Source organism: Streptococcus sp. 2021WUSS126, from assembly GCF_044427255.1.
Lineage (GTDB): Bacteria > Bacillota > Bacilli > Lactobacillales > Streptococcaceae > Streptococcus > Streptococcus hashimotonensis.
Genome location: NZ_JAOTGI010000002.1, coordinates 1 through 57,671, shown reverse-complemented (window position 1 = coordinate 57,671; position 57,671 = coordinate 1). Strand labels below are relative to the sequence as shown.

Sequence of the window (57,671 nt, the reverse complement as noted above, 5' to 3'; positions counted from 1 at the left end):
TTTGGCTAAAAGTTGCACTAATTCGATTTTTGAAAAATATCGTTTCAAAAATCTCACGTTAATACCAAAGACAATCAACATTTCTATTGATTTTACTCTAACTAATGTCTGCCGCAGAGGCTCTCGGGCTGATGTTTCAGTTTGGCACGTTACTAATTGTGCTACTGACATTTATTTTTAACAATCGTAAAAAATAAAAGACAGCCAACTGCTATGAAACTTTGACAGAGTGAACTAGCAGGTTGACTGTAATCTTCATTCGTCCAGTCTTTAAAATGCTCAAACAGTCTGGGAGACTGTTTGAGGTCGTTTCTCCAAAAAACAGAAGGAAACGAACACGGCGGATTGGGTTGGAGCTCAAGCCCTTTTTCACACTCACTATATCACAAACTAAAATCGTTTGACAATTTTTTATCTACATCATCAAAAACGGCTTGACAGCCTAAGAAAAGGAGAATACCATGAGCAGAGCAGAGCAGAGCAGAGCAGAAGCTTGGAGAATACACTCAAGTTGAAAAGCTAGACCTAACTTCAAAAGATGTTTTATCAGACAATATTACAAAAATTGGTCAGCTTTTTCCTGAGGTTCTGACAGAAAGTAGTGATGAAAATGGCAGGTTGCGTCCAGCTATTGACTTTGAAAAGCTACGACAATTCCTTTCAAGAGATATTGTAGAGGGGCGGGAGTCCTATGAGTTTACCTGGGTCGGCAAACGTGGAGCGATTGCCGAGGCTGGTAAACCGACCCACAAGACCCTCCGACCAGATCTTGAGGAAAGTGTTGATTTTGACAAGTCTGAAAATATCTTTATAACAGGGGATAACCTTGAAGTCCTCAAGGTCTTACAGGAGTCTTATCTGGGCAAGATTGACATGGTTTACATTGACCCACCTTACAATACAGGGAAGGACTTTGTCTACTCGGATAAATTCCAGATGAGTGAGGAAGAACTGGCAGATGAAATGGACCTGCGAGATGAGGATGGTTTGCAACGAGTGGGCTTGACCAAGAATGAAAAATCCTCCGCCCGCTATCACTCCGACTGGCTTAATATGATGTATCCCCGTCTAGTCCTTGCCCGAAACCTTCTCAAAGACAGTGGTGTTATCTTTATCTCCATTGACGACAACGAGCAAGCCAACCTCAAAGCTATCTGTGATGAGATATTTGGGGAGGAGAATTTTGTCGGCTCTCTTATTCATCAAAGAGCTAAGGGAGGAGGACAGGCAAAATTTGTAGTAAAAGGACATGACGTCATTCATGTTTATGCAAGAAGAATAGAATTTCTATCTCCGTTAGTCAAACCCAAAGTTATTCAGGGAAAAATCATTTCAAAGAATGGTATAGATTATCTAAAGAATGATGACATATATCGAAAACAATTTGGGAAGTATGAAAAAGGAACAGAAAGACGACTTTATTATGAAGATGCTTTAGAAGTAAAAGGGCAAAAAATAAAAGACGAAATTGATAATAGACTTTCAGCGGGGGAGATCTTTTTAGAAGAAAGAGAAAATGGGAAACATATTTTATATAGCTTGACCCCAGTTTCAGAAGCAACTTCTAAGCTATACTCAATAATAAAAGTATTATCAGAAGAGGGAAAGAATCGTTTGGAAGATTTAGGAATTGATGAGTTATTTTCCTATCCTAAACCGACAGATTTAATAAAGCAGATTGTACAGACTCATAATAGAAAACAGATGCTAATCCTCGACTTCTTCGCTGGTTCTGCAACTACTGCTGATGCCGTTATGCAGTTGAACGCTGAAGACGGTGGTAATCGTAAGTATATTCTCTGTACGCTGGACGAGCATGTAGCAGACAAGTCGGCTGCTAAAGAAGCGGGCTATGAAACCATTGACCAAATTTCTCGTGTGCGAATCCGTCGGGCTGCTAAAAAGATTCAGGAAGAACATCCAGAAACAGTTGGCAAGCAAGACTTTGGCTTTCGAGCTTACAAGCTGGACACTTCCAACTTCAAAGATGTCAGCCAAACACCAGATAGCTTTAGCCAAGAAAGCCTATTTGACAGTGTTTCCAACATCAAAGACGGTCGAACAGATCTTGACTTACTCTTCCAAATTATGCTGACTTGGGGTATGGAGTTGTCGCTTTCAATCACGAAAACTCAAATTGACGATACAGATGTTTACAATGTGGCAGACGGTGCCTTGATTGCTTGCTTTGCAGATGAGATTTCAGAAAGCGTCCTCCGTCAAATCGCCAAAGAAGAACCACTCCGTGCTGTCTTCAAGGACGAATCTTTTGCCAACTCCGCAGCAAAAATCAACCTAGGCCAAATCTTCAAAGAGGAAGCACCAAATACCAAAGTGAAGGTGGTGTAGGAGATGAAACTTCAATTTAAGCAGCAGCAATTTCAGTTAGATGCGGTGGCCTCTGTTGTGGATGTTTTTGCTGGTCAGGGCAAACATAGCGGTTTTGATTACCACATGGATAAAGGTCAGGGAATGGGTGCGGAACTGGACATGAATTTTATCGGTTTCCGCAATGCTCCCATTCAGCTTTCGCAGGACACTGTCAGCCAGCAGGTTCGAGCTAAGCAGCTCAGCTATGGCCTTAAACCATCTGAAAACTTGTCTATTCAAAAAGTGGATGGTCGTCCGTCTTACAATTTGACTATTGAGATGGAGACGGGGACAGGGAAGACCTACACCTATATCCGTACCCTGATGGAGCTCAATAAGCAGTATGGTTGGCTCAAGTTTATCATCGTGGTGCCGAGCATTGCTATTCGTGAGGGAGTGCTCAAGTCCTTTGAAATCATGGCGGACCATTTCCAGATGGAGTATGGCAAGAAGCCACGCTATTTTGTCTATGATTCTAGCCGTCTGGGCGAGCTGGACAAGTTTGCAAACTCCTCGGACATTCAGGTGATGATTATCAATTCGCAAGCCTTTAATGCCACTGGAGCAGATGCCCGTCGTATTCACACCGAGCAGGAAAGTTTCCGCTGGAGAAAGCCGATTGATGTCATTGCGGCGACCAATCCTATTTTGATTATCGATGAGCCTCAGTCGGTTGAGGGGAAAAAGACAAAAGAACGCTTGGAGGACTTCAAGCCCCTATTTACTCTCCGCTATTCAGCCACTCATAAGGACAAGCACGATATGATTTATCGTCTGGATGCCCTGGACGCCTACAATAAAAAGTTGGTCAAGAAGATTGCCGTTAAGACAGTGGAGCAGACAGCAACCACAGGAACACAAGGCTACCTTTATCTGCAAGAACTAGTTCCGCAAAAATCAGGGTCTCCTAAGGCTCGGATTGAGTTTGAAGTGCGGACCAAGTCAGGTAATGTCAAGCGTGTGACCAAATTGGTTGAGCAAAATTTTGCCCTCTTTGAAGAGTCAGGCAACCTACCAGCCTATCAAGACGGTTGGACTTTGAGCCATTTTGATGCGCGTGAAGGTGAAAATTCTATTCAAATCGGTGCCAATCGCAAACTCTATGTGGGTGAAGTGATTGGGGAAACCAATGAGGATGATATTCGTCGCATTCAGATAATAGAAACCATTGCCAGTCACTTGCAAAAAGAAGAACGCCTTTACAAACGAGGTATCAAGGTCTTGTCTCTTTTCTTCATCGATGAAGTTACCAAATATAAGTGCTATGATGAGCAAAATGAAGCCTACAATGGAACCTATGCCCAGATTTTTGAAGAAGAATACGAAGCACAGATCAAGGCTTTGTTGGCTGATCCAAATCTTCATGGTACAAATTATTGGCATTATCTCAACAAGCACCAAGAAGGCAATTCTGTTCACGCAGGTTATTTCTCCGTTGATAAGGTAAAAAAATCGGATAAGGCCAAGTTTGTGGACTATAAGTCTGCTACAGAGAAGAAAAATAACCAGTCCAACGATAAGGATGCCTATGATTTGATAATGAAAGACAAGGAGCGTCTGCTTTCTTTTGAGGAACCTGTTCGCTTTGTCTTCTCCCACTCAGCCCTCAAAGAAGGTTGGGACAATCCCAATGTTTTCCAAATTTGTACCTTGAAAAATACTGGTACAGAAACGGAAAAACGGCAAAAGATTGGTCGTGGGATGCGCCTTGCTGTTGACCAAAAAGGTGTTCGTCAGGATGAGGAGCTTTTAGGAGCTGATGTTCATAATATTAACAAGTTGACCGTCATCGCCAATGAAAGCTATGAAGATTTTGCCAAGAACTTGCAAAGGGAACTCAAGGAAATCTTGGCTGACCGACCAAGCAAAGTGGAAGTGGACCTTTTTGTCGATAAGATCTTGGAAAATGAAGCTGGTCAAAAACTAGCTGTCACTCAAGAAATTGCAAAAGAGATTGAATACCAGTTGATTAAGCAAGATTATATTGACAGCAAGGGGAATCTGACCGCTACCTATTTTGAACAAAAGGAAACAAGTCAGTTTACTCTATCTGAAAATCTGGCAGGTTATGAAGTGGCTGTAAAAGATATTCTAGAAACGATTTATGATGCCAATCGTTACAAGATTGAACGTGAAAATGATTCGGAAGTGGTTTTTGCCAGAGAAATCAACCCTGATAACTACAATCGCCAAGAGTTTAAGCGTTTGTGGGAAAGTATTCATCACAAGTCCACCTACTATGTGGAGTTTGATGATGAGGAGTTGATTGAAAAGTCCGTTAAGGCTCTAAATGAAGCCCTCTTTGTTAAAAAGCCAAGCTATATGATTACAGAGGCAGAAGCAAGAGAAATGAAGGCTGAACAAGGTTTGGATTTCAAGGTCAATAAGGACGGCAAGCGACAGGCTGAGTTAGACAAGTCATCTATTCAACTCCGCTATGATTTGCTAGGAGAAATCGCCAGTCGCACGGAGTTGAAGCGGAAAACAGTTGCCAATATCTTGAAACAGATCTCACCAAGCAAGTTTGACGTGTTTGCCTATAACCCTGAGGCATTTATTCAACAAGCTAGCAGACTCATCAATGAGCAAAAGGCGAGTCAGGTGATTGAGCATATCCGCTACAATATCCTAGAGGAAACTTTTGATAGTTCCATTTTTACGGACAATCCTTTGAGTGGTAAGGTGTCAGATGCCAATATGCTCAAGTCTGAGAAGGGCGTTTATAATTATGTGAAGGTTGATTCTGGAACGGAGAGGAAGTTCAAAGAGGACTTGGAGCGATTTGACGATGTCATGGTCTATGCCAAATTGCCTAGCAAGTTTAAGATTTCTACGCCGCTGGGTGATTACAATCCAGACTGGGCTATTGCCTTCCGAGATGGTTCGGTCAAGCATGTCTACTTCGTAGCTGAAACCAAGGGTTCTATGTCAACCTTGCAATTGAAGGGGGCAGAGTTGGCTAAGATTGAGTGTGCTAAGGCCCACTTTAAAGCCTTGAAGGAAAAAGGATTGATTGCAGATGATAGGATTTATGATGTGGTTGATTCCTATGAAAAATTATTAGAAATCGTGAGAGGATAGGTTGCTGAGTAATCCTTCTCGCCACTGAATGAGAATATTTATGGGTGCATTTCTGTTTTTTATATTTACGATTTGTTATCTGCTGGGCATTGTCGTCATAGTCAAGGCTTTGTTTGGATTTTCAACAAGTGATGATTGCTGATTTGGAGAGGAGTTTTGAGCAATTGTATATTGAGTATCTCAGAGTCCGTGTCAATATCTCAGCGCAGTAGATGATTGGGTTTAACAGTCCAGTGGAGTGAAACAGTTCGGAGAACTGTTTCAGCCCGAGCCTAGAAAGGGAAAAGCGAGGTTAAAGGTTGGAGATAGGATTTGCAAGGCAAATCTCAGCAATTCGTGTTTTACACTCCAAATCTAACCTCTACGACTGATGCGAACAGAGTTCGCTTCTGGTTTTTCTCGTAGAAAAAAACTGGCTTGAAGCCATGGCAAGATAAAAGCCCGTTGTTACGGGCTTTAGTCAAGTAATTATAGCACTAACTTGAACGAAGTTCAGCGAATGTCTTTAGACGTCGCTGGAGGAAACGGCTTGTACTTTCTAATTCTTAACCAACAAAATCGTTGATTTCTTTTTCGATATTAGCGATTTTTTCTTCCGCTTCGGCAAGTGTTTCACCAACTGTTGCGATGTAGAATTTGATTTTCGGTTCTGTTCCTGAAGGACGAACTGCGAACCAAGAATCATCTGCCAAGGTGTATTTCAAGACATCTGATGGAGGAGTAGTGAGTTTTTCAACGTTTCCATCTTTGTCTGTCTTAGTTTGAAGGGCAAAGTCTTCAAAGACTGCGATGTCCGTTGCGTTGAATTGAGCTGGTGAGTTATCGCGGAATTTAGCCATGATTGCCTTGATTTGCTCCGCACCGTCTTTACCAGAAAGGGTAACAGAGATTGTTTTCTCAGCAAAGTAGCCGTATTCTTTGAAGATTTCATCGATACCGTCAGCCAAGGTCATACCATGTGAACGGTAGTAGGCAGCAATCTCAGCAACGATTAAAACGGCTTGGATAGCGTCTTTATCACGTACAAATGGCTTGATAAGGTAACCAAAGCTTTCTTCAAAACCAAACATGTAAGTGTAGTTGTGTTTTTCTTCAAATTCTTGAATTTTTTCGGCAATGAATTTGAAACCTGTTAAGACGTTGAACATGGTAGCGCCGTAGCTTTCAGCAATCTTAGTTACCAACTCAGTGGATACGATTGACTTAGCAAGGGCAGCATTTGCTGGAAGTGTACCTGCTTGCTTGTGGGCTTCAAGGATGTACTTAGCAATGATAGCGCCGATTTGGTTACCAGAAAGGTTCCAGTATGAACCGTCAGCTTGACGAACTTCAACACCAACACGGTCAGCGTCTGGGTCAGTTGCAAGAAGGACATCTGCACCGACTTCACGGCCCAATTCTTCCGCAAGGGCAAAAGCAGCTTGGCTTTCTGGGTTTGGTGAAGCGACAGTAGAGAAGTCAGGGTCAGCAGTTGCTTGTGCTTCAACAACTTGGACAGACTCAAAACCAGCCTGTGCAAGGGCACGACGAGCCAACATTTCACCCGTACCATGAAGTGGTGTGTAGACAATCTTCATGTCTTTACCGTATTCAGCAATCAATTCAGGGTTGATGTTGAGGTCTTTGAGTTCTTCAAGATATTTAACGTCAGTTTCTTCGCCAAGAACTGTAATCAAGCCATTTTCCTTACTTGCTTCAAGGTCAGCCAATTCAACTGTAAATGGATTGTCGATGGCACGGATGAAGTTGGTCAATGCATCTGCATCAGCTGGTGGCATTTGTCCGCCGTCTTCACCGTAAACCTTGTAGCCGTTAAATTCTTTCGGGTTGTGGCTGGCAGTCACCATGATACCTGCGATGGCATTGTAATGGCGCACAGCGAATGACAACTCAGGAGTTGGACGAAGGCTTTCAAATACATAAGATTTGATGCCATGTGCAGCCAAAACTTGAGCCGATTCAAAGGCAAATTCTGGAGAGAAGTGACGTGAGTCGTAAGCGATGGCAACTCCACGTTTTTTAGCTTCTTCACCTTTTGATTCTACCAATTTTGCCAAACCTTCTGTAGCTTGACGGACTACGAATACGTTGATGCGGTTGGTACCAGCGCCAATATAGCCACGCATACCAGCTGTACCAAATTCAAGATTTGTATAGAAGGCATCTTCTTTTGTTTTTTCATCCATTGCGACTAATTCTTCACGTAAGTAATCTGGAAGGTCCGCAAAGTCGAGCCATGTTTGATAGGTTTCTTGATAAGTCATCGCATATCTCCTTAAAAATTTTTCTATTAAACGCTTTCATTATACCATGTTTGAAAAGAAAAATCACGCTTTCACATGATTTTCTGATATTTATTTTTGAACTTTCTGTAAAACTGGAACGATAGCTATGGTTAAGAGACCGGAGATGGTTAATTCTGCAATAGAATTGAATGAGACGATACTAGCTAGTAACAATTTTATATCCCCAGCATATACATTAGAAAATAGGAAGAAGATACCAGTCAAGACAAAAATTGTATTTGTCAAGGTACCAGTAAGACCTGCTAGTAGGAGCCCCTTTTTGTTTTTCATCAATTTATAAACAAAATATGGTGTAACTCCGATTAAAATACGTGGAACTAAGGCAATCAGGATAGAATTGAAGTTTCCATGTTCTACGAAAGGAGAGAAAACATAACTCATCGGTGAAATGATGATACTATTCCGAATGATACTCATTATTCCCATAAAACCACCCAGTTGTGCCCCTAAGCGTGGACCGTAAAGAATGGAAGCGATGATGATGGGAATATGGGTAATAGTCGGTTTTATTGGCAAGATAAAATTAGCAAAAATCATCTGACTGACCACTTCAATGACAATCATGATTGTTAGAAATATTGCAAGAGTCGCAATATCCCTGGATTTATTTGTTTTCATTTAGAACCTCCATTACTTTGTTAAGAATCACATCAACTTCAGCAAGGGCACCTGTTCCAAAATCGCCACAGGCAAGGAGGGCTTCACGTGGTTTGATTTCCTCAAAGCCGTATTCTGTCAGGGTTTGAAGGTTTTTCTGGGTAGCAGGATTGAGGTACATGTTAGTATTCATAGCAGGTGCCAGCAGTTTTTTAGTACCAATTGGCAGAGCCAGAGCTGTTGCAGTAATAATGTTGTCAGCCATACCATTAGCTAATTTAGCTATCGTATTGGCAGAAGCAGGGGCAAGTAAAAATAAGTCTGTTTCTTTGGCAATATCGATATGCTTGATAAGAGTAGGATTTTCTTCAATCATGACATCTGTGTGAACCAGATTTTTTGACAAGGATTGGAGAGTCAAAGGTGTGATGAAGTCCATAGCAGAGCGACTCATGAGGACTGTAACCTGATGACCGAGCTTGGTCAATTGACTGGTTAGGTCAGCTGCTTTATAGGCTGAAATAGAGCCAGTAACGGCAAGTGTGATATTAGCCATTTTGTTCTCCTTTTTCTAGGGTATTTAAAATGAGCTGAGCAATTTCATCTTTTGTCAGTGCTTGAATTTCCCTTGTTTTATCAACTAAATAGGCAATGTGTTGATTTTCTCCAATATCCTTCAAGTCATTAGCAAGTATATAATCAGCGCCATTTCGTTCAATGCTTTGGCGAGCTACGGCAAATAATTCCTCCTTTGGAACATTAACCAATAGTTTGAAGCCAAAGAGTGTGATAGCTGGATTCCATTTTTTTACATAGGAAATGACCTTGGGAGTTTTTTTCAAGAAAAGAACTTGGTAGTCATCCTTGGATGAAATCTTACTTTCTGTATTCTGTTTTTTTAGTAGATTAGAGATGTCTTCAGTTGCTCTTAGTTCATCTAAACCAGTCATATAAACAGGTGTATAATCGGATACAGCCATGCTATGAATCAGGGCCTGATGTGTTTTGACTAAAGGTTCTAATGTTTCTTTCAAACTATCAACATTTGTGATTTCGATAATGGTTAAATTCTTCTGAGAATTTGGTTTAACAGCCTGTCTTGTAGTCACAAGAGTAACTTCATGACCACGTTTCAAGGCTTGTTCGGCAATGATTTTTCCAAGATTTCCAGAAGCATGGTTTGTAATAGCGCGGACTTGATCGATAGCTTCGCTTGTTCCGCCTGATGTAATCAATAGTTTCATGTTCATATTTTACTAGAATTTCTATTTTTCGTAAAGTTTGCACTAACTCATTTGCTAATAAATCTGTGACACTGGAAAATGATAACACTAATAAAAAATATAAGGACCAGCCTTAGACGGAAGTGTAGAGCTATGATATGATGAGAATACAGTTTTTAAAAATTTGTATCTATTTAAGTAAGAGAACCTGTAGTTTTTCTGAAAATTCCGTACGTTGGTGAATAAATAATAAAAAATATGCGAAAATAAGTTGAAGTATGGTATAATATCCATAAAAAATAAGGAAATTAGGTAGTCTCATGAAAACAGATATTGACATTGCACAAAGTATAACCTTGAAGCCTATCACAGAGATCGTTGAAAAAGTTGGTATCAGTTTTGATGATATTGAGCTATACGGAAAATACAAGGCAAAATTGTCTTTTGATAAAATCAATGCGGTCAAGGGAAATCCACTTGGCAAGCTGATTTTGGTGACGGCTATCAATCCAACGCCTGCTGGTGAAGGCAAGTCAACGGTGACCATTGGTCTGGCGGATGCCCTGTCTAAAATTAGCAAGAAAACCATGATTGCCCTCCGTGAGCCTTCTTTGGGACCTGTCATGGGAATCAAAGGTGGAGCAGCAGGTGGTGGCTATGCTCAGGTTTTGCCAATGGAAGACATCAATTTGCATTTTACAGGCGACATGCATGCCATTACCACAGCAAACAACGCCCTTTCAGCCTTGATTGATAACCATATCCATCAGGGGAATGTGATTGGGATTGATCAACGTCGTATTATCTGGAAACGTGTTGTGGACCTCAACGATCGTGCCCTTCGTAAAGTAACAGTTGGCTTGGGTGGTCCGCTCAATGGTATTCCTCGTGAAGATGGATTCGATATTACCGTAGCTTCTGAAATCATGGCGATTTTGTGCTTGGCGACGGACATCGATGACTTGAAAGAACGTTTGGCAAATATTGTTATCGGTTATCGTTTCGATCGCAGTCCTGTCTACGTGCGTGATTTGGCGGTGGAGGGTGCTTTGACCCTTATTTTGAAGGACGCTATTAAACCAAACCTTGTCCAAACCATCTATGGCACGCCAGCCTTTGTCCATGGTGGTCCATTTGCTAACATTGCCCACGGCTGCAACTCAGTCCTGGCAACAACAACCGCTCTGCGATTGGCTGACTATACCGTCACAGAAGCAGGCTTCGGGGCTGACCTTGGAGCAGAGAAGTTCCTTGACATTAAGGTGCCGAACTTGCCTAAGGCTCCTGATGCTGTAGTGATTGTAGCGACTTTGCGTGCGCTAAAAATGCACGGTGGTGTAGCTAAGACAGAACTTTCTGTTGAAAATGTAGAGGCAGTCAAAGCTGGTTTTTCTAACTTGAAGCGTCACGTTGAAAATATCCAGAAGTACGGTATTCCAGCGGTGGTTGCTATCAACGAATTCGTCTCAGATACAGCTGATGAAATTGCAGCTTTGAAAGAACTTTGTGCTGAAATTGGCGTACCTGTCGAGTTGGCAAGTGTTTGGGCAAATGGCGCTGATGGTGGTGTTGAACTGGCTGAGACAGTTGTTGCTACTATTGATAACCAAGCTGCAAACTACCAACGTCTTTACAAGGCTGAGGATAGTTTGGAAGAGAAAGTGACCAAGATTGTTAAGCAAATCTACGGTGGTACAGGCGTTGTCTTTGAGAAGAAGGCTCGTAACCAGCTGGCTGAATTTGCTAAGAATGGCTGGGATAAGTTGCCAGTCTGCATGGCCAAGACCCAATACAGCTTCTCAGATGATCAGTTTGCCCTTGGTGCACCAACAGGATTTGACATTACAGTCCGTGAATTTGTGCCAAAATTAGGTGCAGGCTTTATCGTTGCCTTGACTGGAGATGTCATGACCATGCCCGGTTTGCCAAAAGCCCCCGCAGCTCTCAACATGGATGTGGCAGCAGACGGGACGGCTATCGGCTTGTTCTAACAAGAATGAATATAAAAAATCCGCTCAAAGGCGGATTTTTTGTCTATTCAGATAGTTTCTCAACCGTTTGATAGGCAAGTAAGCCAAGGAAAATACTCAACATAGGAAATACCGTCTGGAAGATACCAGTGTTGAATGGTGAATTAAAGAGGAAATGGATTCCAAAGCTTGCACCAATCCAAAATACTCCCTGTGCTTTTGATATGCCTGTATTTTTCGTGAGAAGGGCTACTAAACCAATAGCAAAGAGAAGCGTGAAAACCCAATGGGCCCAACCAGCTTGACCAACGCGTTCAAGAATGGTTTCAAAGCCGTCTAACTTATTCATGAACATGTCTCTAAAAACAAAGGTGATGTCTTCCACGATTTGGAAACCTAATCCAACAATCACTCCGCTTACCAATGCATTTTTTAGTGTCATTTTTCTACAAATAAGCAGTACAAGTAGAACAGTTAGCCCTTTACCGATTTCTTCTGCCAATGGACCTGAAATAGCTGCGCCCCAGTCATTTAGGAAATTATTACTAGCTTTAACAATTTCGAGCAGGAAATATCCGATAGCTGTATGCCCCTGTTCAGAAAAAGAGATGCTACTTGTTAAGCCTAAAAGCCAGCTAAGACCTATAACTTGTTTTGAGATGTTATAGCGTTTAGCTAAGTAATATGTCAGTACTAGTAGGGGAATGAGGTAGATAGCGACCAAGGAAATGGTTAGGAAAAAGAGAGGATATTTAGCTTCCATGCCATTTGGCTTACCGAATTCTCCGAAGATAATTTTGCAACCGTTGACAAATCCAATCGTTGCTAAGATGATTGGAATATAGGTTCTACACGTTTGAAATTTTTCTTTCATAGTTTTACCTTTCTGTATTAATAAACTAGTGTATAGATACATTGTATCAAATGTGGGTGCATTTTGTCTATAATTCATCTATTTTTTATCTAAACCTTATCAGTTATTGTAATGTTTTTCCTGCAACTTGGACTCCATAATAGAGTCGTAGCGGAATTGTGTCTCAAATTTTCTTTTTTGCTAGACTAAGGTTTAAAAAATAAAAGGAGTATGTTATGGAACAATATGATTTATTGGTCATTGGTTTTGGATGGAAAGACCTTAGCAGGTAAGCTGCCAGCAGCTGGAAAAAGGTTGCCTTGGTGGAGGGAAATCCTGCTATGTTTAGCGGGACTTGTATCAATATCGGCTGTATTCCAACCAAGACTCTCTTTGGTCGCAATTCAGAGGAGCTGATTAACTTGATTGCTATGGCGATTGACAATAAGAGTCCTTATACCTACTTCAAAACACAGATTTTCACCCATCCGACTATGGCTGAGAATTTGAATGATGTCTTTTCACTCATCGAAAATTAACACTAATCGGCGTCAACTTGCCTTGATATACTCAAGTATAATCTGCGGCTTCGTTTCCTAGACTAGTGTCAAGATTATCGAGTGACTATTTTTCATCAAGAGACAATTTTTCATTGATGAACCGTGGGGAGTGGGAAAGAACTCGAGTGGTCTAAAAAGAGTTCGTCTTCCCACCCCCGCACAGTTGATTAGGTTGGATTTGGAGTGTAAAACACGAATAAATCCGCCAATCAACCACTGCGCTGAGATGTTGACACGAACTCTAAGAAGTGGCGCTAGCCTCTTTTTATAATTATCTGCGATTTCTTGGACAGATTGGAATGGGATAAAGATTGATAATAGATATTGATGAATCAACAACCATTTCGAATACTTGGTTTGTAACATAATAAAAGCCTGTCAATGCAGGCTTGTTTTAGTATGTGTTACTGGTGGTGCTGAGTCGTTTCAATTTGGTCTACTTTGAAAAATGCAGCAAGTGCCACGCAGAAACTAAAGCAGAGCATGAGAACGGTTATTTCACCAGAGTCAGATATTAGTCCTTCATTGAATGGAGTATTCAAGAAAAAGTGTGCTAAGACAGCCATCAGCATCCAGAAAAGTCCTTGTTTTTTAGACATGCCACTATTTTTTGAGACGAGAGCGACCAAACCGACTGCGAATGCAAGGGAGAAGGCCCAGTGAGTTCCACCAGCGTGAAGCATACGTTCGATAAGAGTGGCAAAGCCATCTGCTTTAGATTTAAAGATTTGTTGGAAGACATAGAGACCGTCTTCAATAATTTGGAAACTTAAACCTACAATCATACCGCTGACTACGGCATTTTTTAGAGTAAGTTTTTTGAGCAATAGGAGTACGAGTAGTACAACTAGACCCTTCCCAAATTCTTCGTGGAAGGGGGCGGTGACAGCTGCTCCCCAGTTTTGGATAAATGTTTGAGGTGGTTTGACGATGAATAACCAAAAAGCTCCTAAAAGTGTTTGACCAATACCAGAGAAGTAAAAACTAGCTGTTATACCCAAAATCCAACTGAGATGGATAACTTTTTTAGAAATATCAAAACGTTTCGCTACATAACGAATGATAAGAATCATAGGGAGGACATAAAGTGCAACTAAGGAAATAGTTAGAAAGAAGAGAGGATATTTTCCGTCCATTCCATCCGGTTTCCCAAAAAAGGTAAGAAGAACTTTACAGCCAGAGAAAAAACTCCAAACGGCTAAAAAAATAAGTAGCTTCATTTTGTGTTTAGCACAGAATTGTTTCATAAAAATGACTTCCTTTATATTAATTTAGTAGATGTCACCTATACCTACCGTGCTATAGTTTATCATAGCCATCTTTTTATTATCTCAGGTCTATCTATTTTTTCTCGGTTTTTGTATTCCATGATATAATAAGTAAAATATGTTGGAGGACTATTATATGAAATTGCAAAAGAAAATCATGTTATCTGTTGTTCTTGGTTTGAGCCTTGTTAGTTTGTCTGCCTGTCAGTCAATTTCTAACTGGTGGAAAAATACCAAAGAAGAATGGATTGGTTTGGAGATGACGGTACGGACATACGATGAAAATTCTCAATTGATAGATGAAATGTTTGGTAAGTCCCTATCGATTTCGCGGAATCAGGAATTTGACTCGGTGGATGCCGAAGGCTATTCCAATGTGGATTCGTCGGTCTTAAAGGTGACACTTGGCAATTACGAAATTGACCACGTAGGCTCATCTTTGATTGCAGCAGAAGAAGGTTTGGAAGACTTGTATGCGAAGTATCAGACTACAGTAGATATTGCAAATTACGATCGTGCAATTCCGCTTGTTAACCGTATGGTATCTAGTCTCAAAAATGATTTTACAGGTAAGGCAAAGGTGGTTTTGATTCGTTCGCAAAACGGAACACCGCTTGCTACTTATGTAGGTGATAAAGTATCTCTTTATGCATCTGATGCACCTAAGACTTCTGAACTCTTGATTGACGGTAAACGGTTGATTATCTATCGTTGTGACTATACCATTTATGATAGAGAATTATTGGAGAACTAGATGATAGAAATTCGTTCCGCAAGGATAGAGGATGCTGCAGACCTTGTGGCAATTTATGCTCCTTATGTAGAAAAGACCGCTATTACCTTTGAAACAGAAGTGCCGACTGTCGAAGCCTTTGCAAGTCGAATTGAAAAGACCTTGGAGAAGTTTCCCTATCTGGTCGCAGTTGAAGAGGGAGCTCTTGTTGGTTATGCCTACGCTTCAACCTACTATGCCCGTGCGGCTTACGATTGGACGGTGGAATTATCTGTCTATATCAATCAAGAAGCACGTGGAAAAGGAATTGGAACTCTTCTCTACAATGCTTTGGAAAGGGAACTGACCGCGCGTGGTTTTAAAAATTTCTTAGCCTGCATTGCCCTACCAAACCCAGCCTCTATAGCACTCCATGAGAAGAGGGGCTATGAACAGGTAGCTCATTTCAAAAAAGTTGGTTATAAATTTGATACATGGCATGATATTGTTTGGCTTCAAAAATCTCTTGTAGGTAAGCAAAATGAAGATTGAAGAATTAGAAAAACGCTTGTTGGCTGTGGCGGATGCCAGTCAAGCTCAACCCATGAAAGCCTATATGAAGAATCACTTTGACTTTCTAGGTGTTCGGACACCTGATCGCCGAAAAGTTGCTAGGCAATTTTTCAAAGAATCTAAGGCTCATGGAATTGACTGGGAATTTGTTGAGGCTTGCTGGTCTAAGCCCTACCGTGAGTATCAGTATATCGCCATTGATTACCTGGTCACCAAGAAAAAAGACTTGGTTTTAGCTGATTTACCTCGTTTGAAAGAGCTAGCTCAGACCAAGTCTTGGTGGGATAGTATTGATGGCTTGGATAAGTTAGTCGGTAAGATTGTGTTGGACAATCCAGAGGCCAAGCAGACAATCTTGGAATGGAGTCTGGATGATGATTTCTGGTTGAGACGGATTGCCATTGACCACCAGTTATTGCAAAAAGAAAAGACGGATACGGAACTGTTGGAACAAATCCTGATCAATAATCTCAATCAGACTGAATTTTTTATCAATAAGGCAATCGGCTGGAGTTTGCGGGATTATTCTAAGACCAATCCTGACTGGGTGCGGACTTTCCTTGACAAATATTGTTCTCAAATGGCAGGCTTGTCCATCCGTGAGGCTAGTAAGTATATCTAGGAGGAGCCATGTCTAAAGTCTATGAATTTGAAGCCCGTATCCATCCGGTATCAGACAAGGGTGGAGCCTATGTCATCTTTCCCTATGATATACGAGAAGAGTTTGGCAAGGGGAGGGTAAAGGTACATGCCAGATTTGATGGTCATCCCTATGATGGCTCCATTGTCAATATGGGAGTAAAGGATGAAGCAGGCAATATCTGTTACTTTATTGGTGTTCAAAAGGCTATTCGAGCGACTATTGGAAAACAGGCTGGTGATAGAGTACAAGTAACCATTCAAGAACGAATGGAGTAATCAGGCTTGCAAATCCTTGAGATTATGGTAGAATAGATTCATGCGATGAGCCGAGTAGTGGGTGGTGATTAAGGTTCAGCATGCTCCTAAGAGTTCGTGTCAACATCTCAGCGCAGTGGTTGATTGGCAGATTTGTTCGTGTTTTGCACTCCAAATCTGACCATTACGACTGTTGCGAACAAAGTTCGCTTCATCTCCAACCTCAAACTGTCTCCCAGACAGTTTGAGCTGTGCGGGGGTGGGAGTGAAACAGTCTGGGAAGAGACTGTTTCAGGTCAACAACCAGAAATGATGAATTGTTGACGAACTCTTGGTTGACTGGTTGAGTTCTTTCCCACTCCCTTCGACGCTAGGGAGGTCTTCATTTAATTGAAACGCAGGAGCGGACCTTGAATAGTTGTGTGAACCTTCTATTCTCATCGGAAACGATGCCCTGGCCCACCTTTATGGTGGGCTTTTTTTTTGCATATTAGTATGTATTTCTATAGGAATGCTATTGGCTCAGCCGAGGAAGTTTTTGTATTTCTCAAAGTTAGAAATAGCAGTTGATATTATGTTTGATGAAGATTGCTTGATAGTCTTTTAAATCTTCTGGATGGAGAGCCTTGACATCGGTCATAGCATAGGTTCGATTGAGAAGCTTATACTTATTTTCTCCAAATTGATGGAAGGGGAGTAGTTGAACTTTGTCAATCTTGAGTTGATTAAAGAGACAGGCGAATTGTTCAGCATCTTCAAGGGAATTATTAAAGTCAGGGATAACAGGGATACGTAGGACGATTTCTTTTCCGATGGAAAAGGCGTATTGGATATTTTGTATGATGAGGTTATTGTTGACGCCGGTGACTTTTCTATGAGAAATTGTATTGTAATGTTTTAAATCAGTATAGATAAAGTCAACGTATTGGATAAGGTCAACAAATTTGCGGTGTTCTACGAAAGCGGTGGTTTCAATAGCGGTATGAAGGCCGTGTTTTTTTGCCTCCATAAGAATAGCTTTCGCAAACTCATATTGGGCAAAAATTTCTCCGCCAGACAGCGTGAGCCCACCACCAGATTCTTCATAAAAATCAATATCTTTCATGACTTCGGATATGATGTCATCAACAGATTTTTCTTCTCCCATGATGGTCATTTTTTTACTAACAGCATCAAGCATGGGTTCAGGTTTTCGTTTTTGAGATTCTGGATTTGCACACCAAGGACAACGTAGGGGGCAGCCTTTCAAGAAAACCGTTGTACGTATACCAGGACCGTCATGGAGTGAAAAATGTTGAATGTAAAAAATAATGCCTTTTCGTGTATTCATGCTCTTTCTCCTTTTCGATTAATTTGATTTTATCACACAAAAGAAAGTTTTACAATTACGAACGTAAGTTGAAAGGTTGCAAATAGTTGAAAAAGAGTCAAAATTTGATAGAATAATGATGAGGTGATGAAATGGAACGATTAGATAAAATTATACAACTGGTGTCACAACATGAAAAAATAGATGTCAATAGTTTGGCGGAGCAACTGGACGTTTCTAAGGTAACCATCCGTAAAGATTTGGATAAGTTAGAATCAAAAGGTTTATTACGTAGAGAACACGGCTATGCTGTTTTAAATAGTGGCGATGACCTTAATATTCGGATGTCCTTTCGCTATGACGTAAAAAAACGAATTGCAAAAGAAGCAGTAAATCTTATTGCAGACAATGAAACGATTATGATAGAGTCTGGGTCAACTTGTGCTCTCTTGGCAGAAGAAATTTGCAAAACCAAGAGAAATGTGACCATCATAACAAATTCTTATTTTATAGCCAATTATGTGCGACAATATGATAGCTGTCAGATTATTTTATTGGGTGGTGAGTTTCAAAAAGATTCCCAAGTAACAGTTGGACCGCTCTTGCATAAAATGATTCAGTTTTTCCATGTTGATAAGGCTTTTGTAGGAACTGACGGCTATGATAGTGAGCATGGTTTTACAGGTAAAAACTTGATGCGAAGCGAAGTAGTACAGTACATGTCTGACGTTGCTGAAAATATGATTGTGCTAACAGATTCTAGTAAATTTACAAAGCGAGGGACAGTACGCAGATTTGGTTTAAGTCAAGTTGCTCAGGTCATTACAGATACGTCGATTTCTGAAGATCTTGTCAAAGAATTAGAAAATGCTAGAGTCACAGTAAGGCTAGTTTAGGTTGGGGGCAGTATGAAGCAAGAAAAAAGAAGGCAGTTGGCAAAAATAGCCTATCTTTATTACGAAGAGGGAAAAAGCCAAGCTGAAATTGCTGCTGAGACAGGAATTTATAGAACGACAGTCAGTAGAATGTTGACCAAGGCTAAGTCAGAAGGCATTGTAAAAATAGAAATTCAAGATTTTGATAGGCGCCTATACCGACTTGAAAAATATGTTCAAGAAAAATATGGATTAAAAGGTTTAGAACTGGTTGAAAACAGCACCGATGAGGACCAGCTTGATTTAGAAAATCGTCTGGCACAGGCTGCAGCCGATATGCTTACCAATCTAATTGATGATGGAAAGAAAGTTGGTTTTTCATGGGGGAGAAGCCTTAGTCTTATTGTAGATAAGATAGGGAATCATCGTATGAAAGGTGTCAAATTTGTTCCAATAGCTGGCGGTCCAAGTCATATCCACGCACGTTATCATGTGAATACTCTGATTTACGATATGGCCAATAAATTTCGTGGAGAATGTAGTTTTATCAATGCGACGATTATCCAGGAGAATCAAGAACTCGCTCAAGGTATTCTTTCTTCTAAATATTTCGAGGAGCTACGTGCTGACTGGAAGGACTTAGATGTAGCAGCAATCGGTATTGGCGGCCGAGTCGATGAAAAAAATCGTCAATGGTTAGATATGTTGACGACAGATGATTTTAAAGCCTTGTCAGATGAAGGTGCAGTCGGTGAAACCTGCTGTCGTGGTCTGAATCAATACGGTCAAGCTGTCGCTGAGGATCTGCAAAAGAGGACCATTGCCATCTCTTTAGATGATTTAAAAGAAGTTCCCGATACCATAGCTCTTGCATATGGGGAGGAAAAGGCCCAAGCCATTTTAGCTGTATTGCGAGCTGGCTACATTCATCATCTGGTAACAGATGAACGAACCATCGTAAAAGTTTTAGAACTGGATAATGATGAGCACGTCCATACAAATTAGCAAGAGAATGCTTCAATCGCTTAAAGGTGGTTGAAGTATTTTTTTATCCTCAAATATGCACAAAAGTGCAAAAATAAATTAAAACAGAAAATGTTCTATAAATATATTTACGCTATAAAGAGAAAATGATATGATTTACTTACGAAAGAAATATAATGACTTACAAACAAAACAAATTGGAGGAAAAAGAAATGGAAATGATTATTGCAGATCAATTGATCATGGGATTGATTATTTATGCTGGAGATGCGAAAAGTCACGCCTACCAAGCTTTGTCGCTTGTCAAAGCAGGTGAAGAAGAGCGAGCAGAAGAGGAATTAGAATTGGCAGATGCAGCATTATTAGAAGCTCACAATATGCAGACAAAATTCTTAGCACAGGAAGCTGGGGGAGCAAAATCTGATATTACAGCACTATTTGTCCATTCGCAAGATCATTTGATGACTTCTATTACAGAAATCAATTTGATTAAAGAAATCATTGATTTGCGGAAAGAACTTAAAAAAGTTGGCTAAAACAAAAAAATTATATTTAGGAGGAAACCGAAATGGTTAAAATCGCTCTATTTTGTGCCGCTGGTTTTTCTACAGGCATGTTGGTAAACAACATGAAGATTGCAGCAGCAGACGCAGGTGTCGAAGTAGAAATCGACGCGCATTCTCAAGGGAAAATTGCAGATTACCTTGACGAAATTGATGTAGCTTTACTGGGACCACAAGTAGCATATACGCTTGATAAGTCAAAAGCGCTCTGTGATGAAAAGCAAGTCCCTATTGCCGTGATTCCAATGGCAGACTACGGGATGTTGGACGGGAAAAAAGTTCTTCAATTGGCACTCAGCATGGTTTCATAAAGGAGTATGGTCATGTCCAAAATTGATACACAAAAAATTATTGTCCCAATCATGAAATTTGTGAATATGAAAGGGATCATCGCTCTAAAAGATGGTATGTTGGCTATCTTGCCTTTAACAGTAGTTGGTAGTATTTTCTTAATTTTGGGGCAATTGCCCTTTGAAGGCTTAAATGCTGCAATAGCTTCTATATTTGGAGCGAAATGGACTGAACCGTTTATGCAAGTCTATAGCGGAACCTTTGCAATTATGGGCTTGATTTCTTGTTTTGCGATCGGCTATTCTTACGCCAAAAATAGTGGAGTTGAGCCTCTCCCTGCGGGTGTACTGTCCTTGTCTTCATTCTTTATCCTCTTGAAATCATCTTATATTCCAGTTGATGGAGAACCAATCGGTGATGCCATCGCAAAAGTATGGTTTGGTGGTCAAGGAATTATCGGTGCGATTATTATTGGTTTGGTAGTGGGCGCTATCTATACGACTTTTATTCAGCGTCATATTGTTATCAAGATGCCTGAACAAGTACCGCAAGCTATTGCCAAGCAGTTTGAAGCTATGATTCCAGCTTTTGTCATCTTTTTGCTATCTATGATTGTCTATATTGTTTCCAAGATGGCTACAAACGGTGGTACATTCATTGAAATGATTTACGACGTGATTCAAGTGCCACTACAAGGTTTGACTGGTTCATTACCAGGTGCGATTGGAATTGCTTTCTTCATTTCCTTCCTCTGGTGGTTTGGTGTACATGGTCAGTCAGTTGTCAATGGTGTCGTTACTGCTTTACTATTGTCAAACCTCGATGCCAATAAGGCCCTTTTAGCAGCAGATAAATTGTCTCTGGAAAATGGCGCCCACATAGTGACCCAACAATTCTTGGATAGTTTCTTGATCATGTCAGGTTCAGGTATTACCTTTGGTATTGTTTTTGCAATGCTATTTGCCGCAAAATCAAAACAATATAAGGCTCTTGGTAAGGTAGCGGCCTTTCCTGCACTCTTTAACGTTAATGAACCAGTCGTCTTTGGTTTCCCAATTGTGATGAATCCTGTTATGTTCTTACCATTTGTCCTGGTACCGATTTTAGCGGCTTTCATTGTCTACGGTGCAATCTCAATAGGCTTTATGCAACCATTTTCAGGTGTGACCCTACCATGGTCTACCCCAGCAATCATTTCTGGTTTTATGGTGGGTGGTTGGCAAGGTGCAGTTGTTCAAATCATTATTTTAGCTGTCTCAACTATTGTTTATTTCCCATTCTTCAAAATCCAAGATAAGATTGCCTATGAAAGTGAAATGAAAGAAACAGTTTAGTCAATGATGTCAGACAAAAGAGTTGCACAAATGTGCAGCTGGCTACGGAAATCTTAGCTCTCACTAGCATCAATTGACAATAACCCCTATTACAGGATATACTTAATTTACAAACGAAACAAAATTAAGTTTCGAAAGAAAGGGTAAAACTATGAAAACAGTGACTGAAGTAGCTGGCACTAGCATTAAAACTGAGTATTTTGGAAGTCTGACAGATCGGATGAACAAATACAGAGAAGATGTCCTTGATAAGAAGCCCTATATTGACGCAGAACGGGCTGTTTTAGCAACAAAAGCCTATCAAGAACATAGAGAGAAGCCCAATGTACTAAAAAGGGCCTATATGCTCAAGGAAATATTGGAGAACATGACGCTTTATATTGAGGAAGAAAGTCTGATTGCAGGTAACCAAGCTTCTTCAAATAAAGATGCTCCCATCTTCCCAGAATATACCTTAGAGTTTGTATTGAATGAATTGGATTTATTCGAAAAACGGGATGGGGATGTCTTCTATATTACCGAGGAAACCAAGGAGCAGTTGCGCAGCATCGCTCCATTCTGGGAAAAGAATAATCTTCGTTCACGTGCAGGTGTCTTGCTTCCAGAGGAAGTTCAAGTTTATATGGAAACTGGCTTCTTTGGTATGGAAGGTAAGATGAACTCTGGCGATGCCCACTTGGCTGTCAATTACCAAAAGGTATTGGAACAAGGTTTGCATGGTTTTGAGGAGCGAGTTCGTGAAGCAAAGGCTAATCTCGATTTGACGGATCCTGCAAGTATTGATAAATATCATTTCTATGACTCAATCTTTATCATCATTGATGCGGTGAAAGCATACGCAGATCGTTTTGTCGCCTTGGCTACTGAATTGGCAGAGAAAGCCCCAACCGCTCAACGCCGTCAAGAACTACTGGAGATTGCACGGATTTGTGCGAAGGTGCCGTATGAACCTGCTGAAACATTTGCAGAGGCAGTGCAATCTGTCTGGTTTATCCAGTGTATCTTGCAAATCGAGTCAAATGGACATTCTCTATCCTATGGACGTTTCGACCAATACATGTATCCGTATGTGAAAGCTGATTTAGAAGCAGGACGTGAAACGGAAGACAGCATCGTCGAACGCTTGACTAACTTGTGGATTAAGACTATTACTATCAACAAGGTTCGTAGTCAATCGCATACCTTCTCATCTGCTGGTAGTCCACTATACCAAAATGTAACCATTGGTGGACAAACACGTGATAAGAAGGATGCTGTCAATCCACTTTCTTACTTAGTATTGAAATCTGTTGCCCAAACACATCTGCCACAGCCAAACTTGACCGTTCGCTATCATGCAGGCCTAGATGCTCGCTTCATGAATGAATGTATTGAAGTCATGAAACTTGGTTTTGGTATGCCCGCCTTCAACAACGATGAAATTATCATTCCATCCTTTATAGAGAAAGGTGTCTTGGAAGAAGATGCCTATGACTACAGTGCAATTGGCTGTGTAGAAACGGCTGTTCCTGGTAAATGGGGATACCGTTGTACAGGTATGAGCTATATGAACTTCCCGAAAGTTTTATTGATTACCATGAATGATGGTATCGATCCTGCATCAGGCAAACGGTTTGCACCAGCCTTTGGTCACTTCAAAGATATGAAATCCTTTGAAGAGCTTGAAACGGCATGGGAAAAGACACTTCGTCATCTAACACGGATGAGTGTCATCGTTGAAAATGCAATTGACATTGCTTTAGAAAGAGAAGTACCAGACATTCTCTGCTCAGCTCTGACAGATGACTGTATCGGTCGTGGCAAGCACCTGAAAGAAGGCGGAGCGATTTACGATTACATTTCTGGTCTGCAGGTTGGCATTGCCAATTTATCTGATTCTCTAGCAGCAATCAAAAAATTAGTCTTTGAAGAAGGACGATTGACTCCAGAAGAATTGTGGCATGCTTTGGAAACAGACTATGCTGGGGAGCGTGGTAAAGAAATCCAGGAAATGTTGATTGAAGATGCACCAAAATATGGTAACGATGATGATTATGCAGACCAATTGGTAACTGCAGCGTATGATATTTATATCGATGAGATTGCCAAATATCCAAACACTCGCTTTGGTCGTGGTCCGATTGGTGGTATCCGCTATTCAGGTACATCATCCATTTCAGCCAACGTTGGACAGGGGCGTGGTACCTTGAACTCCAGACGGTCGCAATGCAGGCACACCGTTGGCAGAAGGTTGTTCTCCATCACATAATATGGATAAAAATGGACCGACATCCGTTTTGAAATCAGTTGCCAAATTACCAACACATGAAATTGTTGGAGGCGTTCTGCTCAATCAGAAGGTCAATCCACAAACACTTGCCAAAGAAGAAGACAAACAAAAATTAATTGCCCTCTTGCGGACATTCTTTAACCGCTTGCATGGCTATCATATTCAGTACAATGTTGTCTCTCGAGAAACCTTGATTGATGCACAACTACATCCTGAAAAACACCGTGATTTGATTGTCCGTGTAGCAGGCTATTCAGCATTCTTCAATGTATTGTCGAGAGCAACACAAGACGACATCATTGGTCGTACAGAACATACATTGTAAAAGAGGTTATTATTATGGAATTCATGCTGGACACCTTAAATATAGAGGAAATACGAAAATGGGCTGAGGTTTTACCCCTTGCGGGGGTGACCTCAAACCCAACGATTGCGAAGAAAGAAGGTGACATTGACTTTTTTGAACGTTTGCACCTTATCCGTGACATTATCGGTCCAAATGCTTCACTACATGTGCAAGTTGTGGCAAAGGATTATGAAGGGATTTTGGCAGACGCTAAAAAAATTCGTGAATTGGCACCGGAAAATGTCTATATTAAGGTTCCGGTAACGCCTGCTGGTTTGGCTGCTATGAAAACATTGAAAGCGCAAGGTTATCAGATTACAGCAACAGCGATTTATACCGTTTTTCAGGGCTTGTTAGCTATTGAAGCGGGTGCAGATTACTTAGCGCCGTACTACAATCGCATGGCCAATCTGAATATTGATTCGAATGCGGTCATCGCTCAGTTATCAGAAGCGATTGACAGGGAGTGTTCGGAAAGTAAAATTTTAGCGGCGTCATTCAAAAATGTGGATCAAGTGAACCAAGCATTTGCAAATGGGGCGCAGGCTATTACGGCAGGTGCAGATATATTTGAAGCAGCCTTTTCTATGCCATCCATTGAAAAGGCGGTAAATGATTTTGCAGATGATTGGTCTGCCATTCATGGAAGATATACTATCTAAACATTTCTATATTAAAAATAAGGGGGCACTATGAAACAATTCTCAGGTCTTTCACGCATTATCCAAGGAAATCATCTTTTAGACACTTGTGCGATTGACATTTTGAAAATAGGTCATCGCCCCCTTGTTTTATGTGCAAAACAGGAGTATAATACGACTATAGAAAACTTTGTGAAACTCTTAACTTGTCACGGACTCATTGTTAAAATAACCTATATGGAGGAGTGGGACCAGAACTCGGTTGAAGAATATGGGGAAGTTGGTTTCCGACATTGTGCAGACCATATTATTGGCATTGGTAATAGTTCTGTGGCAGCTTGTACAAAGTCTGTTGCGGATTTACTAGACTTGCCAGCTGTTCTTATACCGACTTCACCGTTGACCACTCTGCCTCGGGTATCGGTGGAAAATATGAAAAGAGAGCGACCATTGTTTAATGAGTCCATCCAGCTAATTATAGCGGATAGGGACCAATTATTGACACAACCTACCACGGAGTTGATGAATGGAGTGGTCAATACTCTTCTTTATCTAGCAGCCATAAAAGAAGTAAAAAGAAATCATCTATTCAGTTTGATAGATGATATTCTTATCAGAGGTTTTGAAAACGTTTTATTTAACAGTGGCCTTCAAGCTATAGAGGATTTTGAAGCCCGGATATTATCAAAAGAAGTACAAGATGTCTTAGAAGTTCTTTCTACTTGTGTAACATTAGACCTACCTAGTGATGCTTGGGACGTGATTCAACAAATAGAATCAAAGCTCAGCGAAAGAAGAGAGGATTTAGTGGATGAGCCATTGAAACGAAATCTTGTCCTCTATTTGCTTCTGACCTATTTGACTCAGGAATCAGAAGAATTTCAAGCCAGGCTGAAGTGGTGTCAACAGTTGCTTTTGTCTGCCAACTCTAGCAATCTATCGTCGCTGGAGGCAATTTTCAAGGAAATTGCACTAGAGATAGGAGAAGATTGCTCAACACGTTGCTAGTAGGCATCGCTGTACAATGGCAATATTAAAATTTGGGCTCATGCCTCTTGCTTTCGGCAATGCTAACTGTCGTTTATTACTCAATATAACACTATCTATTATTTCAAGGAGGAATTCTTATGAAAGTATTTGCAAGTCCATCTCGCTATATTCAAGGTAAACATGTTCTTTTCCAAGGTGCAGAAGCTATCGGAAAATTGGGAACAAAGCCTTTGATTCTTTGTGATGATTTAGTATATGGGATTGTCGGTGAGAAGTTTTTGTCCTATCTCGTTGAAGAAGGGATGCAAGTCCATCGTGTTGCCTTTAATGGAGAAGCATCTGACAAGGAAATCCAGCGCGTCGTAGAAATCGGAAAAGAACAGGCTAGTGACGTCGTAATCGGTCTAGGTGGTGGCAAGACGATTGACTCAGCCAAGGCGATTGCTGATTTACTAGGGGTGCCAGTCGTCATTGCTCCAACTATTGCTTCAACAGATGCTCCGACATCTGCTTTATCTGTCATTTATTCTGAAGAAGGGGCGTTTGAACGCTAGATTTTCTATAAGAAAAATCCAGATCTTGTCTTGGTAGATACAGCGATTATTTGTCAAGCACCGCCACGTCTTTTGGCTTCTGGTATTGCGGATGGCTTGGCGACGTGGGTAGAAGCGCGTGCTATTTTACAAAGCAATGGAACAACAATGGCAGGAGGAGGTCAGACACTTGCTGGTATCGCTATTGCACAAGCCTGTGAACAAACACTCTTTCAATACGGACTTCAAGCCATGGCCAGCTGTGAAGCCAAGGTTGTGACAGCTGCTTTAGAGAATATTGTTGAAGCAAATACCTTGCTAAGTGGTTTAGGCTTTGAAAGTGCAGGTTTGGCTGCGGCGCATGCGATACACAATGGATTCACCGCCTTGGAGGGAGACATTCACCATTTGACACATGGTGAAAAAGTGGCTTATGGGACCTTGACCCAGCTTTTCTTGGAAAACCGTCCGAAAGAAGAATTGGAAAAATACATTTGTTTCTATCAAGCCTTGAATCTTCCAACAACTTTGGAGGAGTTGCATTTGGCTGATGCTAGTTATGAAGATCTATTGAAAGTCGGCCAACAAGCGACGATTGAAGGAGAAACAATTCACGGTATGCCATTTGCTATTTCAGCAGAAGATGTAGCAGAAGCTCTGATGGCTGTTGACTACTATGTTCGCTCATTAGATAAATAAGAATAGCATTAACAGTTGAGCATGTCCATCTAAACTTGTGAATAGAGGTTCGAAGTAATTGCCTTGGGAAATTCTTTCTCAGGGCTTTTCATTTGAAAAAATTATGATATAATTGTTAAATATAAAATATTTAGAAAATTTTGAAGAATTGACTTAAAGGAGATTTCTATGGCCTATGTAGTAGCTGTTGTTGGTGCCACTGGTGCAGTCGGTGCCCAAATGATTAAAATGTTGGAAGAGTCAACACTTCCAATCGAGAAAGTGCGTTTCCTTGCTTCTGCCCGTTCAGCAGGCAAGACCTTGCAGTTCAAGGGACAGGATATTGTCATTGAAGAAACGACAGAAACAGCCTTTGAAGGAGTGGATATTGCCCTCTTCTCAGCTGGTGGCTCTACATCTGCCAAGTATGCTCCTTACGCTGTAAAAGCAGGAGCTGTAGTAGTTGACAATACCTCTTACTTCCGTCAAAATCCAGATGTTCCGTTGGTTGTTCCTGAGGTAAATGCTCACGCACTGGATGCCCACAATGGTATCATTGCATGTCCAAACTGCTCAACCATTCAAATGATGGTTGCCTTGGAGCCTGTTCGTCAGAAATGGGGCTTGGAGCGGATCATCGTATCTACTTATCAGGCAGTTTCTGGAGCTGGTATGGGAGCTATCTTAGAAACGCAAGCTCAATTGCGTGCAGTCTTGAATGATGGTGTTGAGCCAAAAGCTGTAGAAGCAAACATTCTTCCTTCTGGAGGCGATAAGAAGCACTACCCAATCGGTTTCAATGCGATTCCGCAAATCGACCTCTTCACTGAAAATGACTACACTTATGAAGAGATGAAGATGACAAAAGAGACTAAAAAAATCATGGAAGATGACAGTATTGCTGTTTCTGCAACCTGCGTCCGTATTCCAGTCTTGTCAGCTCACTCTGAGTCTGTTTACATCGAAACCAAAGAAATTGCACCGATTGAAGAAGTGAAGGCAGCTATTGCATCCTTCCCAGGAGCAGTTTTAGAAGATGATGTGGCTAATCAAATTTATCCGCAAGCGATTAATGCTGTTGGTAGCCGTGATACCTTTGTTGGTCGTATCCGTAAAGATTTGGACAAGGAAAACGGTATTCACATGTGGGTTGTTTCTGACAACTTGCTCAAAGGTGCTGCATGGAACTCTGTTCAAATCGCTGAAACCCTTCATGAGCGTGGTCTAGTTCGTCCAACGGCAGACTTGAAATTTGAATTGAAATAATTTCATTAACCAAAAGTACACAAAAGGCTGCACTCAGCCTTTTTTAGCAACAATCAGTAAGAGAGGAAGCCTATGTCTATTCAAGATTTACGTGATGTAAAAATTATTACAGCAATGATTACCCCTTTCAAAGAAGATGGCTCGATTAATTTTGAAGTTTTACCCGAGTTGATTGAGCATCTGTTGTCCCATCACACAGAAGGGATTTTATTAGCAGGAACAACTGCCGAAAGTCCAACCCTGACACACGAGGAAGAACTGGAACTATTTGGTGCTGTGCAAAAAATTGTCAACGGTCGTGTTCCCTTGATTGCAGGTATCGGTACAAACGATACGCGCGACTCGATTGAGTTTGCTAAGGAAGTCGCAGCATTCGGCGGCTTTGCGGCAGGTCTTGCCATTGTGCCTTACTACAACAAACCCTCTCAAGAGGGAATGTATCAGCACTTCAAGGCTATTGCGGATGCCTCTGATTTGCCAATCATTATCTACAATATCCCAGGTCGTGTCGTGGTTGAAATGACGCCAGAAACCATGTTACGTTTGGCTGAGCATCCAAACATCATCGGTGTTAAAGAGTGTACAAGCCTTGCCAACATGGCTTACCTAATTGAGCATAGACCTGACGACTTCTTGATTTATACAGGTGAGGATGGCGATGCTTTCCATGCAATGAACTTGGGGGCAGATGGTGTGATTTCTGTTGCATCTCACACGAATGGTGATGAGATGTATGAAATGTTTACAGCCATCGAACAACAAGATATTCGAACAGCAGCTGCTATTCAACGCAAATTCATTCCGAAAGTCAATGCCCTCTTCTCATATCCAAGTCCTGCACCAGTTAAGGCAGTTCTCAACTATCTTGGATTTGAAGTTGGTCCACTCCGCTTGCCGTTGGTTCCATGCCCAGAAGAAGATGCCAAACGCATTATCAAAGTTGTCGTTGACGGCGACTACGAAGCAACCAAAGCGACCGTAACAGGAGTCGTACGACCAGATTATTAAAACAGTCTACGGATAGACTGTTTTAACGCGAGCCAAGAAACAAGAGAGCGAGCAACGTCTGGGGGAGTGGATTAAAACAGTCAGGGAAGTGACTGTTTTAACCCGAGCCTGAAAATACGAAAGCGAGGCTTGTTCGGGGAACTGTTTCAGATGGTCACCAAGAAATACGAAAGTGACCACAGAAGACCCGAGCCCAAAAATACGAAGGCGAGCTAGTCCAGTGGACTATTCTTACCTGAGCTTGAAAATAAAAAAGCGAAGTAATTTAAGGTGAGCCTTGAAATAAGGGAGCGAACAACGTCTAGGGGACATTTACAATTAGCGAAGCAATCGGAACCTTTGTTTTGGTCTTGGGATTCCTGGCTTTCGGTCAGTATGATTTTCCAACAGGGATTGGCACTTTAATCGTCGGCGGTTTAATTGTTTCCCTAGGAGTTTCTCTTGGTGGTCCAACAGGATATGCCCTAAACCCTGCGCATGACCTTGGTCCTCGTATCATGCATGCCATTCTTCCGTTGAAACACAAGGGAGATTCAGATTGAGGTTATGCTTGGGTACCAGTAGTTGGTCCCATCATCGGAGGCTTGCTTGCGGCTGTCCTATATGGTCTCATTTTTTAAGAAATATCCTTCACTAATCAGCAATGGTTAGGGAAGTTTTTTTATTACGTAGATACCAAATAAGGGAGGAACTGGTCTTATGGAGAAAACAAGCAAACAAAAAAGACCTGAACCAATATGTTCAAGCCTTTTATTCGTCTTAGATGAGAGATTCCAATTTATCCACCAAGGAACCAACATAGGCGATGGTTTCTTTGAGTGGTTGGTCTGTTGAAACATCGACACCTGCGTGTTTAGCAAGGTCTTGGGCAGAAAGACTTGCACCGAGTGACAAGGTTTCCAACCATTTTTCAACAACTTCTTCAGGATGTTCTTCCAATTGCTTAGCCATAGCCGTACCGATGGTCAAACCAGCTGAGTAGGTATATGGATACAACCCAATGTAGTAGTGTGGTTGACGCATCCAGATAAGACCTGCATCGTCACCGATTTCAAAGTCTTCACCCCAGAATTCCTTGATGACATCCAACTTGATTTGGCAGAGAATATCACCATTGAGGTATTCTTCATTGTCCAAACGAGTGTAGACTTCACGTTGGAAGGCTGCTTCAAGCAAGTGAGTCACCATGTTGTGGAAGTAAGTACGGCTAATCAACTCGCTAATCAAGTAAGCCTGGAAGCCAGGGTCTTGGTTGTTTTTCAAAAGGGTGTTACATGTTAGGACTTCATTAGCAGTAGAAGGTGCCTCGATGAAGTAAAGGGATGGATCGTAGCTGAGGACGCTTTGTTTCTTAGCTAATTGGAAATGACCAGCATGTCCCAATTCGTGAGCCAATACCAAGACTTCGTTCATCAAACCTGTCCATGAAAGTAAGATGTAAGATGGTCCATCATAAAGAGTAGCACAGAAGCCACCAGTAGCCTTACCTTCGTTTTGAGCGAAGTCAATCCAACGCTCATCAAATGATTGTTCAATCATTTTCACATAATCTTCACCAAGAAGGCCCAAGCAGTCAATCAAGAATTGTTTGGATTCTTCTGGAGTAATGCGTTGGTTGTATTCAGATGGTAGACTGATTTTCAAGTCAGCATGAGTGATTTTATCCAAACCATGAGCCTTGGCAACCAATTTCACATAGCGACGCATGTGAGGAGCCAATTCCTTCATGATGACATCAATCTGACGGTCGAAGAGGTCGCGGGAGACATTTTGACTGTGCAAGAGGAAGTCAATCGTATTGTCAAAACCACGCAAACGAGCTTCGATTTGCTCGTTTTTGATATGAGACAAATAAGTTGCTGCAGTTGTATTCTTGTATTTCTTCAAGGTTGAATAGAAACCAGCAGCTGAATTGCGACGGATTTCGGTATCATGGCTGAGTTCATAATCATTTTCAAAGAGCACATAGCTATTGCCGAGTGTTTCGCCATTTGCCTCGAAGTTACCAAAGGTCATATCTTCAAACTTGGTCACACCGTAGTTATTATATGGCTGACCAAAGGTTGGGGCGAAGTTTGAGAGAAGTTCTTCTTGTAGCGGATGGAGTTGATGCGGTTTGTCTCGTAAAATTGCATCGAAGAAAGCAGCCCATTGTGGTTGTTCTTCTTTTAATTCAAGAAGAAAGGCTTCATCTAACTGACCAAGTTCTGAATAGAGGAAATCTCGTTGAGGACGTGCCTTGGCAGAAACGAGGTCGTATTCGTTGGCCAGGCTCGCCAATTCAGTATTCATCTTGTCAACTTCTAATGGCAAAAAGGCATAGTGGGAAAGTCTGCTATCAAGAATAACGATTTTTTCGTATTCTGTTAAGGCGGAAACGATGGTATCCTTATCAGTTAATTTCCCTTTGTAATTCAATTCGAAAACTGTCACTTGCTTAGCGTAGGCTGCTAAATTTTCTTTGTAGTTATCAGGGGTCGGAAATAGAATGTCCGTATCCCAAGTTAATTGCACATCAATTTCTTGACGTTTAGGCATTGTATTTGTCATGATTTTCTCCTTATTTCATTTTAATAGGTCCATTATATCATACTAAAGGGCTTTCAGCGAAAATAAGCCAAGGCAAAATTTATGAAAAAGAATACTTGACAAAATGCATAAAAACCTAGATAATGTAAGTATGAAAGGGTTTACTGAAAACCAGAAAGGAGCTTTTATGCAAGTCATTAAACGTAGTGGAGAGATTGTTGAATTTGACCCAGATAAAATCTACCAAGCCATCATTAAAGCTGCACAGACAGTTTATGTCATTGATGAAACTTGGCGGAAAAATCTTGCTCAGGTCACAAAGAAAGTAGTGCTTGACTTGGAAGAAGCTCATACAGAGCGACCAACGATTAGCATGGTTCAGTCGCAAGTTGAACACCGTCTTTTAGATGCAGGGTATATTTCTATTGCTGAGCATTACATTTCCTATCGCTTGCAACGTGATTTGGAACGTAACGGCTATGGCGATAAGATTATTGTACATCTGCGTTTTGAACAAGTACGTTAAGAGAAACCTAGAGAAATCTAGGTTTTTTGCTTTTATATATCTTTACATTGTTTAAAGAAAATAGCATTTCAAAAACTTTTTGAAAAAAATGTGATATTCTGAGCATATTTTTTGAAATCGGTAACATTTGTATTGTATAATATAGTTCGTAAAAAAATATATTTTCGAAAGTGAGATTTTACATTATGGCTAAAATCGTTGTTGTCGGTGCTAACCATGCTGGTACTGCCGCAATCAAAACTATGTTGACAAATTATGGTCAAGAAAACGAAATCGTTGTATTTGACCAAAACTCAAATATTTCATTCTTGGGTTGTGGTATGGCTTTGTGGATCGGTGAGCAAATTGGCGGTCCTGAAGGACTTTTCTACTCAAACAAAGAAGAGTTGGAGAGCTTGGGCGCAACAGTATACATGGAATCACCTGTTACAAATATTGACTATGATGCCAAAACAGTTACAGCGCTTGTAAATGGTCAAGAACATGTTGAATCATTTGAAAAACTTCTTTTCGCAACTGGTTCACAACCTATCTTGCCACCAATCAAAGGTGCTGAAATCAAAGAAGGTTCTCTTGAATTTGAAGCAACTCTTGAAAACTTGCAATTTGTTAAATTGTACCAAAACTCAGCAGATGTTATTGAAAAATTGAAAAACAAAGACATCAACCGCGTCGCAGTTGTTGGTGCTGGTTATATCGGTGTTGAGCTTGCAGAAGCATTCCAACGCAAAGGTAAAGAAGTTATCCTTATCGACGTTGTAGATACATGTTTGGCTGGTTACTATGACCGCGACTTGTCAGACCTTATGGCTAAAAACTTGGAAGAGCATGGTATCAAACTTGCCTTCGGCGAAACTGTTAAAGAGGTTGCTGGTAATGGTAAAGTTGAGAAAATCATCACTGACAAGAACGAATACGATGTTGATATGGTTATCTTGGCTGTTGGTTTCCGTCCAAACACTGCGCTTGCAGGTGAAGGAATCGAGCGTTTCCGTAACGGTGCCTTCCTTGTAAACAAACGCCAAGAAACTTCTATCCCAGGCGTTTATGCTATCGGTGACTGTGCAACTATCTACGACAACGCTACTGGCGACACAAGCTACATCGCTTTGGCTTCAAACGCAGTACGTACTGGTATCGTAGCAGCTCACAACATCTGTGGCACTGACCTTGAAGGTATCGGTGTACAAGGTTCTAACGGTATCTCTATCTACGGTCTTAACCTTGTATCAACTGGTTTGACACTTGAAAAAGCTACTCGTCTTGGTTTGAACGCTGCTGTTACTGAAGTAACAGACAACCAAAAACCAGAATTCATGGAGCACGGCAACTTCCCAGTTACAATCAAGATTGTTTACGATAAAGATTCACGTCGTATCCTTGGTGCGCAAATGGCTGCTCGTGAAGACATCTCATTAGGTATCCACCTCTTCTCATTGGCAATCCAAGAAGGTGTAACAATCGAAAAATTGGCCTTGACAGACTTGTTCTTCTTGCCACACTTCAACAAACCTTACAACTACATCACAGTAGCTGCCTTGGGTGCTGAATAATCAATTGAATACAAAAGAAAAGCTCAGAGATAACTCTGGGCTTTTTTGCTTGCCATCTATCATATTGCAACTGCTTATCGAGTGATTTTTTGGTATAATGGAGAGAATGATTATAACGAACCTGTATTCACAGTGTAGTACTTCCATCTAAGCCTAGTTTTTCAGCTACTCATCATTAGTTTTTTTCAAAATACAGTCGGTATTCCTTCAAAAAACTGCCTTGATTAGCGAAAAACTATCTCTTATTTAAAAGCACTCCACTTGTAATACATGTTCTAAGAAAGTATGAGACAATGAACCCATTATTAAACGGAATGAATGACAGACAGGCAGAAGCGGTACAGACGACGGAAGGTCCGCTATTGATTATGGCAGGGGCTGGTTCGGGTAAGACGCGAGTCCTGACTCACCGAATCGCTTATTTGATTGATGAAAAAATGGTCAATCCTTGGAATATCTTAGCCATTACCTTTACCAACAAAGCGACGCGTGAGATGAAGGAGCGGGCCTACGCCCTCAATCCTGCTACACAAGACTGTTTGATAGCCACCTTCCACTCCATGTGCGTACGGATTTTGCGTCGGGATGCTGACCATATCGGTTACAACCGTAACTTCACCATTGTGGACCCAGGTGAGCAACGCAGTCTCATGAAACGGATTTTGAAAAATCTCAATCTAGACCCGAAAAAGTGGAGTGAACGCTCTATCCTGGGAACCATTTCTAATGCCAAAAACGATCTGATTGATGACAAGGCATTTGAAGCCCAGGCAGGCGACCTATACACGCAGATTGTTGCTAAATGCTACACGGCTTATCAAAAGGAACTCAGACAGTCAGAGGCCGTTGACTTTGATGATTTGATCATGTTGACGCTCCGCCTTTTTGACCAAAATCCAGAGGTCCTGACCTATTACCAGCAGAAATTCCAGTATATCCATGTCGATGAGTATCAGGATACCAACCATGCCCAGTACCAATTGGTCAAGCTCCTGGCATCACGTTTCAAGAATATCTGTGTGGTCGGTGATGCGGACCAGTCTATCTATGGTTGGCGTGGTGCGGATATGCAAAATATCCTGGACTTTGAAAAGGATTATCCAGAGAGCAAGGTTGTGCTTTTGGAGGAGAACTATCGTTCGACCAAGAATGTCTTGCAGGCTGCCAATGAGGTCATTGAAAACAACCGCAATCGCCGTCCCAAAAAACTCTGGACACAGAATGCCCAAGGGGATTTGATTACCTACTATCGTGCCAGAGATGAGAATGACGAGGCGATTTTTGTCGCAGGGCAGATTGACCAGTTGCACCGAGAAGGCAAGGCTTATAAGGATTTTGCAGTTCTCTATCGGACCAATGCCCAGTCCCGTACCATTGAAGAAGCCCTACTCAAATCTAATATCCCTTATACCATGGTTGGAGGCACCAAGTTCTACAGCCGTAAGGAAATCCGAGATGTGATTTCTTATTTGAATATCATCGCAAATCCATCGGACAATATCTCCTATGAACGCATTGTTAATGAGCCGAAACGTGGCGTTGGACCTGGTACGGTTGACAAACTCCGTGATTTTGCGACCAGCCACAGCATGTCCCTGCTAGAAGCCTCTCAGGATATTATGTTGTCGCCGATTAAAGGGAAGGCAGCACAGGCAGTCTTTGACCTAGCCAATCTCCTCTATAATCTTCGTAATCAATTAGACAACTTGACGGTTACCCAAGTAGTCGAGGCAGTATTGAACCAAACAGGCTACATCGATGCCCTTGCAGCACAAAATACGCTGGAAGCCAATGCTCGCATTGAAAACATCCAGGAATTCCTTTCTGTTACCAAAAACTTTGATGAAAAGGATGCTGAGGAAGAAGAGACAGGTCTGGATCGGTTGACACGCTTCCTACTTGATTTGGCACTGATTGCTGATACAGATGATGGCGATACAGAATCTTCAGAAGTGACCCTCATGACTCTCCATGCGGCCAAGGGGCTGGAATTTCCAGTCGTATTCCTGATTGGTATGGAGGAAAATGTCTTCCCACTCAGTCGTGCAGCAGAAGAAGAGGACGAATTGGAAGAAGAACGTCGTTTGGCTTACGTAGGCATCACTCGTGCTGAGCAGACCCTCTACCTGACCAATGCCAATTCTCGACTTCTTTTCGGTCGCACCAACTACAACCAACCAAGCCGCTTTATCCGAGAAATTTCCAGTGATCTGCTTGACTACCAAGGGCTCGCTCGTCCAGCCAATACTAGCTTTAAGGCTTCTTATGTCAATGGCAGAGCGACACAGTTTGGGCAAGGCATGAGTTTGCAACAAGCCATGCAAAGCCGAAAAGCATCCGTACAACCATCGGCCAAGCTCGGAGGCAGTATGCCTTTCGCATCAAGTAACAAATCGTCTGGCTCAGGCACCAACTGGTCAGTTGGTGACATCGCAGTCCACAAGAAATGGGGCCGCGGAACAGTCCTTGAAGTATCAGGCTCAGGCAGCAATCAAGAACTCAAAATCAATTTCCCAGAAATGGGACTTAAGAAAGTCTTGGCAAGCTTAGCACCGATTAGTAAGGAAGAGTAGGGATGAATCTTCAGGTACAATTTTTTCAAAATGATGTTATAAAAGCCATCAAGGGAGGAGTATATCAAATTTCACTTCAGAAAGTTGGTGGTGAACGGCGTGTCTTGTATATCGGTGAATCATTTTCTATGCTGATAAGATGTGCACAACATTTATATCAGTTAAGAAAATACCCAGAGTATTTAGGGATGACCACTGAAATCCTTCGTGATCAAAACCTTATCTTAATGTTTGAAATTCTAGAGCTTGAAGAAGCGATGGGAGTCAGAAGAAATAAAGAAAAGGAATACATTAAGAAGTGTACACCCTTGTTACAGAGTGGACTTAGTGATCGTATGCTATCCATTCCTAGGAAAAAAGAAGCGGTGGCTAATTTTCTGGAAATATAGATAGTGCTTAAAATACAATGCATTAAATGTGTTGTATTTTTTTATTTATAGTCTTCGAAAATCAAAATTATCCGTTGTCAACTTGCCTTGATGAACTCCAGTTCTATCTTCGGCTTCGTTTCCTAGGCTACTTTTGATTTTCATTGAGTATCATTTGTTACTTGGTGATACGTCTGTAGATTTGTAATTTTTTTCAAAAGAGTCACATTAACCGATAAACTTGTGGTAAAATATTATGGAAAAGGAGATATTGTGAAAAGATTTAGACAATTATTTGGACTAGGACTTCTTATAAGTACTGTGTTCCTATTCCTGTACGGGATAGGTGATTTGGAAAAGACTGAAGAACGACGCATACAGAGTAAAAATCTTGAACAAATGTTTCAAAAAAACTCAGATGCCTATGCTTGGATTCGGGTGGAAGGAACGAAAATTAACTACCCTGTTCTGCAACATCCGACAGATGACACCTACTATTTAACCCATGATGCAGAAGGAAATGAGACTCAGTATGGTGCTATTTTTACTGAAAAGGTAAATCAGACTAGTTTTGAGGATCCTGTGACGATTATCTATGGACATGCCATGCGTGATGATTCCATGTTTGGTAGCCTAGACTATTTAGCGGAGCTTTCTACATTTGAATCAATCCAGACAGTAACTATTACCAAAGACGGGAAAGACTTTCTGTACCAGATTGTTGCAGCATATTCCTTTACTGATGATCACCTGTATCACACCTTTGGACTAGGCGATACGAAGCAGGTGGAGTCATATGTCTCTCTGTTAGAAGCCAGGGCAAATGAATATGGTGGATTCTATCGCTCGTTTGACTTTGATGTTACTCGGGATAAGTTATTGATTTTATCTACTTGTGACGTGGCAGGAAATGAGAGACGGTTTGTAGTTCATGCCGTCAGAAAAGGAGGAAGCTAACATGGTTCTTTTTAAAGAGAATAGAAAATTTTTTGAGTTTGCGATTGGATATATTTTTGTGGGTATAGGGCAAAAATTGATGGGAGTCGGTCTATTGAAAACCTGGTCTGAAAATGCTCCGGTCCTTTTGTGGCTAGGGCTGGTAGGACTTTCCTTGTTTGGGATTGGATTATTTTTCATTGGAAAATTAGCCATTTGGTTTCTAAGGGAGTTCAATCAGGAGCAACGAGTAGCGAAAGTTGTTGGTCTAGCATTAGCAGTTAGCGTGCTTGGAGGCTTGCTGCTTGGAGGATTAGGGCAGCTAATCTATGATTACACTTCATTTGGCTATCAAGATGTAAAAAATGCCATCTGGTTAGTGACGAGCCTATTTCAGACATTTATCAAAGTAACGGTCATCTTTAACCTTTACTGCTTTTATAAAGATAGTAACTTTTCTTGGAAGAAGGAGAACTTCCGAAGAATAATTGCCATCGTCTTACTGGGAATTCTTATAGCAGCCAACATAGGATTGATATGGTCTGCCATATCAGACATCTTGTTGGGGCTTGCAGATATGATTGTTATTTTAGGGACAGTGTATTATTTACTTGAAAAATAATTAGGATGATATATATGAAAAAGAGAAGAAAAATTGTTAGTTGGCTGATGCTTTCGACTATTTTATTGGCCAATAGTCCCCTGGTCTATGCGCAGGAAATTCAAGAAATTGTTGAAACTTCGCAAAGTCAGGCTTATTATGAAGAAGCAGTGGAGGAAGCGAGTGAGTCGACTGTCGGTGGTGATAATGCAAATACAACCAATGCATCAAACTCCGACCAGACAACCGCAGCAAGTGCCACTGATGGCGGAGATGCCATTCAGCAGCCTAAAATCACTGAAGAAGGGCAAAATGCAGAAGAGGCAGCTTTACGGGCGCAGTATGGAGAACCAGTTCTCGAAAGTGGTCAAGAACAACTTTACAAGGTGGACGAGACACGCTTTGTGACCTATATTGGTAGCCAGGCTAAGACCTATATTGACCACGAGGGACGGGAAGTTCCGATTGACCTTGATCTGTATTCCTATCATGCGGATGGTACGCATTATTATCTACCGAAAGAGTCCCCTGTTGATGTAGTGCTTCCCGCTAAGGTGACCGAGACCACACCGATTGATGTTATCAGTCAGGAAGATAAAATATCGCTCTATCCTTTGGATAAAACCTACGAACATGCGACTGTAGAGGACAATGCTATCCTTTATAATAACGTTGACGGTGCGACAGATGTCCAATACACAGTACAGTCAAACGGCGTTAAAGAAGAAATCGTTCTGAGTAAATGGGAAGAAAAGAACCGTTTTACTTACGTTTTAGAGGCAGGAAATTATGATGTAAGTCTTGAAACCAATCAAATCTTGGTTCGCCAAAAAGGTAAAAAAGAAATACTTTTTGTCTTAAATGCTCCTCTTATGGTGGATGCTGCAGGAGAAACCAGTCAAGATATAAAATTGGAACTGGCTGAAAAAGATGGACACTACCATATTACTGTCGTCGCAGGGAAAGAATGGTTGGCAGATAAAGCACGTCAATATCCTGTTCGTATCGACCCAACCATTACTGTCCCACGAGAAAATATACTAGATTCTGTAACGAGTTCGGTTCACGGTCAATATCAGGGATATGCTTATGGTTATATTGGATATATGACGGTCGAATCCATAGGAATGAAAAGATTCGCAGACGTTAAGGACATCGGTCGTAGTCGTATGTATTTTAAGGTCAACTATGACTTTAAGCAGAATATTCCTTCAGAAGCTAAAATTGATAGCGCAACACTCAATCTCTATGAGTACACTGCTCCTGGAAATCAGGGAACACAGTTTGCTGCCTATCGTTTAACAGAAGATTTTAATATCAACACGGTGACTTGGAATTCATCCGTCAATCTAGGTCGAGAAATTGCAGGTGAAAATGCCATTTCCGAGAAAAAGGTTGGGATGCACAACTTTGATATTCGTGATGCGGTCAACGGCTGGGTACAAGGACTCTATCCAAACTATGGTTTAGTTGTCGCTGCAACAGATGAGGGAGTAGATGGCGGTGCCTTTTATACGACTGAAGCCACAGCCTCCAATGCTGGTCAAATTGGCTTTAGTCCTGAAAAAGCGCCAAGCATTACGATTAATTGGTCCGTCCCAGATCCAGTAGATATCAATTATGCTATCGGTGATACGACTATCAATCTTCGGACAATGGTGAAGACAGATAAGTCTGGTAAACTCCAATTCCAAGGAGTTTTTGCGGATGGTCTGACTAGCCCTGCTGCACAGGTTGGCTACCAGCTCAGTGACCCTGCTAAGAATTATATTGGTCAGAGTACAGCCAGCTTTTCATACAAATACCCTGACACGGCTTCCTTTATTTCAGCATTTGAAAAAGGAACGACACAATACAAAGATAAATTGTCTAACTGGCAAACGCTCGTTCCGTTTACAGAGCCGGAATTAAATACGCTCTACACTATCGATGCGGAAAGCAAGAAAGATGGTCAAACGAGTGGGAAGAAGAGTAGTGACTCTTTCATCATTTACAAGGTAACCCAATATGATACTCTTCCTAAGATAGCCAGCTACTATGGCGTACCGCTAAAACAGATTGCCTTTGACAACCGGATTCAAGATATGCTTCTGGTCAAAAACAACACTCTCTTTATCCGCAATCCAAGTAAAAATGCGAACAAGCCTTATAACCCACCTGCTCTGACTGATAAGGTCAAAGCAGACGTGGATATGCTGTTGATGGGGCGTGGTTTACACTGTGAATTTGGTTTTGAACCGATAAATCTTAATACAGGTAATTTCTACTTAGAACGAACAGATGTATCTATCTCAGACCTAGGTGGAGACTTTGCGATTGTCCGCAATTATAACTCTAAAGCAGCAGGCATCAATAGTCTATTTGGTCGAGGATGGTCTTTTGCCTTTAACGAACAACTTTCACTTGATGACGAGGGCAATATTAACTATATCCGTACAGATGGTTCTATTTTGACCTTTATCAAAGAAGGTGATACCTATAAGGCGCCAGAGGGCTATGATCTAACCTTGACGGTAAAGGAAATAGAGACTAAAAAAGCTGATTTTGGCAATGGCGAAGAGGACTACGCTGTCAAGGAATATCACATTACCGATAGCAATCAGCAGGAAAAAATCTTCAATTTCCATGGGCTTTTGACCAGTCAAACAGATGAAAAAGGGAATAAAACTAGCCTTTCCTATAACGAACAGGCTCAACTGACTAAGATTACATCACCGACAGGTCTTGTATATGGTGTGATCCAAAATGATTCAGGCTATATCGGAGCAATCCAGTTACCGAACGGTTCGACATTAGCTTATGACTATGATGAAGCGGGAAATCTTATTTCTTACACGGACGCAGCAGGAGCTAAGACACGTTACGACTATGACGAACAAGGACGGATGATAGCTTGGTATGATGCCAATGGGACCAAGATTATCGAGAATGTCTATGATGAACAGCATCGTGTCATCCAGCAGACCGACGGAACAGGAGCAGTCTCCACTCTTTCCTATAGTGATGGACAGACAGTAACGACAGATGCTAATGGTCAAGTGACGACTTATACCTATGACAAACATTATCGTACAACAGCCATTACTTATCCTGATGGAAGCAGTGTTCGTAAGGCTTATGACGATAATAACCGCTTAGTGAGTGAGACCAATGAATTGGGTCAAACGACTAGCTACACTCACGATAGTCAGGGAAATATTCTCACGGAAACTCGTTTTGACGGAGCGGTCAAAACATCTACTTATGACCAAAACAACCATCTCCTTTCTGTAACAGATTTTGCAGGACAGACTACTAGCCATACTTATGATGCGAAAGGAAACCTTCTTTCTACAAGTTTGGCAGATGGTACTAGCATTACCCACACAGTTGATGAGCAAGGACGCATTCTTTCAACCACCGATGCTCTAGGAAACACAGTCCAGTTATCCTATGATGGGGCTAATTTGGTCAAAGTGACCAATGCAGCTGGTGGAGTGACCACTCTTACCTATAACGCTCATAATCAAGTCACCTCCATCACCAACCCTCGTGGTGGTGTGACAACGATGACCTATGATGCCGAGGGTCGTAAACTAAGTGAAAAAGATGCGGATGATGTCGGTACAAGTCAGACATTTGACCCAGCAGGGCAAGTGATTGCAGTGACCGAAGGAAATGGGAATACTAGCAGCTTTACTTACGATGCCTTTGGACGCAAGATTGCGGCAAGTAATGGTGAAGGTGGTCAGTATAGCTACGAGTATGATGGTGTTGGGAACCTCCTTCGTTTGACAGATGCCGAAGGTCGTACGACGAGCTATAGTTATGATAGCAGAGGTCGTCTTCTGACAGAGACGGATGCTGCCGGACAAACGGTGCATTACAAACGTGACGCAATTGGTCGTGTCTTGGAACGGACCAATGAAGCTGGTCAGACAACATCATATACCTATGATGAGACAGTCAACCAAATCGCAAGCATTACAGATGCTTTAGGGCAGGTGACCAGCTATAGCTATGACAAGGCAGGGAATGTGACTCAAGTCACCTACCCAATTGGTACGAGTACGACCAGCACTTACGATGCTTTAGGTCGTCGTCTCAGCTACCAAGATTAAGCAGGCCGCACGGTTAGCTATACCTACGATGCTCTAGGAAATAAACTGACCGAAAGCCTGGATGAACGTACGACCAGCTATAGCTACGATGCACTTGGCAATGTGACCAAGGTCATCTATCCAGATAAGACGAGTGTTTCCTACCGATATGATAGCATGGGAAATGTTCTCGAGCAGACAGATGCCAAGGGCATATCCACTCAGTATGACTATACTGCCGCTGGTCGTTTGAGCAGTACGACAAATGCTCTTGGTCAAATAACCACGATGACCTATGATGCGAACGGAAATCAAATCAGCTTGACCGATGCGGCAGGAAATACTGCCAGCACACGCTATACAGGGCAAAACCAAGTTGGTCAAGTCACCGATGCACTTGGTCATACAACTCACTTTAGCTACAACCAAATGGAGCAACTTCGTGAGGAAATTGATGCTCTAGGTGGAAAAACAAGCTACCAGTATAATGAACTTGGCTACCTGACCCAAGTGACCAATCCAAATGGTCATGCAACTCAGCTGAGCTATACCCCAACGGCTCAGGTTAAAGAAGTTATCCAGGCAGATGGTAGTAGTATTGTCAATGAATACGATGCTCTTGATCGCCTCATTAAGCAGACGCAATCTAGCGGTCTCGTTACTGAGTATAGCTATGATGCTGCCAATCGTCTGATAGCTGCGAAGGATAATCAATCCCTAAATGAAAGTTACACCTATGACGCAGCAGGCAATCGCCTGACGACAACCAACAGCCTTGGTCAGACCACAAGCATGACCTATGACAGCTACAATCAGTTGACCAAGGTCACTTATGCAGATGGAAGTAGTGAAAGCTACACCTATGATTTATCAGGTAATCTAGCGACTAAGACGGATGTAGAAGGACATGAGACTAGCTACCATTATGATGAAAATGGAAATTTACAGAAGAAGGTAGACCATCTTGGACGTGAAACCAGCTACAGTTATGACCAACTCAACCGTGTCGTGACAGAAACGGACCCTGAGGGGCATGAGACCAACTACGAGTATGATGTACTGGGGAATGTCGCAAGTGTCACAGATGCCAACGGACACCAATCTACCTACGGATATGATGCTAATGAACGCCTGGTTCTATACAAAGATCCAAAGGGACAGGAAACTGTCTTGAAATACGATCCACTCGGTCGCTTACTGGAGACGGTGGCTCCTACAGGTGCCAGCCAGACCTACACCTACGACGCAGTGGGCAATCGTCTGTCTGAAACAACAGGCGAGGGAAATACTACTAGCTATACCTATGACAGTCTCAACCGTCTGCTTAGCCTAACCAAGCCAACTGGCGGTAAGACAAGCTATACCTATGACCAAACTGGTAGTCTCTCGACAGAGACAGACCCGAGTGGGGATGTGACAAGCTATGTCAATGACCTCTACGGGCGTGCGACCAGTCGAACTCTTCCAAATCAAGCGACTTTCAGCTATAGTTATGATGCTCTTGGGCGTCTGGAGAAACAGACGGCGCCACAAGGCTTGTCCAAGACCTATACCTACGATGTAGCTGGTAATCTTATCAAGGAAGTAGACCAGTCGGATCGAGCGACTAGCTACACCTACGATGTTGCCGGTCGCCTCTTGGCGGAGAAGAATGCTCTGGATCTAGAAAAGACCTATGCCTACGATGAGATGGGCAATCTGACCAACATCACCAGTCCAAGCGGTGCTAAGACCAGCCTGTCCTATACGAAGCTGGACCAGCTTAAAACGATCACCAGTCCGACAGGCCGTGAGACGGAGCTGAGCTATGATCCTGTAGGGCAAGTGACCAAGCGAGTCATCAATGGTAAGCGGGAGACAACCTATGCCTATGACCCGAATGGCAATCTCCTAGAGGAAGTCAACCCACTTGGTCAGGTGACCAAGCGGACCTACGCCGCAGGCAATCGTCTGACAGCCGAGACCAATACCGCAGGTCAGACCAGTCTCTATAGTTATGACAAGGATAACCGCCTAATCAAGGTATCCAGTCCTACAGGCGCAAGCAGTAGTCTCACCTATGATGGCAATGGCAATCTGACCAGTGTTCTCTCAGGAAGCAAGCGTCTTTCTAGCTACACCTACGACCAAGAAGACCAACTGCTGACCGCCACCAAGGGAAGTGGAGATGAAGCATCAACCAGCAGCTACACCTATGATAGCGTGGGCAATCTCACCTCCATCACCAATGGCAATGGTCAGGTGACGAAGTATAGCTATGACCAGCTAGGAAATGTCGTCGAAAAGATGAATGCGCTGGGAGACAGCGAGACCTACACCTACGATGTCAATAACCAACTCTCCAAGATTACTAAGGCTGATGGTCAGACCATTAGCTACGACTACAACAAGCTGGACCAACTGCTGACCAAGAAGACTTCTACCGAGTCAGAAGGGCAGGTCCTCTACAGCTATGATGCAGATGGTCGTAGAGTGGCGATGAGTGACTTGACGGGTCAGACCCGCTACGCTTATAATGAAGAGGGTGAATTGACCGGTGTTCGTCAGGGTGATGGCAGTCTGATTACCTACACCTACGATGACTATGGCAATATCACCAAGATGGTCTATCCAGATGGTAGCGAGGTAGCCTATAGCTATGACGAGCTCGATCGCCTGACCAAGGTGACCACCTACGCCTATGATAAGGCTGGTGACATGACCACGATTGAGCGTGGGGACGGCACGACAAGTGCTCTGACCTACGACGCAGCCCATCGTGTGACAGAGATTGTTCATCGTGACAAGAAAGGCAAGCTGATTTCCAGCTATGCCTACGAGTACGACGATGGCAATTATATCGCCAAGGAAACCATCACGCAAGATGGGGAAACTCTGGTCCAAACTTACACCTACGACAGTCTGGGTCAAATCGTCCAGATGACCGTTTCAAGTAAGGATGGCAAGGAACTAAGTCAGTTTAGCTACACCTACGACCATGCAGGAAACAAGCTGACCAGCACAGAGACGGTGGACGGTAAGGAAAGCAAGACAGAGTTTAGCTATGACGCCGAGAATCGCCTGCTTGAAATGAAGTCTGGCGACAAGACCATCACCTACACCTATGATAAGAACGGAAACCGTGTGTCATCAGGCGAGGGTGATGCCAAGCTAGATTATATCTATGACACGGAAAACCGTCTCTTGGCGGTCAAGGATAAGGAAGGTCTGCTTTTCGCTGCCCTCTATGATGGGGATGATAACCGTGTCTTCACTGCCAGCAGGACCCAAGCGACCAACACCTACCAGCTCTTCAAACGCAAGCCAGCGGATAAGAAGCGCAAGTCTCCGTATACCGCACCAGATGGCGAAGCCAACAGTCTCTTCTGGTATGGCTTTACGCAGAATGTCGTCCAGTTCTTCTCGAGCTTCACGACCAGCGAGGGCTATGACTGGATCGATACCTTCGATACCGTCTCAACTGCCTATCATCAGAAGGTAGCCAAGGACCGAGCGACGGAAGAAGGGCTTGTGGTCAATCCGCCGAGCGAGGACAACCTACCGGGTGAAGATGAGGTGCTCTACAGGAGTCAAGTGCAGGATGTCCTCATCCCTTACACGACCAAGGAAGACACCTACAACTATTACAAGACACGAAACTATGTCAACGACGTCAATCAGCAGCACACCCAAGTCCTGCAAACCTATGACGACCAGCTCCAGAAACGGGAGACCTATGTCTATGGCAATGGCAGAGCTACCTATACTAACGAGAGCACTGGCGACAGCTATCACTATCTGACCAGCCAGTCTGGCTCGGTGACAGGACTGACTCAGAATGGACAGGCAGTCGCAAGTTCAAGCTATGCTCTCTACGGAGCAACCAAGCAGACCACAGATACCACAGGAAATCCATTTGCCTACAATGGTGAGGCACGAGATGTGACAGGTCTGGACTACCTCCGTGCACGCTACTACGATAGTCAAGCAGGCACCTTCCTGACGGCTGACAGCTACCCAGGTAGCCAAACAGACCCGCTCAGCCAAAACCTCTATGCCTATGTGCAGAACAACCCAGCCAACTACACCGACCCGAGTGGGAATATCCGCTCACCGCATGCCATGTTTGATGACCGGTTTGGTGGTAAGGTCTATGATAGTCCAAGACCTCTGATTAACACAGATGATGGCACGCTTTACGCACCGAGCACACCTCAACACAAAGCCCATCAAATCCGTCAGAAACAAACAGGAAACTACTCATACGTCTATACACCGAAGGTGTACAGCAATACCCCAATCATCAAACCAACCAGTTATGAGCAGGCGCAGGCACAACGTGACCGAGCAAGAGAGCAAGTACGCGTCGAACAACGTCACCAGCAAAACATCAGAAATGAGTATAGCAGGGCTACAGGTTCCAAAGGTATGGCTAAGTTGAGGGAGGTCCAGAATCTCATTAAGAACTGGGGCAAGGCGCTGGAGGAAACTCTTAAACACGTATGTAATCCTCAGACTACGAAAGGTAAGGATTCAGGTACTCGAAACAAGCCAAATATCAGCATTGCGGATTTCCGCAAGATTGAAGAAGCCAATAAGTATGGATTGACAGTGGCTCAAAAAGAGCGCATTGATAAAATGACACTGGATCAGTATCTTCAATCTCCGCAAATGACAGCGGAAGAAATACTATATGCTCGTCAGGTTAAATTTGCTTCCTATACAGAAGCCAGAAAAGACGTATTCCCAACGTTTGTTGCAGAGCTAAGCGGATGGAATAACATTCAGCGTCTGAAAGATGGGGTTGATCCGACAACAGGTGAACAAGCGAATCGCTGGTTTGCAGCAGGGGAGCTCTCTCTTGATTTAGCAAGTAATCTACTACCATTTTTGAAAGCTGGAAAAATTACCCAATTAGGTAAGATTCTAGATACAACTGATGATGTAGTTGATACGTTTGATTATGTTAGTGATGTTGCAAAAACTACAGATAAGTTGGATGATGTAAAGGATGGACTAAAAGGCTTACAAGGTTCCAAATCTCTAAGCGAGCTTCCACAGAATGTACAGGATGCCTATAAGGGCTATGATGGGGTTAGCTGGCAAGGGAATTATAAAGGGCAAACCCCAAAAACGGCAGCAGGTAAGAAGTTTGATAATCTTCAGTCATATTTACCTAAAGTTGATTCTTCTGGTAATAAGATATCTTATAAGGAATATGATGTAAATAATTTTATCGCAGATGTAGGTAAACGTGACAACCAGAGGTTTGTTAGAGGTAGCGATGGCAGTGTATATTATACGTGGAATCATTATGATAGTTTTGTAAAGGTGGAGTAATATGGATACGTTAAAAATAATTAGTAAAAATGAGCAAGATGAACTCATTTCCACTATTCCAAAAGAGGCAAAAATAGTCTATTTAGATGGAAAAGTATTACAAGAAAAAGAAAATTCAATCAATTGTATTTGTGAAGCTTTCTTAATTGATAGAAATATCAGTAATTGGGACGCTCTTAATGATGTTTTAGGCGATTCTGATTGCATAACTAATGATGTAATTTATGTATTTTTGAACAATTATCAATTGATGTTCTCTGATAATCCAGAATTTAGAAATATTGTATTGTCTATTCTTTCAAATAACGTCGAATGGTGGTCAGGAGATGTTGAAAAATATGTTGTTGATGGTAAGAAGAAATTATTTAATGTCTATTTAGTTGATTGACTTACTTTCTTTCTTGGAGTTTGTGACTATGATTATATGTCCTTTTTAATGCAAATAGGTATACCACAAATAATGGTGTGGTTATACGAAATCATCTAGACTTTTCTAGGTGATTTCTTTTTGGTATGGTAGAATAAATGTGTAGACCTTTGAAAACAGACTATTTCTGCATCAACTAGCTGAGAAGCTCTGCTATTTTCTCAAAAGCTAAAAACTCTTAAACACGTATGTAATCCTCAGACTACGAAGGGTAAGGACTCAGGTACCCGAAACAAGCCAAATATCAGCGTTGCGGATTTCCGCAAGATTGAAGAAGCCAATAAGTATGGATTGACAGTGGCTCAAAAAGAGCGCATTGATAAAATGACACTGGATCAGTATCTTCAATCTCCGCAAATGACAGCGGAAGAAATACTATATGCTCGTCAGGTTAAATTTGCTTCCTATACAGGAGCAAGAAAAGACGTATTCCCAACGTTTGTTGCAGAGTTAAGCGGATGGAATAACATTCAGCGTCTGAAAGATGGGGTTGATCCGACAACAGGTGAACAAGCGAATCGCTGGTTTGCAGCAGGAGAACTCTCTCTGGATTTAGCAAGTAATCTACTACCAGTTTTGAAAGCTGGAAAAATTACCAAATTAGGTAAGATTCTAGATGCAACTGATGATGTAGTTGATACGTTTGATCATGTTAGTGATGTTGCAAAAACTACAGATAAGTTGGATGATGTTAATGCCGCGAGTAAAATTTTTGAATTATCGAATGTTAATAGTTTTAACGGAGCTAATATAAAAGATGTTGAAAAGTATTTAGATGAAGCATTAGAGGGGTATACAAAATCTCCACTGAAGCGTGGAGAAGGAGTGAGGTACTACGATGGTAGAGGGAATTCTTGGCAATTAAATTATGGTTATGCAAATGCTACTGATGAGATTCACAGCGGTGCATACTTAAAAACAACAGTGGGAGAAGGAATAGTTAGGATACCACTGAATGGAGGTAAATAGACAATGAAGACAGAAGATTTAAAAGAGTTGTTGCTATCTATTGCCGAAGAAGATGCTATCATATCTCGCTTATACGGTCTCTTTAGTTTGAGAAAAGGTTACACTGTTCAATTATTAGAAGAAATCATTCAGCATGGAATAAAGATTGGATGGTTTGAGATGGTAACTGTGCAAACTGGAGAAATTACCCATAAGGATATAGAATGGAAAATTGATAATGTTTTCCAAGAGATTATATTCTCTGATAGGAACTTTTCTGTGATGACCTTGTTCAATGAATCAGACGAGATACCGAATGAATTTAAACAATTTAGTTCCTAAGTATATAGTCTAATAATTATGCTGTGCCTAATCCTGAAGCATTGCAGGTTCCATATGATGCGTCCATAAAAGCAACTTTTGATACTAAACAAATTTTAGATGATATCAGAATACCGAGTGGAAAATGAGGTAAAGCCGATTATCTTGAACCTTTAGCCTCAGATTTTCCTCAGTTTGGTTCAGGAGATAACGACTGAATCTATAAAGATAGATAAAATAGTAGATTTGAGGAGAATGCCATGAGCAATAAGTTATTAACTACTGAACAAATTTATCACCAGATTAAGTTGTACTGTTTATCTAATCATATTTTATATGAAGAAAAACAGCTTGGTGAGTGGGCTGATGATTTACTTAATATTATATATTCAATCGGCGGAGCACCTACTAGCTTAATAGTAGAAAAAATGTTACCAGAATACATAACCCAAGTAAATATCAATTGACGAGTAAAGCCACTTATCAAGGAAAAATAATCGAACAGAAAGGGATATCGATACAGTCTTGTTTGATTTAAGTACAATTTTAAATTTTAAGGTACTTCAAGAAGAGTTCGGATTTGATTCATACTTCCATGAAACACTGTATCAGATATATCTATCAGGCTACGAAGGGAATTATCTTAACGGTACATTTTATGTAATGAACCCACAATCTGAGGAATAGTTTTAGTATCTTTTGAAATCATCTAGGCTTTTCTAGGTGGTTTCTTTTTTGTATGGTAGAATAAATGTGTAGACCTTTGAGAACAGAATATCTATGCCGAACTAGCTTGGCTGCTCTGCTATTTCCCTAAAAGCTGACAGCTATCCAGGTAGTCAAACAGACCCGCTCAGTCAAAACCTCTATGCCTATGTGCAGAACAACCCAGCCAACTACACCGACCCGAGTGGGCATATCCGCTCACCACATGTCATGTTGGATGACCGATTTGGTGGTAAGGTCTATAATAGACCAAGACCTCTGATTAACCCAGATGATGGCACGCTTTACGCACCGAGCACGCCTGAGCACAAAGCTCATCAAATCCGCCAGCAACAAACAGGAAACTACTCATACGTCTATACACCGAAGGTGTACAGCTATACCCCAATCATCAAACCAACCAGTTATGAGCAGGCGCAGGCACAACGTGACCGAGCAAGAGAGCAAGTACGCGTCGAACAACGTCGCCAGCAAAACATCAGAAATGAGTATAGCAGGGCTACAGGTTCCAAAGGTATGACTAAGTTGAGGGAGGTCCAGAATCTCATTAAGAACTGGGGCAAGGCGCTGGAGGAAACTCTTAAACACGTATGTAATCCTCAGACTACGAAAGGTAAGGATTCAGGTTCTCGAAACAAGCCAAATATTAGCATTGCGGATTTCCACAAGATTGAAGAAGCTAATAAGTATGGATTGACAGTGGCTCAAAAAGAGCGCATTGATAAAATGACACTGGATCAGTATCTTCAATCTCCGCAAATGACAGCGGAAGAAATACTATATGCTCGTCAGGTTAAATTTGCTTCCTATACAGAAGCCAGAAAAGACGTATTTCCAACGTTTGTTGCAGAGTTAAGCGGATGGAATAACATTCAGCGTCTGAAAGATGGGGTTGATCCGACAACAGGTGAACAAGCGAATCGCTGGTTTGCAGCAGGGGAGCTCTCTCTTGATTTAGCAAGTAATCTACTACCATTTTTGAAAGCTGGAAAAATTACCCAATTAGGTAAGATTCTAGATGCAACTGATGATTTAGTTGATACGTTTGATTATGTTAGTGATGTTGCAAAAACTACAGATAAGTTGGATGATGTTGAGGATGTTGGTGATGTTGCTAAAACACTCACGGCAGACGATATCATTTTTAGTGATAAATTTTCGAAGAGTAATTATTCTAGTCAAGTTTTAGACAGAGGTTGGAATAATCAAAAAATCGCAGACACTATTAATAATCCCGTTAAAACGACCTCTGGATATAACAAATATACTAATAGTAGTGTAACTAACTATTATATTGATGAAATACATTATGTTGCAGTCGATGATAGCACAAAGAAGGTTATTCAAATTTCGGACTTAAATAATCCTAACTGGAAAGGACCTAGATAATGATTGAAAAACCAAAAGGTAGAATCAATGAGATTGTATATTTCCATACAACTGATAGTGAATCCCAAAATAGAATCTATCCGAATCTTATACAATTATTTATATTGTTAGATGAGATTTTAAAAGCGGATGAGACGACTTCTTCGCTTCATGTTACACCATTTTATGTAAATGAAATGTTAAATTTTCAGGAGGAATTTGATATTGCACATCTTTATATAGAGACCAAAGAAAATGTAACATTAATTGAAAAAGAAGAGTTTGCAAAAAAAAACATGTTTTGGCTGACACCCGAATCTGATTATAAAATACTAGATAAATACATTAATTTAGATGATATGAAACAGATGTATTTTTTGGTAGAAAAAGCAGATATTTTGGATTTTAAAAAAAGTATTCATGCTTATATGTCCTTTTTAATGCAAAGAGGTATACCACAAATGATGGCGTGGCTATACGATATGTACGACTTTGATAAGGAATCAATACCCTATGGCTATTTTTGTTTTGAAGTATTATCACATTAGTAGATGGAGTATTCAGTTATAGGAGAGGACTGCGGTTATACGAAATCATCTAGATTTCCTAGGTGATTTCTTTTTGGTGTGGTAGAATAAATGTCTAGAGCTTTGAAAACAATATATCATTTAAAACTGTCTAGATAGCTCTGATATTTTCGCAAAAGCTAAAAATTCTTAAACACGTATCCACACTTATAGCTCAGTTTTAATGGATAAAGGAATACCACGAATGATGGCGTGGTTGTATGATATGTGTGACTTAGACATGGGAACAATATCTTATGGATAAGTTATGGCAAAATAGTAAGGATGGTTTCTCATTGTTGGAATTTCAGTTTAAAATTCCTTACAGGGGTCAATACTGATATTAGAAGTAGGGGGTAAAATCGTGATTAATGATGTGAAGGAAAAATCTCAGGATATCATTCACAATTCTAAATTACTAGATGTTAGTGCTGAAAAATCAAGAAACGAGATACGTTTATGTTGGGGTGAATTAGTAGAAGATAGATATACTGCGGAAGCAAAATTTGGTGAGAGTAGTGATTTTGAAATCGCAATGATTGCATTAAAAGGCAACAAGTCTGAAATTGTCCTTGATTTTCCATTTTGTCATTTTTATAGACTAACAGAACGAGAATTATCTCTGTACCTATATCAAGTTCCAAGCGTATCTGAACTAGGGATAGAGTACCCTTTGTATAAAATAGTTAATAGTTTGCTGGTTGAACAAGTGGTTCAAGTGGCTGGTGGAGTATTGGAAAAAGAAGAATTAGAACATTATCAAATTCTCTCAACAAATATAGTTATTGACGTCATTCTATACAAGGGAGAAGAAATTTTAATTCATGATGAAGGGATAAATGATGGCCAAGTGGGTTGATATAGGAGGCAAAATTGAGAATGATTGGTACCAAGTTCGATGTCAGATAGATCAAGACATGAACCTAAAAATTTATCTTGATGGGTTGAAAAATCAAGAAAGTCATTTCTGCATAGATTTTGAGAAAATATTATTTTGTAAAGTTATTGATGAAGGGTGGGATTTGAATCCGTGTGAATATTGGGATGATCCTAAAAATATTCCGATGATACATAAAGCTATTTTGGTAGAACTTCTTGATAGCCATTTAAAAAGAATTATACGAGAAAATCACCAGGCCCCATTCCGTCATTATCAAATTCTTGGTATCAATTTTGGTATCGATGTTATTTCGGATAGTCAGCCTATTATCAACAAGTTAAAGGAGAATTAGAAGGTTTAAGGATGTTAATTGACATTGAGGAGTAGTAATCTGTACTTCTCATTGTGGAGAAAGTTAAAATAGCTAAGGTAATATATCAAAATAGTTATTGAAATCATCTAGACATTTCTAGGTGATTTCTTTTTGGTGTGGTAGAATAAATATGTAAACCTTTGATACCAAAGTATCAGGTGGAAACTGTTAAGTCGCTCATCAATTTATTCAAGATTTGAGCCAATGATGTGGAGGTATATATGAAGCATAAATTTTCAAAATATTTTTTTATAATTGTCATAATTGTCACGAGCTCATTTCTGATTTTTAAAGTTTTTAATTACTATAGTCAAAAGATAAAATATAATTCCTTAGAGAATGTATTCTTAGAGATGAACTATGCTGAGGTATATAGTGGGGCACTGAAAGGCTTACCAGATTTGAGTGCTGCTTTAGGAAGTCCGCAATCATTTAGAGAACCGGATAGAATAACAGAGTTGCCCGTCCTTGTTAATGACCCAGATGGAGGAGAGGTATCTATATTTGTTGGTCTGGAACAAATGTTTAGCGTTGAGTATTCAAAAAGTTTGGGAAACAGTGTCTATTTATACATTGATTATGAGTATAGAGATAAGAAATTACTAGAAAGCATTGAAATTTCTAATTCAAGTAGTTCTTTAGTATGGGCTAAGTCCAATTACTGGATAGATAAAAAAAGGGGTGAAGCGGTAAATCTGCAAGAACATCTAGAGAGTTCCTATTGGTTTTCTTCCTCCAAAGGCCTCCCTTCTTTGCAATTAACTGAAAAAGAAGAACTATTAAATTATTTGAAAACGTATGGTATAGATGCTACTTGGTTAAGGGAAAAATCATCCTATATTTTGAATGATGTCGTTCTCAAGACTTGGTTTGAAAAGAGGAGTCAACGCTATTCGTTTGACAATCTTGGGGATGTTAAAATTATAGAATCAAGTGTATTAAAATAAATTGTAAGCTTGTATATTATAATTTGTTGATCAATGAAAATGAGGAAATGGGTGTATCCAGGGCTGCTGATACTCAATAAAAATCAAAAGTAGCCTAGGAAACGAAGCCGATGATAGAACTCTGTTGCTTTCTTATTTCAAGGCAACAGGCTAAAAAGCTCCACAGGAGCTTTTCACTCATCGAGGCAAGTTGACAACGGATAATTTTGATTTTTGAAGAGTATGAAATCTAAAAAACAGTATAATAGAGCCGAGGACACAGAGCTATTTTTTTTAGAAACTGTGGTATACTTTAGACATACTGCCTGATATCGCTTCAGTAGTTTCTGCTTAGAAAGGACTTATCATCTTGCAATACAAACACTTACTCTTTGATCTTGACCATACTCTTCTTGATTTTAGTCGTGGAGAAGAAGTAGCCTTAACCCAGTTTTTGACAGCTATGGAGGTTGAAGATATTCAAGCTTTTAAAGAAGTCTATCGACCGCTCAACCAGGGCATGTGGAAGGATTTGGAAAAAGGGAACATTACAAAGAAAGAGCTGATCAATACCCGCTTTTCACGGACCTTTGCCCACTTTGGTCGGCAGGTTGATGGAAGGGAGATGGCTTTGCGCTACCAAGAATTTATTGGGCGGCAGGGACAAATTTTTACAGGTGCAGATAGACTTTTGCAGGAATTGACAAACCGAGGCTACCAGATTTATGCGGCTACCAACGGCGTGACCTATATACAGGAAAATCGCTTACTTCACTCACCCATTCAATCGTATTTCAAAGAAGTATTTATTTCTGAGCAGATGGGGACGCAAAAGCCTGCGGCTGATTTTTATGAAAAAATAGCAGAGCAGATTTCAGGTTTTCAGTTTGACCAAGCCTTAATGATTGGAGACAGTTTGACAGCAGATATTCAAGGCGGCAATAATGCTGGTATGGATACTGTTTGGTACAATCCGACTCATATGATAAACAACAGTAAAGCAGTTCCAACCTATACCATTCATAGCTATCAAGAATTATTAGATTTGTTATAAGATATTTTAAGAAATTTATAAGGATTTTAGTATATAATTATACAGAAAGAATATGTACCAAAATATAAGGAGGAAAAGGTGAAAAGATTATTGAGACGCATTCGTCCAACCTAGCCCCTAAAAGAACTTACTTGGATAGATTTGTTTATTATCACAACGATTTTATGTGGTAATGCTATTTATACCTCAACCATGCAATGGATAGCATCATTTTCTGCAACAGAAGTAGTGGAAACAGGAGTCCAATCCTTTACTGCAGCAGACAATTGGTGGGCTCTAGCCAATCAAGGAAAGCTATTCTTGTTTGCCCTGGTGTATTTATTGATTCGGAATTATGATTTCAAGCAGCTAAAAGTAAAATTAGAGTGGACAGTTTTGCTCTGGGGACCACTGATTTTCATCGGTGCTGGTCTGATTAGCGATTTGGCATTTACAGCTTTTTCTTATATTCCCGGTCTATCTGGTGGATATAATTACCTCGGATACTTGCCTTACTATGACTGGAATATCACAACAGTGCTCAACCGTTTCCTAGCCGTTGACTACAGCACAGTTATCTATTCCTTGTTTAATGGCTTCTATGAAGAGTTCTTTTTCTTAGGCTTATTGTTGAGTACAGATAAGAAAAAGCGTTCGCTGGTCTTACTCTTTTCAACAATTGTCCGCATATCTTTCCATACCTATCAAGGAATGGTATCTGCTCTTGTTATTGGTGTAGCCTTCGGTCTTTTCTATTACTACATGTATACAAGGAAAAATGATAATTTATTGCCATATTTCTTAGGACATGCTCTTGCGGATATGGTTGGTACAAGTTTCTTCTCATTGTTTATTGCAGGATAAACAATGCAGAGAACGGACATCAAGCTAATCGAATAAAATTTCTTTCTCCCTTACAGCTGACAAACGGATGATGATATGTAGTTTCTATCAACTCGGTATCATCACCCGTTTTATTGTGCTGATATGTAGTCATTTGAATTAGTTTTGCTACATGGTCTCTTTCGCTTGCTTTATCATATTTTTTATCTCATATTTTTTTGAATTAACGGTTTATTTATGGTAAAATGTATTTTTATACATCAAAAAGGAGTATAGATATGAAACAAATAAAGAATCGTTTGAAAAAACATATGTTTTGGATTGGACTAATTTCGTTGGTATTGATGCTCGTTGATAATGTCCTGGTTTGTTATTTCAATATTGAATGTAGTCGTACTTTAAACCAAATCGAGCAGACTATTTGTATTATCCTCAGTATTCTTGTATTTTTAGGAGTGCTAAATAATAAACCGGATGTGAAGGTAGAAGACATCATAAAAAACGGTATGTCATCTAAAAATCAAAAATAATGTTTGGTAGGGACTATTGCTGAGGTATCTCAGCTGTACTTACAGTTCATACTCTTCGAAAATCAAAATCAGACGTTGTTGACTTGATTTGATGAACTTCAGTTCTATCTGCATCTGCGTCGCCTAGTCTGATTTTGATTTTCATTGAGTATCAGTATCTCTAGCTAATACGGATTTTTCAAAATACAGTCAGTATTTCCTCAAAAACTATTTGTATATAAATCACTTTACTTGTGAATACAGGTATTTAACATCATATATGTCCACCAGTCGAAAGGCTGGTGTTTCTTTTTATGACATGTATGTTATCATTTTTGCAACAGTGGTAATACTCAATAAAAATCAAAAATAGCAAGTCTAAGCTACTTATAACATGTGAAACCTTAATTTATAAGTTTGAGTTGAGGATTGTGGATTTCAAGTAGCTGTTTTCTTCTAAAAAAATAACAAAATCGAAACGCTCCATATCCACTTGGAGTGGTAGGTGGCTATTTTTGATTTTAAATGAGTATAAATGTGCATTCTTGTAAAGAAAACAAATCTAGAGAAGTTCAACGTGCATTAAAATATTAATGGTTAAAATCATAAGCCATCATTAGACGGGGTCTTATGATTGTGCTACAATCCCGTCTTTGACAGTTTGAAACGACAAAAACCTCCCTAACTCTATGCATATCAAGGGTTTAGAGAGGTTTTCTTTTTATATCAAAAATGCGTACTTTTTCTCGATTTTGATGCTTGTAAAATTT

At 40.9% G+C, this 57,671-nt stretch carries 45 protein-coding genes and 5 pseudogenes; 42 read left to right on the top strand and 8 right to left on the bottom strand.

Annotated features, from left to right (window positions below; translation table 11 throughout):
- The first annotated feature begins 104 nt into the window (after positions 1–104).
- The 3 genes from ODU39_RS01500 (at position 105) to ODU39_RS01490 (ending at position 5,451) form a co-directional block, all read left to right on the top strand.
- Positions 105–197, top strand: coding sequence for a putative holin-like toxin (locus ODU39_RS01500; protein ID WP_222132918.1), 93 nt, complete (start codon positions 105–107; stop codon positions 195–197).
- Positions 198–618: 421 nt separating this feature from the next.
- Entirely contained in the window at positions 619–2,349 is a 1,731-nt protein-coding gene (locus tag ODU39_RS01495; RefSeq protein ID WP_238141350.1) for a site-specific DNA-methyltransferase, read from the top strand.
- A 3-nt stretch (positions 2,350–2,352) separates the two neighbouring features.
- Positions 2,353–5,451 (top strand): type III restriction-modification system endonuclease, encoded by a 3,099-nt coding sequence (locus ODU39_RS01490; RefSeq protein WP_398579696.1) that lies wholly within the window; start codon positions 2,353–2,355, stop codon positions 5,449–5,451.
- Positions 5,452–5,996: 545 nt separating this feature from the next.
- Here ODU39_RS01490 and ODU39_RS01485 read toward each other — a convergent pair.
- The 4 genes from ODU39_RS01485 to ODU39_RS01470 form a co-directional block, all read right to left on the bottom strand.
- Positions 5,997–7,715 carry a phospho-sugar mutase gene (locus ODU39_RS01485; RefSeq protein ID WP_398579695.1) on the bottom strand — a complete coding sequence of 573 codons (1,719 nt, stop codon included), beginning with the start codon at positions 7,713–7,715 and terminating at the stop codon, positions 5,997–5,999.
- A gap of 90 nt (positions 7,716–7,805) precedes the next feature.
- On the bottom strand, positions 7,806–8,375 hold the full coding sequence (locus ODU39_RS01480) for an ECF transporter S component (protein WP_024402764.1): 570 nt from the start codon (positions 8,373–8,375) through the stop codon (positions 7,806–7,808).
- Positions 8,362–8,910 carry a phosphopantothenoylcysteine decarboxylase gene (gene coaC / locus ODU39_RS01475; RefSeq protein WP_172029993.1) on the bottom strand — a complete coding sequence of 183 codons (549 nt, stop codon included), beginning with the start codon at positions 8,908–8,910 and terminating at the stop codon, positions 8,362–8,364. The genes ODU39_RS01480 and coaC overlap by 14 nt, the downstream gene beginning before the upstream one ends.
- Positions 8,903–9,598, bottom strand: coding sequence for a phosphopantothenate--cysteine ligase (locus ODU39_RS01470; protein ID WP_172027058.1), 696 nt, complete (start codon positions 9,596–9,598; stop codon positions 8,903–8,905). The genes coaC and ODU39_RS01470 overlap by 8 nt, the downstream gene beginning before the upstream one ends.
- 299 nt (positions 9,599–9,897) lie before the next feature.
- On the opposite strand from ODU39_RS01470, the gene ODU39_RS01465 reads away from it, so the two are divergent.
- The gene (locus ODU39_RS01465; protein ID WP_398579694.1) at positions 9,898–11,568 is read left to right on the top strand and encodes a formate--tetrahydrofolate ligase; all 1,671 of its coding nucleotides are present in this window, start codon (positions 9,898–9,900) and stop codon (positions 11,566–11,568) included.
- 43 nt (positions 11,569–11,611) lie between these two features.
- Here the strand turns inward: ODU39_RS01465 and ODU39_RS01460 are convergent, their stop codons facing one another.
- Positions 11,612–12,421, bottom strand: a complete 810-nt coding sequence (locus ODU39_RS01460; RefSeq protein ID WP_398579693.1) for a PrsW family glutamic-type intramembrane protease — start codon at positions 12,419–12,421, stop codon at positions 11,612–11,614.
- Positions 12,422–12,636: 215 nt separating this feature from the next.
- Here ODU39_RS01460 and ODU39_RS01455 point away from each other — a divergent pair.
- Positions 12,637–12,939, top strand: a pseudogene (locus tag ODU39_RS01455) (hypothetical protein).
- A gap of 425 nt (positions 12,940–13,364) precedes the next feature.
- Here ODU39_RS01455 and ODU39_RS01450 read toward each other — a convergent pair.
- Entirely contained in the window at positions 13,365–14,096 is a 732-nt protein-coding gene (locus ODU39_RS01450) for a PrsW family glutamic-type intramembrane protease (RefSeq protein WP_398579692.1), read from the bottom strand.
- Positions 14,097–14,364: 268 nt separating this feature from the next.
- Here ODU39_RS01450 and ODU39_RS01445 point away from each other — a divergent pair, with 268 nt between their 5' ends.
- Genes ODU39_RS01445 through ODU39_RS01430 form a run of 4 tightly spaced genes read left to right on the top strand, consistent with a single transcriptional unit; the run spans position 14,365 to position 16,431 of the window.
- Positions 14,365–14,982 (top strand): DUF5052 family protein, encoded by a 618-nt coding sequence (locus ODU39_RS01445; protein ID WP_398579691.1) that lies wholly within the window; start codon positions 14,365–14,367, stop codon positions 14,980–14,982.
- Positions 14,983–15,492, top strand: a complete 510-nt coding sequence (locus ODU39_RS01440) for a GNAT family N-acetyltransferase (protein ID WP_398579690.1) — start codon at positions 14,983–14,985, stop codon at positions 15,490–15,492.
- Positions 15,482–16,135 carry a DNA alkylation repair protein gene (locus ODU39_RS01435; protein WP_398579689.1) on the top strand — a complete coding sequence of 218 codons (654 nt, stop codon included), beginning with the start codon at positions 15,482–15,484 and terminating at the stop codon, positions 16,133–16,135. Before ODU39_RS01440 ends, ODU39_RS01435 begins: the two co-directional genes overlap by 11 nt.
- Before the next feature lie 8 nt (positions 16,136–16,143).
- Entirely contained in the window at positions 16,144–16,431 is a 288-nt protein-coding gene (locus ODU39_RS01430) for a DUF1905 domain-containing protein (protein ID WP_398579688.1), read from the top strand.
- A 532-nt stretch (positions 16,432–16,963) separates the two neighbouring features.
- Here the strand turns inward: ODU39_RS01430 and ODU39_RS01425 are convergent.
- Entirely contained in the window at positions 16,964–17,740 is a 777-nt protein-coding gene (locus ODU39_RS01425) for a glycyl-radical enzyme activating protein (protein WP_398579687.1), read from the bottom strand.
- 131 nt (positions 17,741–17,871) lie between these two features.
- On the opposite strand from ODU39_RS01425, the gene ODU39_RS01420 reads away from it, so the two are divergent.
- From ODU39_RS01420 to ODU39_RS01365, 12 genes and pseudogenes are all read left to right on the top strand, one after another.
- Positions 17,872–18,615 (top strand): DeoR/GlpR family DNA-binding transcription regulator, encoded by a 744-nt coding sequence (locus ODU39_RS01420; protein ID WP_398579686.1) that lies wholly within the window; start codon positions 17,872–17,874, stop codon positions 18,613–18,615.
- A gap of 12 nt (positions 18,616–18,627) precedes the next feature.
- On the top strand, positions 18,628–19,599 hold the full coding sequence (locus ODU39_RS01415; RefSeq protein WP_172064937.1) for a sugar-binding domain-containing protein: 972 nt from the start codon (positions 18,628–18,630) through the stop codon (positions 19,597–19,599).
- 191 nt (positions 19,600–19,790) lie between these two features.
- A complete protein-coding gene (locus ODU39_RS01410; protein WP_024376531.1) occupies positions 19,791–20,114 on the top strand; it encodes a PTS lactose/cellobiose transporter subunit IIA in 324 nt (107 codons plus the stop codon).
- A 32-nt stretch (positions 20,115–20,146) separates the two neighbouring features.
- The gene (locus tag ODU39_RS01405) at positions 20,147–20,452 is read left to right on the top strand and encodes a PTS sugar transporter subunit IIB (protein WP_002935430.1); all 306 of its coding nucleotides are present in this window, start codon (positions 20,147–20,149) and stop codon (positions 20,450–20,452) included.
- A gap of 12 nt (positions 20,453–20,464) precedes the next feature.
- Positions 20,465–21,766 (top strand): PTS sugar transporter subunit IIC, encoded by a 1,302-nt coding sequence (locus ODU39_RS01400; RefSeq protein WP_105201975.1) that lies wholly within the window; start codon positions 20,465–20,467, stop codon positions 21,764–21,766.
- Positions 21,767–21,917: 151 nt separating this feature from the next.
- Positions 21,918–24,360: pseudogene (locus tag ODU39_RS01395) on the top strand (glycyl radical protein).
- Between the two features lie 14 nt (positions 24,361–24,374).
- Positions 24,375–25,043, top strand: a complete 669-nt coding sequence (locus ODU39_RS01390; RefSeq protein ID WP_024382948.1) for a fructose-6-phosphate aldolase — start codon at positions 24,375–24,377, stop codon at positions 25,041–25,043.
- Between the two features lie 30 nt (positions 25,044–25,073).
- Complete coding sequence (locus ODU39_RS01385) at positions 25,074–26,030, top strand: glycerol dehydrogenase (RefSeq protein ID WP_398579685.1); 957 nt, start codon at positions 25,074–25,076, stop codon at positions 26,028–26,030.
- 119 nt (positions 26,031–26,149) lie between these two features.
- Positions 26,150–27,244: pseudogene (locus ODU39_RS01380) on the top strand (glycerol dehydrogenase).
- A 168-nt stretch (positions 27,245–27,412) separates the two neighbouring features.
- Positions 27,413–28,489, top strand: coding sequence for an aspartate-semialdehyde dehydrogenase (locus ODU39_RS01375; protein ID WP_053867233.1), 1,077 nt, complete (start codon positions 27,413–27,415; stop codon positions 28,487–28,489).
- Between the two features lie 72 nt (positions 28,490–28,561).
- The gene (dapA, locus tag ODU39_RS01370) at positions 28,562–29,497 is read left to right on the top strand and encodes a 4-hydroxy-tetrahydrodipicolinate synthase (RefSeq protein WP_024400438.1); all 936 of its coding nucleotides are present in this window, start codon (positions 28,562–28,564) and stop codon (positions 29,495–29,497) included.
- Positions 29,498–29,811: 314 nt separating this feature from the next.
- Positions 29,812–30,117: pseudogene (locus tag ODU39_RS01365) on the top strand (MIP/aquaporin family protein); the annotation flags it as partial.
- Positions 30,118–30,256: 139 nt separating this feature from the next.
- Here ODU39_RS01365 and pepF read toward each other — a convergent pair.
- Positions 30,257–32,047: an oligoendopeptidase F gene (pepF, locus tag ODU39_RS01360; protein WP_398579684.1), complete on the bottom strand. Its 1,791-nt coding sequence runs from the start codon at positions 32,045–32,047 to the stop codon at positions 30,257–30,259.
- 166 nt (positions 32,048–32,213) lie between these two features.
- Here pepF and ODU39_RS01355 point away from each other — a divergent pair, with 166 nt between their 5' ends.
- The 21 genes and pseudogenes from ODU39_RS01355 to ODU39_RS01255 all read left to right on the top strand — a co-directional run bounded on the left by ODU39_RS01355 (position 32,214) and on the right by ODU39_RS01255 (position 56,922).
- Entirely contained in the window at positions 32,214–32,552 is a 339-nt protein-coding gene (locus ODU39_RS01355) for an ATP cone domain-containing protein (protein WP_002935455.1), read from the top strand.
- Between the two features lie 185 nt (positions 32,553–32,737).
- Entirely contained in the window at positions 32,738–34,105 is a 1,368-nt protein-coding gene (nox, locus tag ODU39_RS01350) for a H2O-forming NADH oxidase (RefSeq protein WP_174854105.1), read from the top strand.
- A gap of 293 nt (positions 34,106–34,398) precedes the next feature.
- Complete coding sequence (gene pcrA, locus ODU39_RS01345; protein ID WP_398579683.1) at positions 34,399–36,678, top strand: DNA helicase PcrA; 2,280 nt, start codon at positions 34,399–34,401, stop codon at positions 36,676–36,678.
- A gap of 2 nt (positions 36,679–36,680) precedes the next feature.
- The gene (locus ODU39_RS01340) at positions 36,681–37,067 is read left to right on the top strand and encodes a hypothetical protein (RefSeq protein ID WP_105139610.1); all 387 of its coding nucleotides are present in this window, start codon (positions 36,681–36,683) and stop codon (positions 37,065–37,067) included.
- A gap of 378 nt (positions 37,068–37,445) precedes the next feature.
- Complete coding sequence (locus tag ODU39_RS01335; RefSeq protein WP_148115777.1) at positions 37,446–38,003, top strand: class B sortase; 558 nt, start codon at positions 37,446–37,448, stop codon at positions 38,001–38,003.
- 1 nt (position 38,004) lies between these two features.
- Positions 38,005–38,604, top strand: coding sequence for a hypothetical protein (locus ODU39_RS01330; protein WP_398579682.1), 600 nt, complete (start codon positions 38,005–38,007; stop codon positions 38,602–38,604).
- A 14-nt stretch (positions 38,605–38,618) separates the two neighbouring features.
- Entirely contained in the window at positions 38,619–42,683 is a 4,065-nt protein-coding gene (locus ODU39_RS01325) for a DNRLRE domain-containing protein (RefSeq protein ID WP_398579681.1), read from the top strand.
- Positions 42,684–42,719: 36 nt separating this feature from the next.
- Positions 42,720–45,071, top strand: a pseudogene (locus ODU39_RS01320) (hypothetical protein); the annotation flags it as partial.
- A 69-nt stretch (positions 45,072–45,140) separates the two neighbouring features.
- Positions 45,141–47,981 carry an RHS repeat-associated core domain-containing protein gene (locus ODU39_RS01315; protein ID WP_398579744.1) on the top strand — a complete coding sequence of 947 codons (2,841 nt, stop codon included), beginning with the start codon at positions 45,141–45,143 and terminating at the stop codon, positions 47,979–47,981.
- A gap of 1 nt (position 47,982) precedes the next feature.
- A complete protein-coding gene (locus ODU39_RS01310) occupies positions 47,983–48,369 on the top strand; it encodes a barstar family protein (protein ID WP_105257275.1) in 387 nt (128 codons plus the stop codon).
- 336 nt (positions 48,370–48,705) lie between these two features.
- Complete coding sequence (locus tag ODU39_RS01305; RefSeq protein ID WP_398581415.1) at positions 48,706–49,377, top strand: pre-toxin TG domain-containing protein; 672 nt, start codon at positions 48,706–48,708, stop codon at positions 49,375–49,377.
- 3 nt (positions 49,378–49,380) lie between these two features.
- Positions 49,381–49,698, top strand: a complete 318-nt coding sequence (locus tag ODU39_RS01300; protein WP_024407040.1) for a hypothetical protein — start codon at positions 49,381–49,383, stop codon at positions 49,696–49,698.
- Positions 49,699–49,937: 239 nt separating this feature from the next.
- Positions 49,938–50,144 (top strand): hypothetical protein, encoded by a 207-nt coding sequence (locus ODU39_RS01295; RefSeq protein ID WP_029172753.1) that lies wholly within the window; start codon positions 49,938–49,940, stop codon positions 50,142–50,144.
- A gap of 409 nt (positions 50,145–50,553) precedes the next feature.
- Complete coding sequence (locus ODU39_RS01290; RefSeq protein WP_398580374.1) at positions 50,554–51,792, top strand: colicin E5-related ribonuclease; 1,239 nt, start codon at positions 50,554–50,556, stop codon at positions 51,790–51,792.
- Positions 51,792–52,319 carry a hypothetical protein gene (locus tag ODU39_RS01285; protein WP_024393939.1) on the top strand — a complete coding sequence of 176 codons (528 nt, stop codon included), beginning with the start codon at positions 51,792–51,794 and terminating at the stop codon, positions 52,317–52,319. The genes ODU39_RS01290 and ODU39_RS01285 overlap by 1 nt, the downstream gene beginning before the upstream one ends.
- Before the next feature lie 382 nt (positions 52,320–52,701).
- Positions 52,702–53,196, top strand: a complete 495-nt coding sequence (locus tag ODU39_RS01280; protein ID WP_318820170.1) for a hypothetical protein — start codon at positions 52,702–52,704, stop codon at positions 53,194–53,196.
- Positions 53,180–53,569 carry a hypothetical protein gene (locus ODU39_RS01275; protein WP_136647421.1) on the top strand — a complete coding sequence of 130 codons (390 nt, stop codon included), beginning with the start codon at positions 53,180–53,182 and terminating at the stop codon, positions 53,567–53,569. Before ODU39_RS01280 ends, ODU39_RS01275 begins: the two co-directional genes overlap by 17 nt.
- A 242-nt stretch (positions 53,570–53,811) precedes the next feature.
- Positions 53,812–54,537 (top strand): TipC family immunity protein, encoded by a 726-nt coding sequence (locus tag ODU39_RS01270; RefSeq protein ID WP_136647418.1) that lies wholly within the window; start codon positions 53,812–53,814, stop codon positions 54,535–54,537.
- Between the two features lie 349 nt (positions 54,538–54,886).
- Positions 54,887–55,570 (top strand): YjjG family noncanonical pyrimidine nucleotidase, encoded by a 684-nt coding sequence (locus tag ODU39_RS01265; protein WP_105106326.1) that lies wholly within the window; start codon positions 54,887–54,889, stop codon positions 55,568–55,570.
- A 135-nt stretch (positions 55,571–55,705) separates the two neighbouring features.
- Complete coding sequence (locus ODU39_RS01260; RefSeq protein ID WP_398580376.1) at positions 55,706–56,413, top strand: CPBP family intramembrane glutamic endopeptidase; 708 nt, start codon at positions 55,706–55,708, stop codon at positions 56,411–56,413.
- Between the two features lie 257 nt (positions 56,414–56,670).
- Positions 56,671–56,922 carry a phage holin gene (locus tag ODU39_RS01255; RefSeq protein ID WP_024414993.1) on the top strand — a complete coding sequence of 84 codons (252 nt, stop codon included), beginning with the start codon at positions 56,671–56,673 and terminating at the stop codon, positions 56,920–56,922.
- The last annotated feature ends 749 nt before the right edge of the window (positions 56,923–57,671 follow it).

Excerpts from the sequence above, each read along its gene's own strand:
- ODU39_RS01500 (WP_222132918.1), top strand. The coding sequence starts at position 105 with ATGTCTGCCGCAGAGGCTCTCGGGCTGATGTTTCAGTTTGGCACGTTA.
- ODU39_RS01490 (WP_398579696.1), top strand. The coding sequence starts at position 2,353 with ATGAAACTTCAATTTAAGCAGCAGCAATTTCAGTTAGATGCGGTGGCC.
- ODU39_RS01485 (WP_398579695.1), bottom strand. The coding sequence starts at position 7,715 with ATGACTTATCAAGAAACCTATCAAACATGGCTCGACTTTGCGGACCTT.
- ODU39_RS01480 (WP_024402764.1), bottom strand. The coding sequence starts at position 8,375 with ATGAAAACAAATAAATCCAGGGATATTGCGACTCTTGCAATATTTCTA.
- coaC (WP_172029993.1), bottom strand. The coding sequence starts at position 8,910 with ATGGCTAATATCACACTTGCCGTTACTGGCTCTATTTCAGCCTATAAA.
- ODU39_RS01470 (WP_172027058.1), bottom strand. The coding sequence starts at position 9,598 with ATGAAACTATTGATTACATCAGGCGGAACAAGCGAAGCTATCGATCAA.
- ODU39_RS01465 (WP_398579694.1), top strand. The coding sequence starts at position 9,898 with ATGAAAACAGATATTGACATTGCACAAAGTATAACCTTGAAGCCTATC.
- ODU39_RS01460 (WP_398579693.1), bottom strand. The coding sequence starts at position 12,421 with ATGAAAGAAAAATTTCAAACGTGTAGAACCTATATTCCAATCATCTTA.
- ODU39_RS01450 (WP_398579692.1), bottom strand. The coding sequence starts at position 14,096 with ATGGACGGAAAATATCCTCTCTTCTTTCTAACTATTTCCTTAGTTGCA.
- ODU39_RS01445 (WP_398579691.1), top strand. The coding sequence starts at position 14,365 with ATGAAATTGCAAAAGAAAATCATGTTATCTGTTGTTCTTGGTTTGAGC.
- ODU39_RS01440 (WP_398579690.1), top strand. The coding sequence starts at position 14,983 with ATGATAGAAATTCGTTCCGCAAGGATAGAGGATGCTGCAGACCTTGTG.
- ODU39_RS01435 (WP_398579689.1), top strand. The coding sequence starts at position 15,482 with ATGAAGATTGAAGAATTAGAAAAACGCTTGTTGGCTGTGGCGGATGCC.
- ODU39_RS01430 (WP_398579688.1), top strand. The coding sequence starts at position 16,144 with ATGTCTAAAGTCTATGAATTTGAAGCCCGTATCCATCCGGTATCAGAC.
- ODU39_RS01425 (WP_398579687.1), bottom strand. The coding sequence starts at position 17,740 with ATGAATACACGAAAAGGCATTATTTTTTACATTCAACATTTTTCACTC.
- ODU39_RS01420 (WP_398579686.1), top strand. The coding sequence starts at position 17,872 with ATGGAACGATTAGATAAAATTATACAACTGGTGTCACAACATGAAAAA.
- ODU39_RS01415 (WP_172064937.1), top strand. The coding sequence starts at position 18,628 with ATGAAGCAAGAAAAAAGAAGGCAGTTGGCAAAAATAGCCTATCTTTAT.
- ODU39_RS01410 (WP_024376531.1), top strand. The coding sequence starts at position 19,791 with ATGGAAATGATTATTGCAGATCAATTGATCATGGGATTGATTATTTAT.
- ODU39_RS01405 (WP_002935430.1), top strand. The coding sequence starts at position 20,147 with ATGGTTAAAATCGCTCTATTTTGTGCCGCTGGTTTTTCTACAGGCATG.
- ODU39_RS01400 (WP_105201975.1), top strand. The coding sequence starts at position 20,465 with ATGTCCAAAATTGATACACAAAAAATTATTGTCCCAATCATGAAATTT.
- ODU39_RS01390 (WP_024382948.1), top strand. The coding sequence starts at position 24,375 with ATGGAATTCATGCTGGACACCTTAAATATAGAGGAAATACGAAAATGG.
- ODU39_RS01385 (WP_398579685.1), top strand. The coding sequence starts at position 25,074 with ATGAAACAATTCTCAGGTCTTTCACGCATTATCCAAGGAAATCATCTT.
- ODU39_RS01375 (WP_053867233.1), top strand. The coding sequence starts at position 27,413 with ATGGCCTATGTAGTAGCTGTTGTTGGTGCCACTGGTGCAGTCGGTGCC.
- dapA (WP_024400438.1), top strand. The coding sequence starts at position 28,562 with ATGTCTATTCAAGATTTACGTGATGTAAAAATTATTACAGCAATGATT.
- pepF (WP_398579684.1), bottom strand. The coding sequence starts at position 32,047 with ATGACAAATACAATGCCTAAACGTCAAGAAATTGATGTGCAATTAACT.
- ODU39_RS01355 (WP_002935455.1), top strand. The coding sequence starts at position 32,214 with ATGCAAGTCATTAAACGTAGTGGAGAGATTGTTGAATTTGACCCAGAT.
- nox (WP_174854105.1), top strand. The coding sequence starts at position 32,738 with ATGGCTAAAATCGTTGTTGTCGGTGCTAACCATGCTGGTACTGCCGCA.
- pcrA (WP_398579683.1), top strand. The coding sequence starts at position 34,399 with ATGAACCCATTATTAAACGGAATGAATGACAGACAGGCAGAAGCGGTA.
- ODU39_RS01340 (WP_105139610.1), top strand. The coding sequence starts at position 36,681 with ATGAATCTTCAGGTACAATTTTTTCAAAATGATGTTATAAAAGCCATC.
- ODU39_RS01335 (WP_148115777.1), top strand. The coding sequence starts at position 37,446 with ATGTTTCAAAAAAACTCAGATGCCTATGCTTGGATTCGGGTGGAAGGA.
- ODU39_RS01330 (WP_398579682.1), top strand. The coding sequence starts at position 38,005 with ATGGTTCTTTTTAAAGAGAATAGAAAATTTTTTGAGTTTGCGATTGGA.
- ODU39_RS01325 (WP_398579681.1), top strand. The coding sequence starts at position 38,619 with ATGAAAAAGAGAAGAAAAATTGTTAGTTGGCTGATGCTTTCGACTATT.
- ODU39_RS01315 (WP_398579744.1), top strand. The coding sequence starts at position 45,141 with ATGAGTGACTTGACGGGTCAGACCCGCTACGCTTATAATGAAGAGGGT.
- ODU39_RS01310 (WP_105257275.1), top strand. The coding sequence starts at position 47,983 with ATGGATACGTTAAAAATAATTAGTAAAAATGAGCAAGATGAACTCATT.
- ODU39_RS01300 (WP_024407040.1), top strand. The coding sequence starts at position 49,381 with ATGAAGACAGAAGATTTAAAAGAGTTGTTGCTATCTATTGCCGAAGAA.
- ODU39_RS01295 (WP_029172753.1), top strand. The coding sequence starts at position 49,938 with ATGAGCAATAAGTTATTAACTACTGAACAAATTTATCACCAGATTAAG.
- ODU39_RS01285 (WP_024393939.1), top strand. The coding sequence starts at position 51,792 with ATGATTGAAAAACCAAAAGGTAGAATCAATGAGATTGTATATTTCCAT.
- ODU39_RS01275 (WP_136647421.1), top strand. The coding sequence starts at position 53,180 with ATGGCCAAGTGGGTTGATATAGGAGGCAAAATTGAGAATGATTGGTAC.
- ODU39_RS01270 (WP_136647418.1), top strand. The coding sequence starts at position 53,812 with ATGAAGCATAAATTTTCAAAATATTTTTTTATAATTGTCATAATTGTC.
- ODU39_RS01255 (WP_024414993.1), top strand. The coding sequence starts at position 56,671 with ATGAAACAAATAAAGAATCGTTTGAAAAAACATATGTTTTGGATTGGA.